The sequence below is a fragment of the Streptomyces sp. NPDC050856 genome, assembly GCF_040653855.1.
Lineage (GTDB): Bacteria > Actinomycetota > Actinomycetes > Streptomycetales > Streptomycetaceae > Streptomyces.
The window spans coordinates 170,971-214,773 of the sequence record NZ_JBFAGV010000008.1 but is presented as its reverse complement, the minus strand read 5'-3'; the positions used below and the strand labels follow the sequence as shown (position 1 = coordinate 214,773).

42 protein-coding genes and 1 riboswitch (1 of these 43 only partly in view) are annotated in these 43,803 nt (G+C 73.2%); of the genes, 26 read left to right on the top strand and 16 right to left on the bottom strand.

Translation table 11 applies throughout. The features are described from left to right. Positions 1-132: 132 nt before the first annotated feature. Positions 133-2,679, bottom strand: a complete 2,547-nt coding sequence (locus AB0H53_RS10935; protein WP_362109814.1) for an FtsX-like permease family protein — start codon at positions 2,677-2,679, stop codon at positions 133-135. Continuing rightward, a complete protein-coding gene (locus tag AB0H53_RS10930) occupies positions 2,676-3,422 on the bottom strand; it encodes an ABC transporter ATP-binding protein (protein ID WP_362109843.1) in 747 nt (248 codons plus the stop codon). Before AB0H53_RS10930 ends, AB0H53_RS10935 begins: the two co-directional genes overlap by 4 nt. A gap of 268 nt (positions 3,423-3,690) precedes the next feature. Here AB0H53_RS10930 and AB0H53_RS10925 point away from each other — a divergent pair, with 268 nt between their 5' ends. Together AB0H53_RS10925 and AB0H53_RS10920 are read left to right on the top strand one after the other, a co-directional pair. Further along, entirely contained in the window at positions 3,691-4,779 is a 1,089-nt protein-coding gene (locus AB0H53_RS10925; protein ID WP_362109812.1) for a histidine kinase, read from the top strand. Then, the gene (locus AB0H53_RS10920; protein ID WP_362109810.1) at positions 4,767-5,411 is read left to right on the top strand and encodes a response regulator transcription factor; all 645 of its coding nucleotides are present in this window, start codon (positions 4,767-4,769) and stop codon (positions 5,409-5,411) included. Before AB0H53_RS10925 ends, AB0H53_RS10920 begins: the two co-directional genes overlap by 13 nt. 26 nt (positions 5,412-5,437) lie before the next feature. On the opposite strand, the gene AB0H53_RS10915 is transcribed toward AB0H53_RS10920, so the two are convergent. From AB0H53_RS10915 to AB0H53_RS10890, 6 genes are all read right to left on the bottom strand, one after another. Continuing rightward, positions 5,438-8,731 carry a BTAD domain-containing putative transcriptional regulator gene (locus AB0H53_RS10915; RefSeq protein ID WP_362109808.1) on the bottom strand — a complete coding sequence of 1,098 codons (3,294 nt, stop codon included), beginning with the start codon at positions 8,729-8,731 and terminating at the stop codon, positions 5,438-5,440. 48 nt (positions 8,732-8,779) lie between these two features. Next, positions 8,780-9,775: a helix-turn-helix domain-containing protein gene (locus AB0H53_RS10910; RefSeq protein WP_362109806.1), complete on the bottom strand. Its 996-nt coding sequence runs from the start codon at positions 9,773-9,775 to the stop codon at positions 8,780-8,782. Positions 9,776-9,827: 52 nt separating this feature from the next. Then, positions 9,828-10,631, bottom strand: coding sequence for an ABC transporter permease (locus AB0H53_RS10905; protein ID WP_362109804.1), 804 nt, complete (start codon positions 10,629-10,631; stop codon positions 9,828-9,830). After that, positions 10,628-11,614 (bottom strand): ATP-binding cassette domain-containing protein, encoded by a 987-nt coding sequence (locus AB0H53_RS10900; RefSeq protein ID WP_362109802.1) that lies wholly within the window; start codon positions 11,612-11,614, stop codon positions 10,628-10,630. Before AB0H53_RS10900 ends, AB0H53_RS10905 begins: the two co-directional genes overlap by 4 nt. Before the next feature lie 229 nt (positions 11,615-11,843). After that, positions 11,844-12,071, bottom strand: a complete 228-nt coding sequence (locus AB0H53_RS10895) for a hypothetical protein (protein WP_362109800.1) — start codon at positions 12,069-12,071, stop codon at positions 11,844-11,846. After that, positions 12,061-12,309, bottom strand: coding sequence for a hypothetical protein (locus tag AB0H53_RS10890; RefSeq protein ID WP_362109798.1), 249 nt, complete (start codon positions 12,307-12,309; stop codon positions 12,061-12,063). The genes AB0H53_RS10895 and AB0H53_RS10890 overlap by 11 nt, the downstream gene beginning before the upstream one ends. A 208-nt stretch (positions 12,310-12,517) precedes the next feature. Here AB0H53_RS10890 and AB0H53_RS10885 point away from each other — a divergent pair, with 208 nt between their 5' ends. From AB0H53_RS10885 to AB0H53_RS10855, 7 genes are all read left to right on the top strand, one after another. Next, positions 12,518-13,360, top strand: coding sequence for a helix-turn-helix transcriptional regulator (locus AB0H53_RS10885; protein WP_362109796.1), 843 nt, complete (start codon positions 12,518-12,520; stop codon positions 13,358-13,360). Beyond that, positions 13,342-13,542 (top strand): DUF397 domain-containing protein, encoded by a 201-nt coding sequence (locus tag AB0H53_RS10880; protein ID WP_362109794.1) that lies wholly within the window; start codon positions 13,342-13,344, stop codon positions 13,540-13,542. The genes AB0H53_RS10885 and AB0H53_RS10880 overlap by 19 nt, the downstream gene beginning before the upstream one ends. Positions 13,543-14,033: 491 nt before the next feature. After that, a complete protein-coding gene (locus AB0H53_RS10875; protein ID WP_362109792.1) occupies positions 14,034-14,495 on the top strand; it encodes a hypothetical protein in 462 nt (153 codons plus the stop codon). Beyond that, entirely contained in the window at positions 14,492-15,061 is a 570-nt protein-coding gene (locus tag AB0H53_RS10870) for a hypothetical protein (protein WP_362109790.1), read from the top strand. The genes AB0H53_RS10875 and AB0H53_RS10870 overlap by 4 nt, the downstream gene beginning before the upstream one ends. Then, the gene (locus tag AB0H53_RS10865; protein ID WP_362109788.1) at positions 15,058-19,683 is read left to right on the top strand and encodes a putative T7SS-secreted protein; all 4,626 of its coding nucleotides are present in this window, start codon (positions 15,058-15,060) and stop codon (positions 19,681-19,683) included. Before AB0H53_RS10870 ends, AB0H53_RS10865 begins: the two co-directional genes overlap by 4 nt. A 13-nt stretch (positions 19,684-19,696) precedes the next feature. Continuing rightward, a complete protein-coding gene (locus AB0H53_RS10860) occupies positions 19,697-20,254 on the top strand; it encodes a hypothetical protein (protein ID WP_362109786.1) in 558 nt (185 codons plus the stop codon). After that, complete coding sequence (locus AB0H53_RS10855) at positions 20,251-20,859, top strand: DUF4291 domain-containing protein (RefSeq protein WP_362109784.1); 609 nt, start codon at positions 20,251-20,253, stop codon at positions 20,857-20,859. Before AB0H53_RS10860 ends, AB0H53_RS10855 begins: the two co-directional genes overlap by 4 nt. A gap of 93 nt (positions 20,860-20,952) precedes the next feature. Here AB0H53_RS10855 and AB0H53_RS10850 read toward each other — a convergent pair whose 3' ends face one another. The 3 genes from AB0H53_RS10850 to AB0H53_RS10840 all read right to left on the bottom strand — a co-directional run bounded on the left by AB0H53_RS10850 (position 20,953) and on the right by AB0H53_RS10840 (position 23,865). Beyond that, entirely contained in the window at positions 20,953-22,158 is a 1,206-nt protein-coding gene (locus AB0H53_RS10850; RefSeq protein ID WP_362109782.1) for an amidohydrolase family protein, read from the bottom strand. 70 nt (positions 22,159-22,228) lie between these two features. Continuing rightward, positions 22,229-23,347 carry an MAB_1171c family putative transporter gene (locus AB0H53_RS10845; RefSeq protein WP_362109780.1) on the bottom strand — a complete coding sequence of 373 codons (1,119 nt, stop codon included), beginning with the start codon at positions 23,345-23,347 and terminating at the stop codon, positions 22,229-22,231. A 2-nt stretch (positions 23,348-23,349) separates the two neighbouring features. Next, positions 23,350-23,865 carry a hypothetical protein gene (locus tag AB0H53_RS10840; RefSeq protein WP_362109778.1) on the bottom strand — a complete coding sequence of 172 codons (516 nt, stop codon included), beginning with the start codon at positions 23,863-23,865 and terminating at the stop codon, positions 23,350-23,352. Between the two features lie 324 nt (positions 23,866-24,189). On the opposite strand from AB0H53_RS10840, the gene AB0H53_RS10835 reads away from it, so the two are divergent. Both AB0H53_RS10835 and AB0H53_RS10830 read left to right on the top strand, forming a co-directional pair. Then, a complete protein-coding gene (locus AB0H53_RS10835) occupies positions 24,190-24,759 on the top strand; it encodes a DUF6153 family protein (protein ID WP_362109776.1) in 570 nt (189 codons plus the stop codon). An 87-nt stretch (positions 24,760-24,846) separates the two neighbouring features. Continuing rightward, positions 24,847-25,500 carry a DUF305 domain-containing protein gene (locus AB0H53_RS10830; RefSeq protein WP_362109774.1) on the top strand — a complete coding sequence of 218 codons (654 nt, stop codon included), beginning with the start codon at positions 24,847-24,849 and terminating at the stop codon, positions 25,498-25,500. Between the two features lie 93 nt (positions 25,501-25,593). Here AB0H53_RS10830 and AB0H53_RS10825 read toward each other — a convergent pair whose 3' ends face one another. Then, on the bottom strand, positions 25,594-26,349 hold the full coding sequence (locus AB0H53_RS10825) for a LysM peptidoglycan-binding domain-containing protein (RefSeq protein WP_362109772.1): 756 nt from the start codon (positions 26,347-26,349) through the stop codon (positions 25,594-25,596). Between the two features lie 4 nt (positions 26,350-26,353). Next, positions 26,354-26,510, bottom strand: a riboswitch (cyclic di-AMP (ydaO/yuaA leader). A 519-nt stretch (positions 26,511-27,029) separates the two neighbouring features. Between AB0H53_RS10825 and AB0H53_RS10820 the strand changes: the two genes are divergently transcribed. Continuing rightward, positions 27,030-27,398 (top strand): transglycosylase family protein, encoded by a 369-nt coding sequence (locus AB0H53_RS10820; protein WP_362109770.1) that lies wholly within the window; start codon positions 27,030-27,032, stop codon positions 27,396-27,398. 42 nt (positions 27,399-27,440) lie between these two features. Here the strand turns inward: AB0H53_RS10820 and AB0H53_RS10815 are convergent, their stop codons facing one another. Then, positions 27,441-28,181, bottom strand: a complete 741-nt coding sequence (locus tag AB0H53_RS10815; protein WP_362109768.1) for a phosphoribosyltransferase family protein — start codon at positions 28,179-28,181, stop codon at positions 27,441-27,443. A gap of 272 nt (positions 28,182-28,453) precedes the next feature. Between AB0H53_RS10815 and AB0H53_RS10810 the strand changes: the two genes are divergently transcribed. The 9 genes from AB0H53_RS10810 to AB0H53_RS10770 all read left to right on the top strand — a co-directional run bounded on the left by AB0H53_RS10810 (position 28,454) and on the right by AB0H53_RS10770 (position 38,953). Next, positions 28,454-29,563: a S1 family peptidase gene (locus tag AB0H53_RS10810; RefSeq protein ID WP_362109766.1), complete on the top strand. Its 1,110-nt coding sequence runs from the start codon at positions 28,454-28,456 to the stop codon at positions 29,561-29,563. A gap of 859 nt (positions 29,564-30,422) precedes the next feature. Then, complete coding sequence (locus AB0H53_RS10805) at positions 30,423-30,821, top strand: cell division protein SepF (RefSeq protein ID WP_362109764.1); 399 nt, start codon at positions 30,423-30,425, stop codon at positions 30,819-30,821. A 55-nt stretch (positions 30,822-30,876) separates the two neighbouring features. Further along, complete coding sequence (locus AB0H53_RS10800; RefSeq protein ID WP_362109762.1) at positions 30,877-32,064, top strand: ATP-binding protein; 1,188 nt, start codon at positions 30,877-30,879, stop codon at positions 32,062-32,064. Then, positions 32,061-32,438 carry a nucleotide pyrophosphohydrolase gene (locus AB0H53_RS10795; protein WP_362109760.1) on the top strand — a complete coding sequence of 126 codons (378 nt, stop codon included), beginning with the start codon at positions 32,061-32,063 and terminating at the stop codon, positions 32,436-32,438. The genes AB0H53_RS10800 and AB0H53_RS10795 overlap by 4 nt, the downstream gene beginning before the upstream one ends. 125 nt (positions 32,439-32,563) lie before the next feature. Continuing rightward, a complete protein-coding gene (locus AB0H53_RS10790) occupies positions 32,564-33,142 on the top strand; it encodes a DUF6099 family protein (RefSeq protein WP_362109758.1) in 579 nt (192 codons plus the stop codon). Positions 33,143-33,272: 130 nt separating this feature from the next. After that, complete coding sequence (locus AB0H53_RS10785; RefSeq protein ID WP_362109756.1) at positions 33,273-34,196, top strand: LLM class F420-dependent oxidoreductase; 924 nt, start codon at positions 33,273-33,275, stop codon at positions 34,194-34,196. Positions 34,197-34,455: 259 nt separating this feature from the next. Further along, positions 34,456-36,033 carry a 3' terminal RNA ribose 2'-O-methyltransferase Hen1 gene (locus tag AB0H53_RS10780; RefSeq protein ID WP_362109754.1) on the top strand — a complete coding sequence of 526 codons (1,578 nt, stop codon included), beginning with the start codon at positions 34,456-34,458 and terminating at the stop codon, positions 36,031-36,033. Further along, positions 36,030-38,690 carry a polynucleotide kinase-phosphatase gene (locus AB0H53_RS10775; RefSeq protein ID WP_362109752.1) on the top strand — a complete coding sequence of 887 codons (2,661 nt, stop codon included), beginning with the start codon at positions 36,030-36,032 and terminating at the stop codon, positions 38,688-38,690. The genes AB0H53_RS10780 and AB0H53_RS10775 overlap by 4 nt, the downstream gene beginning before the upstream one ends. Positions 38,691-38,794: 104 nt before the next feature. After that, positions 38,795-38,953: a hypothetical protein gene (locus tag AB0H53_RS10770; RefSeq protein WP_362109750.1), complete on the top strand. Its 159-nt coding sequence runs from the start codon at positions 38,795-38,797 to the stop codon at positions 38,951-38,953. On the opposite strand, the gene AB0H53_RS10765 is transcribed toward AB0H53_RS10770, so the two are convergent. Next, positions 38,934-39,221, bottom strand: a complete 288-nt coding sequence (locus AB0H53_RS10765) for a hypothetical protein (protein ID WP_362109748.1) — start codon at positions 39,219-39,221, stop codon at positions 38,934-38,936. The two genes, AB0H53_RS10770 and AB0H53_RS10765, sit on opposite strands and share 20 nt — an antisense overlap. Positions 39,222-39,248: 27 nt before the next feature. On the opposite strand from AB0H53_RS10765, the gene AB0H53_RS10760 reads away from it, so the two are divergent. The 5 genes from AB0H53_RS10760 to AB0H53_RS10740 all read left to right on the top strand — a co-directional run bounded on the left by AB0H53_RS10760 (position 39,249) and on the right by AB0H53_RS10740 (position 42,988). Next, complete coding sequence (locus AB0H53_RS10760; RefSeq protein WP_362109746.1) at positions 39,249-40,037, top strand: hypothetical protein; 789 nt, start codon at positions 39,249-39,251, stop codon at positions 40,035-40,037. Positions 40,038-40,047: 10 nt separating this feature from the next. After that, positions 40,048-41,280, top strand: coding sequence for an arginine deiminase (locus AB0H53_RS10755; protein WP_362109744.1), 1,233 nt, complete (start codon positions 40,048-40,050; stop codon positions 41,278-41,280). Positions 41,281-41,409: 129 nt separating this feature from the next. Further along, complete coding sequence (argF, locus tag AB0H53_RS10750; protein WP_362109742.1) at positions 41,410-42,432, top strand: ornithine carbamoyltransferase; 1,023 nt, start codon at positions 41,410-41,412, stop codon at positions 42,430-42,432. A 125-nt stretch (positions 42,433-42,557) separates the two neighbouring features. Beyond that, the gene (locus tag AB0H53_RS10745; RefSeq protein ID WP_362109740.1) at positions 42,558-42,764 is read left to right on the top strand and encodes a hypothetical protein; all 207 of its coding nucleotides are present in this window, start codon (positions 42,558-42,560) and stop codon (positions 42,762-42,764) included. Positions 42,765-42,829: 65 nt separating this feature from the next. Continuing rightward, positions 42,830-42,988, top strand: a complete 159-nt coding sequence (locus AB0H53_RS10740) for a hypothetical protein (protein ID WP_362109738.1) — start codon at positions 42,830-42,832, stop codon at positions 42,986-42,988. Positions 42,989-42,990: 2 nt separating this feature from the next. On the opposite strand, the gene AB0H53_RS10735 is transcribed toward AB0H53_RS10740, so the two are convergent. Next, the gene (locus AB0H53_RS10735) at positions 42,991-43,704 is read right to left on the bottom strand and encodes a cation transporter (RefSeq protein WP_362109736.1); all 714 of its coding nucleotides are present in this window, start codon (positions 43,702-43,704) and stop codon (positions 42,991-42,993) included. A gap of 2 nt (positions 43,705-43,706) precedes the next feature. Continuing rightward, positions 43,707-43,803, bottom strand: partial view of a metalloregulator ArsR/SmtB family transcription factor gene (locus AB0H53_RS10730; RefSeq protein WP_362109734.1) — the final stretch only. The gene runs 239 nt beyond the window's last position; 97 of the gene's 336 nt are visible here — the last part of the coding sequence; the start codon falls outside the window, past its right edge; it ends in the stop codon at positions 43,707-43,709.

Genomic DNA, 43,803 nt, shown 5'->3' with positions numbered 1-43,803 from the left:
ACCTCTGTCAGCGCCCCTCTGCTCGTGCGACCTGGCGAGGAGGTGTCGGGGACCTGGCCCGCAGCCACGTGCGGTCAGCGAGCGACGCACGGCGGCGGCCGGGGCCCCGCCCCTTCCGCGCGTCCCGAACCGCTATTCGCGTACGCCGATGGCCTCGACCGGCTTGGCCCGCAGGGCCAGCCGCACCGGCAGCATCGTCGCCACGACGCCGAGCACCACCGTGACGGCGATCACCGACAGGTAGATCAGCGGAGATCCGGCGGGCAGCGGACGGCCCAGGAAGCCGACGCTCAGCGCCCCCAGCGGCAACACGGTCGTCGCCGTGCCCAGCAGCACCGCGATGGCGCACATCAGCAGCGACTCCCAGCGCAGGGTGCGGAGCACCTGGCGGCGGGTCATGCCGATCAGCCGCATCAGGGCGAACTCGCGGGACCGGGCCGCGGTGGCCACGACCAGGGTGTTGACGACGGCGATGGCGATGTAGACCAGGATCAACGCGAGGCCGGTGAGGTTCACCCAGGCGGCGAGGGTGGCCTCCTGCCGCACCCCGGCGGAGAAGCCGCCCCGGTCCTGCACGGACAGCGAGGGATACGCCTCGGCCAGCTCGCGCAGCGCGGCGCCGACCGCCGCACGGTCGCCGCCGTCCCGCACCCGCACCAGCACCTGCCCGGGGGCGCGGGCCGTGGTGTGCCCGGCCAGGACCTCCTGGGGGACGGTCATCTCACCGAACCCGATGCCGCGTTCGTACGTGGCCACCAGCTCAAGCTCGGTCCGGGTGCCGTCGCCGAGGTACAGCGGGACCCGGTCGCCGACCGAGGTGCCCAGCAGGGTGGCCTGGGTGTCCTCCATGGCCAGGGTCCTGCCGCGCAGCTTCTCGATGTCGCCGTCGACGACCCCGAGGTCGATGGTCCGGGAGAGCTTCTCGGGGGTGACGCCGCGCAACGAGAAACCGGCGAGTTCCTCGTCCTCGAAGACGGTGACGGACAGGAACCCCTTGGACGTGGACACGGACGTGGCCACCTCCACGTCCTCGACCTGGCGGACCCGGTCGACGACCCGCGGTGCCAGACCGCCCGAACCGCCGTCGACCACCACGTAGTCGGCGCCCAGGCCGTCCTCGATCTGCTTGCCGGCGACCGCGGACAGGGTGGTCTGGGTGTAGACGAGGGTCACGCTGAAGCCGATGGCGAGCACCAGCGGCATGACCGCGGAACTCAGCCGTCGCGCCGACGTGGCGCTGTTGGACGCGGCGAGGAAGCCGCTGACCCGGCTCGCCCGCAGCGGCAGGCCGATCACGGCGACCATGGCGCGGACCACCAGGGGCCCCAGCAGGGCGAGCCCGACGAGGCCGATCAGCGCCGCACCGCCGGCCCCGGCGGCGCCGAGTTCGCTGCGCATCACCAGCGGCATCACGGCCGAGAGAGTGCCGATGCCGAGGAGGACGAGACCGAGCAGCACCCGCCAGACGGGCAGTCCGCGGCGTTCCACGGCCGCCTCGCCGAGGGCGTCGACGGGGTTGACGCGGGCGGGGCGGTACGCGGCGATCAGTCCGGCCACGAGGGCGGTGGCGACGCCGAGGACCAGCGCCGCCACCAGCGGGGCGGGGCCGACGACCAGGGGGAGATCGTGGGGAATCGCGCCGAATCCGGCGAAGAGGCCGCGCAGCAGTTCCGCGACGGCCGCGCCGGGGGCGCAGCCCAGGACACCGGCGATGACCGCGACCAGCAGCGCCTCGCTCAGGACCAGCTTGTAGACCTGTCGCGGAGTGGAGCCGATGGCGCGCAGCACCGCGAACTCCCGGCGCCGCTGGTTGACGGAGAGCCCCAGGGTGCCCGCGACCACGAACATGGCGACGAAGGCGGCCATGCCGCCGAAGGAGGTGGCGACCAGCAGGAGCAGCCCGCTGGAGGCGCCGATGTCGGGGAACTCCAGCTTGCTCCGGTCGTTGCCGGTGTAGGCGACGGTGCCGGGGACGGCGTCCTCGATGCGGTCGGCCAGCGCGCCGGCGTCGGCGCCGTCCTCGGCGAGCACGCCGACGGCGTCGAACACGCCGGGGTGGCCGGACAGCCGGGCGGCGGTGGCGGTGGTGAAGAACACCGCGCTGCGGCGCTCCAGTTCGGCGCCGCCGGCCGGCGCGGCGATGCCGGCGACCCGGTACTCGGCGGGTACGGACTCCACGACGACACGGACCCGGTCCCCGGCGCGCACACCGGCGGCCCTTGCGGCGGCCGTGTCCAGCACCACGTCGGTGGCGGACCCGGGCGCCCGGCCCTCGGTCAGCCGGAACGGGCCCAGGGCCGCGCTGTCCCAGCCGTGCCCGGACAGAGGTCCGGTGCCCACGCCGGCCAGGGCGGCGGCGAAGTCGTAGTCGCCCACGGCGCGCTCCACCCCGGGGACGCCGGCCACCGCGCGGACGGCCTCCGCCTTCAGCCGGGACCGCTCCGGCAGCGTCTCGCGGACGGTGAAGTCACCGCCGGGGATCCGCAGGGTCTGGTCACCGCCGATCACCACCGCGGCGCCGGCGTAGCGTTCGGGCGGCACGGACGTCCGCAGCCCCGACTCGACGAGGATGCCGGACGCGGCGAGCACCGCCGTACCGCAGAACAGCGCCACGAAGGCGCCGAGGAACGCCGCCTTGCGGGCGCGCAGGGTCTTCCAGGCGATCTCGAGCACGGTCACCGGCCCCCGAGTCGCGCCATGCGCTCGGCGACGGTCTCGGCCGTCGGGGAGTCCAGCCGTTCGACGAGCCGGCCGTCGGCGAGGAAGAGCACGCTGTGCGCGTACGACGCGGCGACGGGGTCGTGGGTGACCATCAGCACGGTCTGCCCGAGGTCGTGCACCAACTCCTGGAAGAGCCGCAGCACTTCTCCGCCCGTGCGGGAGTCCAGGGCGCCGGTCGGCTCGTCGGCCATGATGACGTCGGGCCGGCTGATCAGCGCGCGGGCGATCGCCACCCGCTGCTGCTGGCCGCCGGAGAGTTCGGACGGGCGGCGGTCCAGGCGGCCGGTCAGCCCGACGCGGCCGGTGATCTCCTCCAGCCAGCCGCGGTCCAGGGAGGCGCCGCTGAGCCGCAGCGGCATGGTGATGTTGTCCCGCACGCTCAGTGCGGGCAGCAGGTTGTACGCCTGGAAGACGAACCCGATCCGGTCCCGCCGCAGCCGGGTCAGTTCGGCCTCGCGCATGCCGGACAGCGGAACACCGCCGAGCCGGACCTCTCCGCCGCTGGGGCGGTCCAGTCCGGCGGCGCAGTGCAGAAATGTGCTCTTTCCGGAACCGGACGGGCCCATTACCGCAGTGAAGCTGCCGCGTGCAAGCTCTACGGAAATACCGCGAAGGGCTTGCACCGCATTCGATGTGGGGCCATAATTTTTGGTTACGTCGCGCAAGGCCAGTGCAGGCGCGTCGGGTGCGCCGTAATTCATGGAATCGCCGGACAAGAGGAAACCCCCGCTCAGAATGACGCCGGGACGCTATCACGAGGCCGCGAAGTCGGACAACGGAGATCTGGATTCACCTGACAAGGTGTGGGCAGATATACCCGAGGGGTGGAACACCGGCTGGGTCCTGAGAAAAAGGATTCGTGAGGCGCGGCCCGAGGTGCGCTATCTCATTGCCGCTGCGCGTTCGGCCGTGGGCTCCTGGTTGGCGCTTCCCTTACTCGTTTTCGCCTGTGTCATTTCCGTGGTGGGGGTGCGCACCGATTTTGTGCCCACCCTGCTGGAGCGAGCCAGTAGAAAACGCGCCAGGGACCTGGACTCCAGTGTCTCGGTTTTCATCAGGAGAAGGATTTCGGTCCCCGAGGAGCTGGCGCCCGGGCCCCAGGACCAACTGGCCCGGTTGCGGCGTGAACTCGGCCGGTCGGCGGCCAACGCGCTGACCGGCCTGCTGGCGGGAATCTTCGTCCTGGTGCCGGTGCTCAGCGCCGCCGTCGCCCTCACCCTCCCGCTGTGGTGGTGGCTGCTCCCGCCGCACATCGTCCTCAGCCCCGCCCTCTTCGACGTCCGCGACTGGCCCACCGCGCTCCTCACCCCGGTGGCGACGGTCCCGCACCTGGCCCTGCTGGTGTACTTCGCCCCGCCGGTGGCGCTGCTGCACGCATCGTTCCGGGTCCGTCAGCTCACCGCCGGCGGCCGGGCGCGGCTCGCCCACCGGCTGGCCGAGGTCACCACCTCCCGGGCGGAGGCCCTGGAGGCGCACGCCGCGGAACTGCGCCGCATCGAACGGGCCCTGCACGACTCCACCCAGAACCGGCTGGTCGCCGTCCGGCTGCACCTGGGCATCATCGAACGCCTCATGGACAGCGACCCCGCCAAGGCCCGCGAGCTGATCGGGGTGACCCAGTCCGCGGCCGAGGAGGCCCTTTCGGAACTGCGGAACGTCGTACGCAGCATCTACCCGCCCGTGCTCGCCGACCGCGGCCTGGCCGGCGCGGTCTCGGCCCTCACCCTGCGCTGCCCGCTGCCGTGCGACCTGGAGATCGGCGAACTGACCCGTGCTCCCGCCGCGGTGGAAGTGGCCGCGTACCACGTCGTCGCCGAGACCCTGACCAACGCCGTCAAATACAGCGGAGCCTCCCGGATCCGTGTGGCGGTGGGAACCGAGGGGAAGATCCTGTACGTCACTGTGACCGACGACGGCCGGGGCGGTGCCGACGAGACCCTCGGCAGCGGACTCGCCGGCATCAGGGGCCGGGTCGCGGCCTTCGACGGAACGACCGAGGTGTCCAGCCCGCCGGGCGGGCCCACGACCATCCGGGTGGAACTGCCATGCGTGTGCTGATCGTCGAGGACGACGCCCTGCTGAGGGCCGGGCTCGAACTGCTGCTGGCGACGGAGGGGATGAAGGTCGTCGGGGCGGTGGACCGGGCCGACCGACTGCCCGCGCTCGTGCAGTCCCTGGCCCCCGACGTGGTGGTGCTCGACGTGCGGCTGCCCCCGACCTACCGCGACGAGGGTCTGCGGGCCGCCGCCGAACTCCGGCGCGAACGGCCCGGGTTCCCGGTGCTCGTGCTGTCCGCGCACGTGGAGGACAACTACGCGACGGAACTCCTCGGCGACGACGCGAGCGGCATCGGCTATCTGCTGAAGGACCGGGTGGGTCACGTCGCGGAATTCATGACGGCACTGCACCGCGTCCACTCGGGCGGCACGGTCATGGATCCCGAGGTGATCTCCCAGCTCCTCGGCCGGCGCCGCAGCCAGGACCCGCTGGACCAGCTCACCCCGCGCGAGCGGGAGGTCCTCGGCCTCATGGCCGAGGGCCACGACAACGGGCGGATCTGCGAGCTGCTGGGTCTGTCGGTGCCGGCGGTGAGCAAGCACATCAAGAACATCTTCACCAAGCTGGGCCTCCCCGCGTCGGGCACCGGTCACCGCAGGGTCCTGGCGGTCCTCGCCTTCCTGAACCGGTAGCGGTGGGCGGGCGCGACCGGGGCCGTTCAGGCCGCGGCCACGAGTGCGCCTACCGCCGCCTCCTGGGAGAGGCGTTCGCCCTCCACGCGCACCCGGCGGAACTCCGCCGCGCCCAGGCGGGCGGTCAGCTCCTCGCCGAGGGCCCGCACCTCGGGGCTCCCCAGGTCCGCCAGGCCCCGCAGCGCCGTCGCCGTGCCGAGCAGCCGCGCGGCCCGCGCCGGCCGGCCCTCGTGCAGGGTGACCGTCGCCAGCAGCTCGGCGACCGTCGCGAGCACCCACATGTCGTTGAGCGGCAGTGCCAGCCGCAGCGCCTCGGCCGCCGCCGCCCGGGCCGCGGTGACGCCACCCGCGTCCCGCGACAGCTCCAGGGCGGCGGTGCGCCGCAGCACCTCGATGTGCAGGAACTCCTTGTCGATGAGCGTGTCGTCGAGCAGCCGCAGCGCCCGTTCGAGCCGTACGGAGGCGATGGAGGGCTGTCCGCGCCGGGTGGCGAGCTCAGCCAGACCCGCGGCCACGAGCACCTCGTACTCGGGCATGGTGCGCCGCGGGCCGCGCAGTACATGGCCGAAACTCACCTCAGCGGCGTTGTACTCCCCGGAGCGCAGTTGTTCGAAGCCGAGCCGGATCCGGATCTGCGCGATGTCGTCGGCCGAGCCGACCGCCTCGATCGCGTCGTGCGCCTCGTGCAGCAGCGCCAGCGTCCCCCCGGTGTCGCCGCGCAGCGAGGTGAACCGGGACAGCATGGAGGTGAGCTGGCCCGTGGACCACTGGTCGCCGAGCTCGCGGAACGACTCCAGCGCGGCTCGCAGATGCCGTTCGCCCGCGCCGACGTCGCCCGCGGTCTCCGCCGCGAAGCCGAGGGCCGCACGGCCGGAGGCCCGTGCCCAGGCGTCCGGGTGGGCGCAGGCCCGCCGGGCGCTGCGTTCCATCTCCTCGTGCTCGCCGGCGAGCTGCCAGCACTTCGGTTCGAGCAGGGCCAGCAGCGGGTGCTCGCCCATGGCGTCGCAGTCGCGGGCGCGCCGGGCCGCCTCGGCGATGCCCTGGTCGCGGTCCTCACCGTCCCTGTCGTGGCCGGCGGGCGCGGGGAGCAGCAGCCGCAGCGTGGTGAACAGCGCCGCGGCGGTCTCCGGTACGCGCGCGCCGAACCGCATCAGCTCGGCGCACCGGCTGTTGGCCTCGGCGTAGCGGCCCCGCATGACCCAGTACCAGCTCAGCGCCAGTCCCAGCCGGACCGCGGTGTCGACGTCCTCGCCGTCCACCGCCCGGCGCAGGGCCAGCAGCACGTTGTCGTGGTCGGCGTCGAGCCGGGCGATCCAGCGCGGCTGGCCCGCGCCGCGCAGTTGCCCGGCGGCGTGTTCCGCGAGCGCGAGGAAGTGCCGGGTGCAGGCGGCCTCCGCCGATTCCCGCTCGCCGGCCTCGGCGAGGCGCTCCGCGCAGTACGCCCTGGTGGTCTCGTGCATGCGGTAGCGCATCTCGCCGCCCTCGGTCTCCCACAGGTGCAGCAGGGACCGGTCGACGAGCGACGACAGGAGGTACGGAACGTCCTCCTCCGCCAGGCCCGGGCCCGCGCCGACGGCGGCGGCGGCGTCCTGGGTCACGCCGTTGCCGGCCGCGGACAGCCGCCGGGCCAGGGTCCGTTCGGGCTCGGTGAGCAGCGCCCAGCTCCAGTCCATGGTGGCGCGCAGGGTGCGGTGCCGGGCCGCGGAGGTGCGATTGCCGACGGCCAGGAGCCGGAAGCGGTCGTCGAGGCGTTCGGTGATCTGCTGGAGGGACATCGAACGCAGCCGGGCGGCGGCGAGTTCGATCGCGAGCGGCAGCCCGTCCAGCTTGCGGCAGATCTCCACCACCTGGGCCGCGTTGGCCGGTGTGAGGGCGAAGCCGGGGCGCACCAGGGCGGCCCGGTCGCAGAAGAGCTGTACGGCGGTGGAGTGTTCGGCCTCGGCCTCGGAGGACGGAAGGTGCAGCGGACCGACCCGGCACATCGCCTCACCGGTGATCATCAGCGGTTCGCGGCTGGTGGCCAGGAGCAGCAGCCTCGGACAGGTGGCCAGCAGTTCGGCGGCGAACCGGGAGACCTCCGTGATGAGGTGTTCGCAGTTGTCGAGGACCAGCAGGACGCGGCGGGCCGACAGGAACGCCGTGAGCTGGTCGAACCGGCTCCGGCCGGAGTGGGGCTGTTCCAGCAGGGGGACGCCGGGGAGGCCGAGCGCCCGCGCGACGGTGTCGGGGAGGTCGTCACCGGCGCGGAGCCCGGCCAGTTCGACCAGGCGTACCAGGTCGGCGGTGTCCGAGTCGGCGCGGGAGGCGAACTCGGTGGCGAGCCGGGTCTTGCCGACCCCGCCCGGCCCGTACAGCGTGACCAGCCGGGAGCCGCGCAGGGAGGTCGCCACCCGCTGCAGCTCGCCGGCGCGGCCGACGAAGCGGGTGATGGGGCTGGGCAGACCCGGCTTCCCCGTCGGCGTGGGCGCGCCGGCCGGCGTCGCGGGCGTCCGGGCCGCCGCGCCGGGTCCGGCGCCCGGGTGCCGCACACCGGTGGGCCGGCCGCCGGGCGGGCCGACGGGGCCCCGCCGGGCGCCGTCGGTCAGCGCGTCGGCGTGGATGCGCCGCAGCTCGGCCGACGGCACGGCACCGAGCTCGTCGGCGAGCGCGGCCCGCAGCCGCTCGTACGCGGCGAGCGCCTCCGCCGGGCTGCCCGAGAGCTGGAGGGCGCGCATGAGCAACCCGGTGGCGCGTTCCCGCAGGGGGTGGGCGATCGTCAGGTCGTGCAGCTCGGACAGGAGTTCCGGCGCGCGGCCCAGTTCGAGCCGGACCTCGATGTGGTCCTCGACGGCGGCGAGCCGCAGCTCCTCCAGCCTGGCGGCGGCGCGCCCGGTGAACCCGACGTCGGCGAACTCGGGCAGGGCCGCCCCGCGCCAGAGCGACAGGGCCTCCCGGAGCACCGACGCGGCCTGTTCGGGGGTGCCCGCGCGCAGCAGCCGACGGCCTTCCGCCGCGAGCCGTTCGAATTGGTGCGCGTCCACGTCCGCGGGACCGACGGCCAGGGTGTAGCCGCCGGGCCCCGAGATCACGCCCACGTCGTCGTGGCCGGCCTGGTGGAGTGTGCGGCGGGCCCGGGAGACCAGCCGGTGCAGTGCGTTGATCCCGCCGGCGGCCGGCGGTTCGTCCTCCCACAGGTCGGCGATGAGCGTGCCGGTGGAGACGAGCTCGGCGGGGTTGAGCGCGAGCCGGGTGAGGAGCAGTCCGACACGGCGGCCGCCCGGCGGTATCGGCCGCCCGTCACGGTCGCGCAGTTCGAGTGGACCCAGAAGCAGTAAACGCACGATCGTCACTCTCCCGGCACAGCTCTTGCTCATCCGCGGCTCATCATGTCATGCGACCAGCTCCCTGGCCGGGCTGTCCGTCGCACATCGATCGGCGCAGTCGCGGCACCACGCACGGGCGGGCTCCGTCGGGGAGTTCAGCATCAGGGCCCCGAGCGCGGTCACCTCGTGGCGCACACTGCTGCCGTTCCTGGTCGTGGAGACCAGCCCGGAGCTGCGCAGCACCGAGGCGTGCTCGCTGGCCGTGGTCACCGAGATGCGCAGCGCGGCGCTGAGTTCACTGGTCGACTGGGGCCGGGTGAGCCGTTCCAGCACGGCCGCCCGGGTCCGTCCGAGCAACTGCGGCAGCGGTCTGGTGGGCCGCTGCGCGTCCTTCACCAGCGCGGTGGCGGCCAGACCGTGCGGGCACACCGGGAACACCATGACGTTCACGGGCCGGACGGCACGCTCGGTCCCGGTGCGTCCCGCCTCGCGGTCCTGCCAGGTGTACAGCCGGGGGGTGCCGCTGAGGAACACCGACGGCACCAGTTCCAGGCCCTGACCGCCCAGGCAGACCTCTCGGTCCGCGCCGTCGTCCACCGTGAGCCTGCCGGCCTGCCACTTGGCGTTGTACTGCAGCCGTTCGAGCGTCTCCGCCAGGCCGAGCTGGGCGACCATGCGCGAATAGCGGTGGCGGGTCTCGTCGAGCATCTCCCGGATGCTCGTCTCGTACGGCGTGACGCACGCCTTCCGGAACTCGGCCAGTGCCGCCAGCGCCCGCCGTGTGTCCTCCGGCACCGCCGCGTCCCGGTCCGGGGAGCGCCGTGACAGCAGGAACGGCATCAGCTCGTCGCTGATGTGCAGCGCGTGCTGCAGGGCCGGGTGGCGCGACGGCCGCGCCGCCACCCAGGCGCGCGCGTGCGACACCCACTTGCCCACGCCCCTGCTCTGGCGCGCCGAGCGCTCCAGATGACCGAGGGCGTACAGCGACTCCGCCTCGGGGCGGGCCAAGGGCGACATACGGGCTTTGGCGATGTCCTCGTGAGTGAAGTGCACGGTCAGCACGCATGTCCTCCTGCTCTGAGTCCAACGTCCGATGTGTCAGCCCGGGGCGACCTCACCTCGTCCGGCGGGCGTACGTGCGTACGGCCAGCGGGAACAGTACGGCGAACAGGACAGCCATCCAGATCAAACTGGCCACGATCGGCCCCGAGGCGTCCCCGCCGAGCAGCAGGGCCCGGGTGGCGTCCACGAAGTGACTGACCGGATTGACACCCACCCACCATTGCAGCCAGCCGGGCATGGTCTCAGGCGAAGCGAAGATGTTGCTGCCGAACGTCAGCGGCAGCACCAGCGCCATGGTGATGCCCGGGACCGCCTGCGGGCTCTGCGCGGCCATGCCGATCAGCACGGACAGCCAGCACATGGTGAGACCGACGCCGATCGCCAGCAGCATCGCGAGCAGCACCTCGACCGGGCCGGTCTCCACCCGGAAGCCCATCGCGAAGGCCAGTGCGAGCAGGACGACCAGCGCCAGGGCGTAGCGCACCACATCCCCGAGGACGGCGCCGACCAGCGGCGCGGAGCGTGCGATGGGCAGGCTGCGGAAGCGGTCGAACACCCCCTTGACGACGTCGGTGTTCAGGGCGAGCCCGGTGCCGGCACTGGCGTACAGGACGATCTGCACCATCAGCCCGGGGACCAGCGGCTGGAGGTACGCCTGCCAGTCACCCGCGATCTCGCCGCCGAACAGCAGCGCGAACACCACGAGGAAGAGCACCGGCTGGATGATCGTGTCCACCAGGGTGGCCGGGGAGCGCAGGATGTAGCGGATGTTCCGGGCGGCCAGGGTGAGGCCGTGCCCGAGGCCGCGCACCGGCCCCACGCGCTCGATGACGGCCGGCTCGACGACGGCACTCATGCCGCACTCCGCTCGATGGTCGATTCGGGGCCGCCGTCGGTGTTCCGGGCGGCGGACTTGCCGGTGAGGGACAGGAAGACGTCGTCCAGGCTGGGCAGTCGCAGCGCGAGTTCGTCCACCGCGATACCCGCCTCGTCCAGCCGCCGCACCAGCGCGGACAGCAGCACCGTGTCGTCGGCCAGGGTGGTGATCAGGCCGGTGTCCGTGTCGGCGGTCGGCGCGGCCTCGGTGAGCATGCCGAGGATGCGCACCACCTCCGGCACGTCCCGGGGGTCGGAGGGCCGCACCTGGAGGGTCTGCCCACCGGTGCGCTTCTTCAGCTCGTCGGCCCGGCCCTCGGCGACCACCCGGCCCTGGTCGATGACCGTGATCCGGTCGGCGAGGCGGTCCGCCTCCTCCAGGTACTGGGTCGTCAGCAGGACGGACACGCCGTCGTTGGCGAGCCCCTGGACGACGTCCCACACCTCGTTGCGGCTGCGCGGGTCCAGGCCGGTGGTCGGCTCGTCCAGGTAGAGCACCTCCGGCCGGCCCACCAGGCTGGTGGCCAGGTCGACCCGGCGGCGCATACCGCCCGAGTACGTCTTGACCGGGCGTCCGCCGGCGTCGGTGAGGGAGAACCGTTCCAGCAGTTCGGCCGCGCGCGCCCGCGCCTCCGCCTTCGGCATTTCCAGCAGCCGGCCGACGAGGACGAGGTTCTCGAAGCCCGTGAGCTCCTCGTCGACCGAGGCGTACTGCCCGGTCAGGCCGATCCGGCGGCGCACCGCGACCGGCTGGCGCAGCACGTCGAAGCCCGCGACGACGGCCCGGCCCTCGTCGGGGCGCAGCAGGGTGGAGAGAATGCGCACGGTCGTCGTCTTGCCGGCGCCGTTGGGGCCGAGTACGCCGAGGATCGTTCCGGTGGGTACGGACAGATCGACGCCGGCGAGCGCCGTCTGTGAGCCGTACCGTTTCACCAGGCCCTCTGCCTGGATCGCGAGTGTCATGGGAACCTCCCTGGTCCGTGAGGGATCCTCCAGGGAGGCTCTGACAACGCGCCCACAACCCGCTGACAGGACGCGAGCGCGCCCCCCCCGGGGCCGCGGGCCCGGTCCCCGCGCGCACCCGGTGCCGTCCTCGCGCTCCCGGCACACGGCCGTGATCGTGAAGCAGGGGGTCGCGCGCGGGGACCCGGCCGGTCCGGTCGGTGCGGGCCCCTCCGCGCGCTCTTTCCGGTCACATCCTGCGGCGGCTGCGGGCGTTCAGCTCGGCGAGGAGCGCGCTGAGCAGCTCGGCCCGGCTCAGGAGCCGGATGTGGCGTGGGTCGGCGGCCCACGGGAGGCCACCACCCAGTGGGCGGAGCCGGAGCACGGGGCCCTCGCGGCCCACCACCCGGCCCACGCGGTCGCGGACGGTGTCCAGCACGGCCACCCCCACGGCGGGTGGCCCCGCTTCACCGGTCACGGTCGACCCCCCTCGTCACCACGTCCGCGAGCAGCCTCGCCACGGGCGCCGAGCACACACCGAGGTGAACGAGGGCGTACCGGGCCTCGCCCTCGCGGTCGTCGAGCCACGGGGTGCGGATGTCCATGGCCGGGAGCTGGACACCGGCCCGGCGCAGGGCGGTCGCGAGCGCGTCCCGCGCGTCCAGGGCCTCTTGGACCTTGAGGGCCGGCGAGGGGGTGTTCGGAGTGTCGGGCATGGCGTCCTCTGTGCGGGTGGGGTTCGGCCGTTTCGATGACCCGGCCGCGCGGCGTGGATTACGTTGCGTAGCGCGGGTGTCACGAGGATGCGCCTGTGCGTGACCGCCGACGCCGTGGGACGGGCCGTGCCTCCCCGGTGTGCGGAGGTGGTGCCACATCTTCCACACGTTGCCCGTCGTCCACCTCAGCACCTCGAAGGGGAGCGGTATGCCGCAGCGACGCGTCATCACCGGCCGCAGCCAGGAACCACGCCAGCGCTTCGCGGAGGAACTGCGCAGACTGCGGGCCGCGAACGGGACGAGCCTGCGCCAGCTCGGGGAACGGCTGGGCTGGGACTGGTCGTTGTTCGGCAAGATGGAAAAGGGCGAGACCTTGGGCAGCCCGGAGGTCGTCCAGGCCCTCGACACCCACTACGGGACGCCGGGCCTGCTGCTGGCGCTGTGGGAGTTGGCGGCGGGGGACCACACGCAGTTCCGCGAGCGGTACCGGCGCTACATGGCTCTGGAGGCCGAGGCGGTGAGCCTGTGGCACTTCGCGGTGAGCGTCCTGCCGGGTCTGCTCCAGACGCCGGGGTACGCGCGGGAGGTGCTGGCGGCGGGCGGGCTGAAGGGCAAGGAGCTGGACCAGCAGGTCGAGGCGCGGATGAGCCGTCGGGAGTTGTTGGAGGGCGAGGACGCGCCGCCCTTCCGCACGATCCTGTCGGAGGCGGTCCTGCGGACGCCGTTGCGGGACGCGGGGGAGTGGCGGGGGCAGTTGCAGTACGTGGCGGAGATGGCCGAGCGTCACCATGTGACAGTGCATGTACTGCCGCAGAGCGCTGGTTTGCACGGTCTCATGGGGGCGGACACGTGGTACTTGCTCCTGCCGGAGGGCAGGACCGTTGTGTACACAGAAAACGGATACCGGGGTGAGCTCATTGAGGAATCCGGTCCGGTCGTGCGATTGCAGACGACGTACGATGCGGTGCGCGACCTGGCATGGTCCCCGGCGGAGTCGCGGAATTTCATCCTGCAGATGTTGGAGGAAGCGACGTGCGATCGATCGACGTGAGTACCGCGTCCTGGCGTAAGAGCAGCCACAGCAACCAGGATGGTGGCGCGTGCGTCGAAGTCTGCCACGACTTCGACGCTGTCGTTCCGGTACGGGACAGCAAGGCCCCCCAGGGGCCCGTGCTTCTTTTCCCGGCGGAGAGCTGGTCGTCCTTCGTGTCGGCGATCAAAGCGGCTGACTGACCGCCTGAACCCACGGGCCGACGACCCCGCGATCCTTCCGTCGCGGGGTCGCTCGCGTGCTCACGCGGACTGATCGCGGCCGGTGCGCGTCGGCCGTGGCTCCACGGGCCCCGGAGCGCCGACAGCGCGCGAGGAACCGCGTTGCGGGTGAGGGCGCTTCACGGGATGAGCGGTGCCACGCTCCCAGCATCGGGCGGTTGTCGGCGGTACGGCGACCTGCCCGGTACGGCGGGCCCCCCGGGTGCCGTCCGGACGAGGCGGTCCGGTGGCCACGCGGTGGCGATCGCCCCGGCCCCGGTACCGCCCGGTCCCCGCGTGCGTTCCCGCACGGCTCCCGCGCCGCTCCGGACACACCCGCCCTCACGACTCGGAGCACCCCGGCAGTCACGGACCGTACGCCATGCGGCCGTCCGGTTGCCCCGGGCGTGACTGTCGGTACCGTAGGGGCGCCGGTGTCAGGCGATGAGGAACGTGATGGGGGACGGTCCGGCATGAGGCTGAGAGAAGAGATCGCCGCCGTGCGCGGCGGCGCGGGGCGTCCGGAGCGGATGCTGGGGGAGTTCCGGCGGTCGGTCCTCCTCGCGCCGATCAGCGGCGGCGGGCTGATGTCCGGCGAACGGGGCGGAGTCCGCTGGCTGTACGCCTTCACGGACGAGGACGCCCTCGCGCGGTTCGTGACCGCGCGCGGCATGGATCCGGCCACCGAGCTGGAGTACGTGTCGATCCTCGGCGCACGGCTCGTCGACGCGGTCGTCCCCTCGCTCGACGGGCCCACGGGCGTGGCCGTGGACGTGGCCGACGAGGACGCGGCGATGTTGTTCCCCCCGGTGCGCGGGGTCGTTCCGGACGCGGTCGCCGTGGACGCGCCCACCGTGGACGCGCCCGCCGCCCGTGCCGCCACCCCTGCGGCGCCCGCCGCCGTCGAGGCGCCGTACCCGGGGGGTGAGCGATGAGCGGGGACAACAAGGACCTGGCCATGGACTCCGGCGCGGTGCAGAACATCACCGAGGGCCTGCGCGGTGCCGTGGCCGAGCTGCGGGAGATCGGAACCACCGGCGGTGCTTCGATGGGGGCCGGGTTCGAGTCGCTGGCGATGACCGGCATGGAGGCCGGGCACCCGGGCGTGGCGGGCGACTTCGAGGGCTTCTGCGAGCGCTGGGAGTGGGGCGTGCGCGCCCTGGTCCAGGACGCCAGCAGCCTGGCGGCCGGCCTGGGCATCGCGGCCGGCACGCTGTGGGAGGAGGACCAGTACCTCCAGGGCGCGTTCAAGGTGGGCGCCAACTCCCTCTACGGCAATCCGCACGCCGACGAGGACGAGATCGAGCAGAAGGCGTGGGGCGACATCTTCCGCGCCGATGTCTACAAGCCGGACTACAGCCCCGAGTCGTTCGAGAAGGCGCGGCAGAACATCGAGGAGACCTGGCAGGCGACCGGCGAGAACCTCAAGGGCAGCGGGACCATCGGGTCGCTCAACGACCTGGTCGAGCAGGCGAGGGGCGACGGGGGCGACAAGCGATGAGCTGGCGGGACTTCACCCCCGATTTCATCGAGGACGCGGGCGAGGACCTGGTCGAGGGGGCCGGCGACCTGGTCGAGTGGGCCGGCGACAAGACGGCCGACCTCGCCGAGGAGGTCGGCTGGGACAGCGGCGCGGACTGGGTCCGGGAGAAGAGCCGTTCACTGGCCAACTCCATGGGCGCCGACGTCGCCGAGATGGAGCTGGACCAGACCGAGGACCCCAAGAAGATCATCTACGGCAGTGTCGCCAAGCTGCGCGAGAACGCCAAGCACCTCGGTGACCTGCGGACCAACTTCGACAAGGTCGGCAAGGGCATCAAGGGGCTGGACTCCAGCGCCATCAAGGGCGAGACGGCCGATGCCTTCGGTGACGCGATCGCGCAGGAGCCGCCGAAGTGGTTCAAGGCCGCCGACGCCTTCGAGAAGGCGCAGAGCGCGCTGACGCGGTTCGCCGAGACGGTGGAGTGGGCGCAGGGCCGGGCCCAGGAGGCGATCGCCGACTACAAGGCGGCGAAGAAGGCGTCCGAGGACGCCCGTGCCGCGTACAACAAGAAGGTCGACGAGTACAACACCGCCCTCAAGGCCGAGCAGGACGACCTGCCGCCCCGCCCCTCCGGTTTCACGGATCCGGGCGAAGCCGGTGTCAAGGCCGCCTACGACAAGGTGATCGAGGCCCGCAAGCAGCGCAACGAGGCGGCGGAGCGGGCGCGGTCGGCGCTGGCCGCGGCCCGTGACGCCGCCCCGCCCAAGCCGTCGTACGCCGAGCAGGTCGGTGACGGCTTCCAGGCGATGCAGATCGACACCGCCCACTTGGTGGGCGGTGTCGTCAAGGGAACCGCCGGCCTGGTCAACTTCGTCCGGTCGGTCAACCCGATGGACCCGTACAACCTGACCCATCCCGCCGAGTACGTGATGAGCCTCAACTCGACGGCGGCGGGCCTGGTCACGGCGGCCAACGATCCGGTCGGCACGGGCAAGAACATGATCGACGCGTTCATGAAGGACCCCGCCGAGGGCGTCGGCAAGCTCATCCCGGAGCTCCTGGGCACCAAGGGCCTGGGCGCGGTCAAGAAGGCCGCGACGGTGGGGAAGTACGCCGACGACCTCAAGCCGCCGGGCCGCACGCGGCTGGACGAGGACGGCCCCGGCGCCACCTCGCGCACCGACAAGGACAAGGTGTGCGTGGACGACCCGGTCGACGTGGCGACCGGCCGGATGGTCCTGCCGCAGACGGACCTGGTCCTGCCGGGCTCGCTGCCACTGGTGTTCACCCGCACCTTCGAGTCGTCCTACCGCGCCGGCCGCTGGTTCGGCCCGTCCTGGGCCAGCACGCTCGACCAGCGCCTGGAGATCGACGCCCAGGGCGTGGTCCTCGTCGGTGAGGACGGCAGCCTCCTCGCCTATCCGCACCCCGCGCCGGGTCTCCCGGTGCTGCCGACGCACGGCCGCCGCTGGCCGCTGGCGCGCACACCCGACGACGGGTTCACCGTCACCGACCCCGAGACGGGCCAGGTCCGGCACTTCACGCCCGAGGGCGTGCTCGCCCAGCTCGACGACCGCAACGGCGCCTGGATCGCGTACGACCACGACGCCGACGGCGCACCGACGGCGATCCGCCACAGCGGGGGCTACCACGTCCGCCTCACCACCGCCGGCGGACGCGTCACCTCGCTCCGTCTCGCCGACGGCACGAAGGTGCTCGACTACGGGTACACCGACGGCCACCTCACGGAGGTCGTCAACTCGTCCCGCCGCCCGCTGCGCTTCGGTTACGACGAGCACGCCCGCATCGTGTCGTGGACCGACACGAACGGCCGCCACTTCGACTACGCCTACGACGACCGGGACCGCTGCGTCGCCCAGTCGGGCACGAACGGGCACGTCAACTCCCGCTTCACCTACCAGGACGGGGTGACCACGGTCACCGGCGCCCTGGGGCACCGGCGCCGCTACCACATCGACGAGCAGGCGCGGGTCGTCGCCGAGACCGACGAGAACGGCGCGACGACGCGGTTCACCCGGGACCGGTTCAACCGGCTGGTGAGCCGCACCGATCCGCTGGGCCGCACGACCCGGATCGAGTACGACGAGCACGGCTGGGTCACCTCGGTGACCCGGCCCGACGGCCGCCGCACCGTGATCGAGTACAACGACCTCGGCCTGCCGGTGCGGGTGACGAGACCGGACGGCACGACGGTCCGCCAGGAGTACGACGAGCGGGGCAACCGCACCTCGGTGACCGGGCCGTCCGGCACCACGCGGTTCACCTACGACGACCGGGGCCATCCGGCCTCGACGACCGACGCCCTGGGCGACACGACGTCGGTCCGCTGCGACGCCGCCGGTCTCGTCGTGGAGTCCACCGACCCGCTGGGCGGCGTCACGCGGTACGAGTACAACGCCCTCGGCCGCCCCGTCACGATCACCGGTCCGCTGGGCGGGGTCACCCGCCTGACGTGGAGCGCCGAGGGCCGGCTGCTGCGCCGGGTGGAGCCCGACGGCGGCGAGCGGACGTGGACCTACGACGGCGAGGGCAATGTGCTCAGCCACACGGACCCGGCCGGCGGCCGGTCCGTGTACGAGTACGGCGACTTCGACCGGCTGACGGCGCGGACGGAACCGGACGGCGCCCGCTACGAGTTCACCCACGACCTCGAACTCCGGCTGACCCGGGTCACCGACCCCCGGGGCCTGACCTGGTCCTACGAGTACGACCCGGCGGGCCGGCTGGTCTCCGAGACCGACTTCGACGGCAGGACCCTCCGGTACGCGTACGACGAGGCGGGCCGGTTGACGGCCCGCACCAACGCGCTCGGCGAGACGGTCCACTACGCCTACAACGAGCTCGGCCAGATCGTCCGCAAGGACGCGGCCGGTGCCGTGACGACGTACGAGTACGACTTCTTCGACGAGCTGGCGCGGGCCACGGGGCCGGACGCGACGCTGAGCCGGGTCCGTGACCGCGCCGGGCTGCTGCGGTCGGAGACGGTCAACGGCCGCACGCTCGGCTTCGCCTACGACGAGCTGGGCCGGCCGGCCCGGCGCACCACGCCGACCGGCGCGGTGAGCGAATGGAGCCACGACGCCGCGGGCAAGCCCACCCGGCTCACCGCGTCGGGCCGCACCCTCACCTTCGAGCACGACGCCTCGGGCCGCGAGCTCACCCGTACCATCGGCTCGTCCGTCACCCTGTCGCACGGCTTCGACGAGCTGGGCCGCCTCACCGACCAGCACCTGATCGGGCACGACGGCCGCACCGTGCAGCGCCGCGGCTACCACTACCGCCCGGACGGCCACCTGACCGCGGTGGACGACGCCGTCAACGGCCGGCGCGCCTTCACCCTGGACGACGCCGCCCGGGTCACGGCGGTGGAGGCGGGCACCTGGTCCGAGCACTACGCCTACGACGCCGCGGGCAACCAGACCGCCGCCTCGTGGCCGGCCGCCCGCCCAGGGGCCCAAGTGGCCGCCGGTCCGCGCACGTACACCGGCAACCACCTCACCAGGGCCGGCGGGCTGCGCTACGAGTACGACGCGCAGGGCCGTGTCGTCCTGCGGCAGAAGACCCGCCTCTCCCGCAAGCCGGACACCTGGCGCTACGAGTGGGACGCGGAGGACCGTCTGGTCGGTGTGACGACCCCGGACGGCACGGTCTGGCGCTACCTGTACGACCCGGTGGGCCGCCGGATGGCCAAACAGCGGCTCACGCCGGGCGGCGAGGTGGCGGAGGAGACCACCTTCACCTGGGAGGGGGCGACCCTGTGCGAGCAGACCACCGTGTCGCACGAGGCAGCCGCGCACCCGGTGGTGCTCACCTGGGACCACCGGGGCCTGCACCCCCTGGCGCAGCGGGAGCGCATTCTCTCGGCGTCCCAGGAGGAGATCGCCGACCGCTTCTTCTCCGTCGTGACCGACCTGGTGGGCACCCCCACCGAACTGGTCGACGAGCGGGGCGGGATCGCCTGGCGGACCCGCTCGACCCTGTGGGGGGCGACAGCCTGGAACCGCGACGCGACGGCCTACACGCCCCTGCGCTTCCCGGGCCAGTACTTCGACCCGGAAACGGAACTCCACTACAACGTCTTCCGCACGTACGACCCGGAGACGGCCCGCTACCTGACCCCGGACCCGCTGGGTCTGGCCCCGGCGCCCAATCCCACGGCGTACGTCCGCAATCCGCTCACGTACTCCGACCACCTGGGTCTGGCCCCCGACGAGTGCACGGTCACGGTCTACCGGAAGCAGACGGAACACCCGCTGAGCCAGCGGGTGCACGTCGACGCGGACGGCAATGTCAGGATCGACGGCGACAACCAGCTCTACGTCAACATGAGCGGCGACATCCGGCACACCGTCGAATTCCGGGGCGACGGCGGTCAGATCGTCTCCTTCGAGGTGCCGAAGAGCTTCGTCGACGAGATCCGCCAGAACGCGGTCCCGCAGAAGCAACCGGACGACCTCGGCTTCACGAAACAGGAGTGGAAGCAACTGAAGAAGTACTACCCGGAGATCTCCGACCCCACCATGGGCCCGGACCTCTACGGTCTGCCGGGCGAGGTCATCGATAAAATGCGAAAAGTGATCATTCCGGGGTCCGGGAAGATCGTCCAGGACTTCGACTGAGAGTTGACAGGAAATGCTGCACGAGATCGAGGGTGTCGAGCAGGAACGGTCGCGGGTCTCCGGGCGGCCGGAGATCGACCCGCGGGTGCCCTTGCTGGCCTTCATCGAGCTGGACGTGGAAGGCACCCCGGAGGAGTACGCCGGCCGGCTGCGCGGCGTCCTGGCCGCCGTGTACGACCTCGCCGCGCGGGAGGACTTCGACGAGGAGGAACTGCCCGTCGACACCGTCCCGGCCTGGTTCGCCGGCGTGTGCCGGGGCGGCGGCACGGCGGAGCCGTCCGCCGCGCGGGGCCGGGAGAGGTACACCGGACGGACCGGCGACGGCCCCTGGGAGCTCCAGGACTGGCTGTCCCGGTTCGACCCGGAACTGGAGGCCAGGGGCTGGGCGTTCTGGGACCTGACCCGTTCCCCCGGCGGCGCGGGCCGGCTCCGGCTGTGGGTGGACACCTGGGGCGAACCGTTCTTCTCATGGGAGGAACTGCGCTGGCTGGCGTACACCTGCGGGGCGCGGTCCGTCGCTGACCCGGTGCTGGTCAAGCCCGAGGTGTGGGCGGGGGAGGCATCCGTATGACCGACGGGACCACCACCCCCACGCACCAGGTCCGCGCGGTCTTCACCGACGAGACCATCACGGTGTACCAGGCGTACGCGTCGCGGATCGCGGACCCCGCGCTGACGGCGGGCACGTTCGTCGACCCGTTCAAGCGGTCCCGTATGACGTGGATCAAGCCGTCGTTCCTGTGGATGATGTACCGCTGCGGGTGGGCCACCAAGCCCGACCAGGAGCGGGTCCTCGCCATCGACATCACGCGGGCGGGCTTCGAGTGGGCTCTCGCCCACGCCTGTCTCAGCCACTTCGACCGCACGCGCTTCGCCACCGAGGCCGAGTGGCGCGCGGCCCTCAAGTCCAGCCCCGTCCGGGTGCAGTGGGATCCCGAGCGCGACCTCGGACTGAACCCGCTGCCCCACCGGGCGATCCAGATCGGCCTGTCGGGCGAGGCGGTGGACCGGTACGTGGACGACTGGATCACCGCCGTCCGGGACGTGACGCCGCTGGCCCACGAGGTGCGCGCGGCCGTGGCCGCGGGTGACCCGTCCGCCGCCCGGTCCCTGCTCCCGCCGGAGCGGGTGTATCCGCTGCCCGCCCCTCTCGTGGAGCGCGTCGGGCGAGGCTGACGCCCGCCGGGCCCGCCGTCGGGCCCCGGCCGCCCGGCGCGCCGTCGGGCACGGTCCGGGGCCGCCCGGGCCGGGCGCGGGGTCGGGGGCCCGTCAGCCCGCGGCGGGCGGGCCGCCGGGGACATGAGGGCGTCCGCCGGCCATCACCAGGCGTACGTCGCGCAGCGCCTGGAGGTCGCTGACGGGGTCGCCGTGCACGACGAGGAGGTCCGCGCGGTGGCCGGGGCGGACGGTCCCGGCCTCACCGGCGATGCCCAGCGCCCGCGCGGCGTCCACCGTCGCCAGGTCGATGATGTCGGCGGGCGCGCATCCGATGTGCTCGAAGAACTCGAGACTGGAGACGAAGTCGTCGAAGACGGCCCGGCTCACCCCCGCGTCGGTGCCGGCGATCAGCCGTACGCCCCGCTCCCGCATCCAGCGCAGGCGGCCGAACATCTCCTCGGCGCGCTCGGGGCCGAACCGCTGGGCGAACCCGCGCCAGTCGGGGCTGGCCGCCGGGCAGACCCCGATGCCCCTGGCCACGATCTCGTCGACCAGGTCCTCACGCGGGTCGAAGCCGCCTTGGGCCATCCAGGTGCAGTGCTCGATGGTGGCCACCCCGGCGGCCACCGCGGCGGCGATCCCCTCGGTGCCGTGCGCGTGTGCCGCGACCGGCAGTCCCGCGCGGGCGGCCTCCTCCACCACGACGCGCAGTTCGGCGGCGGTGAACTGCGCCGCCCAGACGGGGGGACCGTCCTTGGTGATACCGCCACCGGTCGCCATCACCTTGATGAGGTCGACCCCCCGTTCCACGTTGAGCGCGACCATCTTGCGGATGGCGTCCGTGCCGTCCACCTCACCGCCGAGGAACCAGCAGTGGCCGCCGGGCCTCGTCACCGGGGTGCCGGCACTGAGGACGCGCGGCCCGGGCAGCCGCCCGGCCGCGATGTCGTCCCGCAGCCGTACCGCCAGCCCGTCGCGGTCGCCCAGGTCGCGTGCCGTGGTGACACCGGTGTCCAGCAGTCGGCGCGCCCGCCGGGCCATACCGGCCAGGAGCGTCGCGTCGTCCGCCTCGCACAGGGCGGTGACCGGATCGGGGCCGGCGTCCAGGGCGAGGTGGACGTGCGCGTCGATGAGCCCGGGCAGCAGGGTCCCGTCCGGGTGGCCGAACGAGCGGACGCCGCGCGGGGCGCGGGCCTCGACGTCCGCGCGGGGGCCGACGTCCACGATGACGCCGTCCCGGACGAGCACCGCGGCGTCGGTCATCCGCTGTCCGTGCGGGCCGGTGATGACGTGTCCGGCCGAGACCAGTGCTTCCATGGCGGTGGTTCCTCTTCCAGGTACGGCGTACGGCGTGGGTACGGACGGACGGCGTGCGTACGGACGGGGGCTACAGCGCGTCGGCTATCAGGGCCAGTTGGCGCACATCGCCTTCCAGGCCGTCCCCGCTGGGCAGGGCGACCGGCACGGCCCGGGAAGGCGCGGGTTCCCCGGCCGCGTAGGCCCGGAGCGCCGCGCGCAGGTGGCGCGCCGCGACCTCGGGAGGCAGTGTGCCCTTCGAGTGGACGTCCCACTCCTCCAACCGGGCGAGGTGGGGGCTGATCCGCACCAGCCCGTCCCGGCACTCGATGACCCGCCGGTAGTACCGGCGGTGGACCGCCCGCAGGCTCACGGCGTCCAGCCAGGAAACCGGGGGCGCCCGGTGGAGGGAGTCCTCGGGGAAGGCGCTGTGCAGAGCGGTCCACAGCGGGGCCAGCCGCCGGTACATGCGGCGGTGGTGCCACCACAGGCGGGCGCTCGCCCACCGGGTCACGGCCGCCGGGAAGACGACCCCGGCGACGAAGACCGGGATGGCCAGGTCGAGCAGCAGCTTCGCGCCCACGATCAACGGGCGCGGCACGTCGCCGCCGAGCAGGCGCGCCAGGGTCAGGGCCTCCCGGACGCTCGCCGCGACCACCATGGCGGCGAGCGCGGCGGCCACCATCCACAGACCGATGACCAGCGGCCTGTTCGACACCCGCGCGTAGCGCACCGTCCACAGCAGCGCGACGGCGAGCGCGTAGGTGAGGTAGAGACCGGCGGTCAGGTAGAAGACGGCGACCCCGGTGACCCGCATGTCCGCCGTGGCGTAGGTGTGGCCGCGTTCGGCCGCCGGCGTCATCACCATCGCCACGGTGATGACGAGGGCGGTCGCCGCCAGCGGGAGCACCGCCCGGCGGGCCCGTGCGCGGGCCGCCCGGGGGTCCGAGGCCGAGTGGATGAAGAAGCACGACAGGAAGTAGACGGCGCAGAGCAGCGTGACGTTCTGCAGGAGCTTGGCGGTTCCCGCCCCCGCGAGGGAGTCGACGAACCGGGCGCCGCCCGGGACGCCGAGCGGGAAGGAGAGGGCCGCGCACAGCAGGCACAGTGAGACCGCCCGGAGCATGGCGTCGGAGGGTGCCCTGGCTAGTTGCCGGAGCTTCCACGCCAGTGCCGCGTGGAGCACGATCCCGAGCACGATCGACAGCATGCTCAGAGCCACCCCTGCCGGTCACCGAGGGCGGTGTGCACCCGGCGCGCCGAGGCGCTCGCGGGAGCGCGCGGTGTGACGCGGTCCAGTACCGAGGCCCACTCCAGGATGATGGTGGCGACCAGTTCGGCCTCGCGCTCACGCTCCTCGTCGTAGGAGGTGCGCCGCAGTGCCCTGTTGATGACGTCGAGGGAGAGGTCGGGCAGCATCGCGCTCCAGATCTCGCCGTCCGACTCGTCGCTGGCGTGGTCGGCCAGGACGTGCCCGACCTCGTGGAGGATGATGTGGTCCTGGTGCGCCGGGCTGGTCTCCTTCTGGTAGAAGAGGTAGTCGGCCGTGTCCGTGGCGATCCACAGGCCGAAGGGGCCGGGTACGGGCAACGCGTACGGCATCGGGTGGATGGGCCGCCCCCGGTGGTCGCCGAGCAGCCGGCAGAACTCGTGCACCCGCAGTGGGGGGCGTATCCCGAGGGTCCGCAGAACGCTCTTGCAGCGCTTCCGCAGGTGTCGCTCATTCACAGAGGCTCTCCGCCGGCGAGTCGTACCGTACTGATCGACATCCAACGGGGAGCGGCGGGCGGGAGCCAGAGCGATTCCGGTCAATCGCCCCTGGCCGTTTCCGCGCGGGTGTCCGGCGCGGTGCCCGGAAGGCGGCGATCCGGTCCCGGGCACGGACCGATCCGGGACCCGACGGGCGGGCCGGGCGGGTGGCCGGCCGGCCACGGGTCGGCGGGCGTCGCCGGTGCCCGGCCACCGGCGGCCGGCGCGGGGCGCGACCCCCGTGGGGGCGGGTCGTGACGGGGCCGGAACGCGGTACGGAGACGCGCCGATTAGGATGCGGGCATGAGTCAGCGGACGCGGCGCGGGGCCCGGCCCGGGAGGGCGGCGGGGACGTACGCCCTGCTGGTGCTCGCCGTGCTGACGGGTGTGTTCGCCATGCACGGGCTGAGCCCCGCTGTCTCGCTGCCGGCGCCCGTCCCGGGCTGGGCGCCCGCTGCCGCCTCTGGTTCGTCCGGTTCCTCCGCTTCCTCCGTCACCCCGGCTCACGGGGTTCCGCCGGCCGCCTCGGCGACGGCGTCGTCCGTGGCGCACGGGGACCCGGCCGAGCCGGCCCACGCGCACCCGCACACCGCGGATACCGCGGGCGGCGCGGGCACCGGCGAGGCCGCACGCGACGGTCGCCGGCACGCCGAACACGCCGGGCACGGTGGCGGGGCGACCGGCGGACACGCCGAGCACGCCGACGCCACCTGCGCGGCCGGCGGCACGAGCGGCGCGCCCGCCCTGCCCGGACTCGCCGCGACCGGAGTGGTCGCCCGCCAGGCGGCGGACGCGCCCGCGTCCGTGCCGGTCGACGGAACCGGCGGGCGCGCCCCGCCCTCACTGAGCGCACTGCAACTCCTGCGGATATAGAGCGGGCCCGGCGCCCCGGCCACCCGGCCGGTGACGCCGTCGGACGCCATGCCCCCACGCAGTACACCGGACAGGAGTCGCACCACCATGACCGCACACCGTTCACTCGCCCGCCGTACCGCCGCGGTGGCCGCCACCGCCGCCGCCGCCCTCGTCCTCGTCGCCTGCGGCGGCGGGGACGGCGACCGGGCCGGCCACGGCGAACACGACAGGGCCGCCCGCACGCCCTCGCCCACCGCCACGGCCTCCGCCCGGCAGGGCGGGCACAACGCGGCCGACGTCTCCTTCGCGAAGGGGATGATCCCGCACCACCGGCAGGCGATCGAGATGGCCGGGCTGGCGCCGGACCGGGCTCAGTCCCCCGAGGTCAAGAAGCTCGCCGCGGAGATCGAGAAGGCTCAGGGGCCGGAGATCAAGACCCTGTCGGGCTGGCTCACCGGGTGGGGCGAGGACGTCCCCGAGGAGGGCGCCGGCACCGCGCACACCGGGCACAGCCCCATGCCCGGGATGTCGGGGATGATGACGCCACAGCAGATGGCCGAGCTGAGGAAGTCCTCCGGCCGGGCCTTCGACACCGCGTTCCTGGAGATGATGGTCGAGCACCATGAGGGCGCGGTGGCGATGGCCAGGACGGTACAGGCCCAGGGGGCGTACCGGCCCGCCAAGGACATGGCCGGGGAGATCGTCCGCACGCAGAGCGCCGAGATCGCCCGTATGAGGAAGCTGCTCGGCGGGAACTGACACCACCGGCCGCGACCGCGGCCCCGGCGGGGCGAGGGGAGCGGCGGCCCGCCGGCCGCCGCTCCCTCCGCCCGCCGGTACGGCGAGGACCGGTCAGTAGGGACCGTTCACATTGTCGATGGAGCCGTACCGGTCCGCGGCGTAGTTGCACGCGGCGGTGATGTTGGCGACCGGGTCGAAGCTGTCGGTCGACGTACCGGGCACGTGGTAGGCGCGGAAGGTCGGATCGATGACCTGGAGCAGGCCCTTGGAGGGCGTACCGGCGGCGGCGTTGGAGTCCCAGTTGTTGATGGCCAGCGGGTTGCCCGAGGACTCACGCATGATGTTGCGGTGGATGCCCTCGTAGCTGCCGGGGATCCCCTCGCGGGCCATGATGGCCAGTGACTCGCGGATCCAGCCGTCGAGGTTGTCGGCGTACGTCGCGGGCCGGGCCGCGACGGGCGTGCTCCGCTGGGCGGAACGGTCGGCCCGTTCGGGCGCCGCGGTCTTCGTGGCCGTGGCCGTGACCGTCGCGGGCTTCGCGTTCGTCTTCGCGGCGATCGTCAGCTTGAGGCCGGGACGGATCAGCGACGGGTCCGCGCCGACGGCAGCGCGGTTGTCCTGGTACAGCTTCTTCCAGCCACCGCTCACCCCGTGCTCTTCGGCGATCGTGGACAGGGAGTCGCCGGCGACCACGGAGTAGGTCGTGGCCGCCGCCTTCGGCGCGGTGACCGGGGAGGCGGTCGCCGCGCTGGCCGTGGCCGCGCCGATCATCGGCAGGGCGAGCGCGGCGCCACCCGTTCCGGCGGCGACGAGACCACGGGTGAGCGCATTGGACTTGGACCGACGGTGCTTTCCTCGTGCGGACATGCCGAATTCCTCTCCGTCGCCTGCGAGGTGAGCTGTCGGGTTCGGGCTGGAGATGCCCGGTCGCATGCGTGCGACTTCACCCCGAGTCGTTCCGGAATTCCGGAACGGCGGCTTACCTGGGTCCCCCGCTCCTGCCGTACGTGAATGAGTGGGTGGTGGGGTTTCCGGGCGGCGGCAGGATTCGGCGGTCCACCCGGACTGACGGTGACCGTAGGCGAGAACGTCCGGACCGGACAAGCCCCGAATTCGACCGCGCGATTCGCCGGGCGGACCGGAGCGGGACGAATTGCGTGATCCAAATCGAGCCGGAAAAGCCGATTTCCGTTGCACCGCAACGAAAACGGGGCCCTGCCCGCTCCGGCGCCCGGAGAACCGTCGAGTGACCCATCTCACGGACAACGTCGGGAACCGCCCGCCGGACAGCGGGAGCTGAAATATCGGCAAGTGGGTCAACGGGTTCTTATTCCGGCTTCTCGGGTCATAACGGTAAATCGCCCATATGTGTATTTGCCCTCATGGTGGCGCGGTCCCGCTCCGCTCGAACCGGGTACGCCGCCCGTCCCGGAAGCCCCTTGACCCGATGGGCCCAACAGCACGTGCCGGGGGCGGTTCGCGCCCCTACGGTCGTACTCAGCCTGCCGGCCGTCATGGCGGCGGGTCCGTCGAACCGAGGAGAACTGATGCTCCGTCATTCCCAGCGGCCCACCCGAGGGCCCGTCAGGCTGCTGCTCACCGCGACCCTTTGCGCCCAGGCGGCAGCCGCCCTGCTGGTCGCCGCACCGGACGGTGCCCGGGCCGCCGTTCCGCAGCTCGCCGTACGGGTCGACTGGGACGCCATCGCCGAGTGCGAGTCCAGCGGCGACTGGCACGCCAACACCGGCAACGGTCACTACGGCGGTCTGCAGTTCACCCAGTCCAGCTGGATCGCCGCGGGGGGCCGCAAGTACGCGCCGCGCGCCGACCTGGCGACGAAGGGCGAGCAGATCGCGACGGCCCGGAAGCTCGCCCGAATGCAGGGCATGGGCGCCTGGGCGTGCGCCCGGCGCTGAGCGGCCGGGCGCCGGCCGTCGTGCCCCCTCCCAGCGGAGGGCTCAGCCGTCCCGCCGACGGCCCTCTGCCGCCCCCTGTGCCCCGTGTGTCCCGCCCGCCCCGTCCGCGTCGGCTGCTCCGTCCGTGCTGTCCCGCTCCTGGCGCGCGGCGCTCAGCACGGCGAGCACCTCGTCGTCGCGGACCTGGGTGAAGTCCTCGTACCACTGGCCCACCGCTTCGAAGTGCCGGGGCCGGTGCAGGCACAGGAGATCGTCCGCCTCGGCGTCCAGCGCCGTGGCCGCCTGGTCCGAGCACACCGGTGCCGCCAGCAGTACCAGGGACGGCTCCATGGCGCGTACGGCGCGCAGCGCGGCGCGTGCCGTGACCCCGGTGGCCAGGCCGTCGTCGACGAGGACCACCGACCGGCCGCGCAGCTCCGGCGCGGGGCGCCCGCCCCGGTACAGCGCCTCCCGCCGGCGCAGCTCGGCACGCTCGCGCGCCACCTGGGCGGCCAGCCGGTCGGGTGCCAGGCCGAGCAGGGTGAGTGCCCGCTCGTCGTAGAGCGGCGGATCCTCGCCGGCCAGGGCGCCGATGCCCAGCTCGCGGTTGAACGGCGCGCCGATCTTGCGTACGACCAGGACGTCCAGCGGCGCGTGCAGGGTCCTGGCGATCTCGTCGGCCACGGGTACGCCGCCGCGCGGCAGGGCGAGGACGACCGGACTCTCCAGCTGCCCGCTCCGCTGCCGGTCGGCCAGCCGGGCGGCCAGTCGGCGCCCGGCCTCTCTGCGGTCACGGAAGAGCATGGTGGCTGCCGCCTCACTTCCCGGGTCGAACCAGGCGAAATATCCATTTGGTCGGGCATTCTACGCATTCCCTTCTCGCCCCGCCGGCCGTCCATGAACCGGCCGCCCGCAGCGCGTCCGCACCCGCTGCCCGCCCCCGAACGACCTTCCCCCCCGGCGCCGTGCCCGGCCCGCTCGCGGCCCCCTGCCCGGCCGTCGATGAACGCTGCCCCCGCCTCCCGCGTATCAACCGGCATGCCGCACCCGGCCGTTGTCACACAGGAGGTACCGAGTTGAGTCACAGGCGCATACCCAAGCGCAAGGCGGTGCTCGCCGGAGCGGGCGCGGTGGCCGTCGCCGCCGCGGCCGTTCTGCTGCCGCAGGCCAACGCCTCGCAGTCCGGCGAGAACGACGCCCCGGCGCGGGCCGAGAAGCTCGATCCGGCCGCGGCCGGACGGCTGGTCTCCCGGATGGCCGACCAGCTCGGTGAGGACTACGCCGGCGCCTACTACGACCGCGACAAGCGGCAGCTCGTCGTCAACGTCACCGGCGACGACAGCGACGCGGCCGCGCGGGTCAGGGAGGCCGGGGCCGTGCCCCGTGGTGTCAAGAACAGCATGAGCAGGCTGACGTCCGCCACCGCCACACTGAGGACCCGGGCCACCATCCCGGGTACCGCGTGGGCGGTCGACCCCAGGACGAACCAGATCCTCGTCACCGCGGACCGCACCGTCACCGGCGGCAAGTGGAACAAGCTGGAATCGGCCGTGCGGGCACTGGGCGAGGGCACCGCCCGCATCCAGAAGTCCGCCGGGGAGTTCAAGCCCTTCGCCGAGGGCGGCGACGCCATCTTCGCCGGCGGCTCCCGCTGCTCCCTCGGCTTCAACGTCACCACCCGGGACGGCCGGCCCGGCTTCCTCACCGCGGGCCACTGCGGGGTCGCCGCCGACAAGTGGTCCGACTCGGCGGGCGGCGCACCGATCGGCACCGTCGAGGCGGCCACCTTCCCCGGGGACGGCGATCTGGCGCTCGTCACGTACGACGACCCCGCCACCCAGGCGCCGAGCACCGTCGACATCGGCGACGGCCGGCAGGTCCGTATCAACCGGGCGGCCGAGGCGGCGGTCGGTCAGGAGGTGTTCCGCATGGGCAGCACGACCGGGCTCAACAGCGGCTCCGTCACCGGCCTGAACGCCACCGTGAACTACCCGGAGGGCACCGTCGGCGGACTCATCCAGACCGATGTGTGCGCGGAGCCGGGCGACAGCGGCGGTTCGCTGTTCACCCGTGACGGCAGCGCCGTCGGCCTGACCTCGGGCGGCAGCGGCGACTGCGCCTCCGGCGGTGAGACGTTCTTCCAGCCGGTCACCACCGCCCTCGCGGCCGTCGGCGCAACGCTCTGACCCCCGGCGGCCCGGTCCGCGAGGGCGCGCAACCGGGTGCCTGCCCGGCGGGGGCGCCGCCCCGGTGCCCCGCCAGGCAGGAGTCCGGGTGGGCAGCACCCGCCGACGGCCCCGCTGACGCCGCGCCACGAGAGCCGGCGGAGCAGGGCGGTCGAGTCCTGCCGCGGCCGAGTGCCTCCGCGGGAACGCGGGTCCCCGGGCCGGCCGCGGTGGGACGACGGGACGACGGGACGCACGCTGGTGGACTGCCGGTGCGCCAACTCCTCGGCGATCGTTCCCACCATGACGGGATCGCGGGGGCGGGCCCGTACGGTGAGACCGGTCAGCGGCCGGCCATGGTGACGCCGTGATCGAACCGGCCCGGCCGTGGATTCCTGGTGCGAGCCGGTGGCGCCGGTGAATTGCCCCGCCTCCACTGCTTAGATCGCCGACCGAAACAGCCCCCGCCGGACTGGTCGGCGGCTTGATACCCGGTTGCGCGGCGAGGCGCGGGAACGCACACCAGTCGTCCGGGTCCATTCCGTGCGGGCGAATGCGCTTTCCGGCCCCAAAACGATGCCATTCCTCACTCGCGCACGTCGGAGTATTGCGGTGTACGGATCGCCGGCCCTTTCCTTCCAGGCTGATCCGGTCATGCGCATGGCCGAATACGCGCCGGGCCCGCCGTTCGGCGGCGCCGGCTCGTCGGGACCGGGACGGGGGACGTCGTCCAGCACCGCCGCGTGGCGGGCGGCCGGTTCCCGAGTCGCCCGGCCCCGGGTCTCCGGCGGCCCCGGCACGGCGCTGAGCGGGGCACCCGGCGCCGGGTTGCCCCGTGTCGCAGTTGGGCCGAACGGGTGAGGGGCGCGAGGATGGCCCCATGAGTAGGTACGAGAGGTACGACGTCACCGACGAACAGTGGGAGGGCTTGGCCCAGGTCGTCCCGCTGCGGGGGCGCAACGAGTGGCCGTCCAGGGTCGATCACCACACGATCCCGCAGGACTACGAGGCCGCCGAGCAGCGCCGTATGGTCGTGCTGCGGGTGCAGGTCTTCGCGGACGCGCGGGAAGTCGCCGAGTACCTCGTCGCACAGGTGCCGGTACTGCTGGACCTCACCGCGGCCGACACCGAGGTGGCCAAGCGCATCCTGGACTTCAGCAGCGGGGTGGTCTTCGGGCTCGGCAGCGGTATGCACCGGGTCGACCGCAATGTCTTCCTGCTGGCGCCGGTCGGTACGGAGGTCGAGGGGGCAGCGGCGTCGGCCGTCCCCCATTCGTAGGAAGGCCGTTCGGGCGTAACGGTTCACCGGCCGGTGGCCCCCTTACGGTCCGGCCATGGAAGCATCCCTCCCCGCCGCGCGCCCCGTCGCGCCTCCCGCCGCGCGCCCCGTCCGGCCGGTCCTGACCGAACTGCGCCTGTCCGCCTTCAAGTCGCATCGCGGTGCCGTCTTCCCGCTCGCCCCGGTGACCCTCTTCACCGGGGCGAGCGGCAGCGGCAAGTCGAGCGCGTTACAGGGGTACGAGGCCCTGGCGCTGCTCGCCGCCGGCGCCCCGCTCGTGCACGCGTTCCCGGACGCGGCCGGGTGCGTGCCGGACCGGGCGCGGGCCGACGCACAGGGCCGGCGCGGGTTCCGGATCGGCTGCACCGTCGACGGTCCGGCCGGACCGCTGCGCCTCGACCTCGCCGTCCAGGCCGAACCGGAACTCCGCGTCGCCGGGGAGCGGCTGACGGACGGGGACGGCCGGACCCTGCTGGCCACCGCGCTGCGCGACCCGGGCCGCCGTACCGTCCAGGCCGAGTGGCACACGGCCGGTGCCGTTCCGGTGACCCGCGCCCCACTGCCCGACGACCGGCTCGGTACGGCCCTGCTGCCACTGCGCGTGGCCGGCAAGACGGCCGGTCAGCGGCGCGTGCTGGCCGCCGCCGAACAGGTGGTGGTGGCGCTGCGGTCGGTCTTCGCCTGCGACCCGCAGCCGCACCGGATGCGCTCGCCCGTGGCCATCGGCGACGGACGGCTGCGGCGCGGCTGTGACAACCTCGCCGAGGTACTGCACCACACGCGCGCCGACTGCCGGCGCCGCCATGCCCGGCTGACCGCCGCCGCCGACGCGGGCTGCGCCGGTCCGGTGAGGGGCGTACGCGTCGAGGAACTCGCGGACGGGACGGTGCGGGCGGTGCTCCACCGCGACGACGGTCACCCGGCCGGGCACGGGGACACCCCGCTGGGCCGGCTCGGCGAAGGCGAACTGCGCTACCTCGCGCTCGCCCTGGTGCTGCTCACCGGGCCCCGGGTGCTGGCCGTGGACCGGGCGGCCGAGGTGCCCGACGCCATGCAGACGCTCACCGTGCTCGCCGACGGCTTCGACCGCGGCCTGGACCGGCGGCAGGCGCGCGAACTGACCCAGCTCGCCGCACGGGTCTGCTCCGAGGGGCACATCCGGCTGGTCGGAGCCGTCGGCGAGGCGGGTGCGAGGGCCGGACGCGAGCGGGACGGGGTGCGGGTGGTAGACCTGAGCGCGTGACAGAACTGGATGTGCGGGAGTTGCAGCGCAGGCTGGCGGAGTTCGCGGCGTCCCGGGAGTGGCAGCCGTACCACACGCCGAAGAACCTGGCCGCGGCGCTGAGCGTGGAGGCGGCCGAACTGCTGGAGATCTTCCAGTGGTTGACGCCGGAGGAGGCCGCCCGGGTCATGGAGCAGCCGGAGACGGCACACCGGGTGGCTGACGAGGTCGCGGACGTCCTCGCCTACCTGCTGCAGTTCTGCGGCGCCTTGGGCGTGGACCCGCTGGCCGCGCTGTCCGCCAAGATCGACCGCAACGAACTCCGCTTCCCGATCGGGCGGCCACCGGGCCGCACAGCCCGCGCCGACCACCCCGATCGTCACTCTCCGGAGTGATCGACTTGGCCGCACTGAGATTCCTGTCCACAGATTTCCGAATTCCCCTAGCTTTTGGGTCGGTTCACCTTCACTCTGGGTAGTGAATGAGTGGGCAGACAGTCATACGAACGGGGGCAGCTCATATGGACGCGGAGCGGCTCGTGGTGGCAGGCCGGCGCGCGCTGGCGGAGAGCCGGACGGCGCTGGACATCGTGGCGGAGGCATGGCAGGCCGTGTCCCTCGCCCAGGCGATCGGGAACCACCTGGCGCTCTGCGGGCCGCGGGAGCTCAGGAGCGAGGCGCGCGGCCTGAGCGAGATCGGTGGTCGCGGCGGTGCGGCAGGGCTCGACCATCCAGCCCTGCGCACCGGCGGGATGCGGGCCGCTCAGCTCTCCGGGATCGCCGACATGCGCGGCACGCTGGTGGCGCTCGGAGTGCTGCTGGGCGAAATGGGCATCGCCCTCGTCGGGGTGGCCTGCGACACCGACGAGGAGGGGCTGTACTGGCAGTGCATCGAGGCGATCGACGCGGCCGACGAGTCGAGCGACCGGATCCACGTCATGCTCCGCAGGCTCGCGGTGCGGGAGCGGACCCGACCGCCCGACGGCGACGGCGGCACCCGGCGGAGACGGGTGGACACCCGGGCGACCGGACCGGCGGACCACGCCCATGACCGGACGGGCAGGGGAAATCCGGCGGACTCGGCGGCGGCGTCGTCATGACCCCGGCCGCCGTCCTGGCGTCCCTCGTTCACCGGCGCCGGCCGGGTGGCGGGCGTTCGTCGCGGCGAGCGGGTGAGCGCCCCGCGCGGAGGATGACACCGGCGCGCACACGGCGGTGCAGGATGGGGGCATGGATCTTCGAATCTTCACCGAGCCCCAGCAAGGGGCGAGCTACGAGACCCTGCTCACCGTCGCCAAGGCCACCGAGGACCTGGGCTTCGACGCCTTCTTCCGCTCCGACCACTACCTGCGGATGGGTTCCGCCGACGGCCTGCCCGGTCCGACCGACGCATGGATCACCCTGGCCGGCCTCGCCCGGGAGACCAAGCGGATCCGGCTGGGCACCCTGATGACCGCCGGCACGTTCCGGCTCCCCGGCGTCCTCGCCATCCAGGTGGCGCAGGTCGACCAGATGTCCGGTGGCCGGGTCGAACTCGGTCTGGGCGCTGGCTGGTTCGAGGAGGAGCACAAGGCGTACGGCATTCCGTTCCCCAAGGAGAAGTTCGCCCGCCTCGAGGAGCAGCTGGCGATCGTCACGGGCCTGTGGGGCACGGACGTCGGCGAGACCTTCTCCTACGACGGCACGCACTACCAGCTCACCGACTCACCGGCGCTGCCCAAGCCGGCCCAGCGCAAGCTGCCGGTGCTGATCGGCGGCCACGGTGCCACCCGCACGCCGCGCCTGGCCGCGCGCTACGCCGACGAGTTCAACATCCCCTTCGCCTCACTGGAGGACACCGAGCGGCAGTTCGACCGGGTCCGGGCCGCCGCCGAGCGGGCCGGGCGGGGGGCGGACGACCTGGTGTACTCCAACGCGCTGGTCGTCTGCGTGGGCAAGGACGACGCCGAGGTGGCGCGCCGGGCGGCGGCCATTGGACGGGAGGTGGAGGAGCTGAAGGCCAACGGGCTCGCGGGCTCCCCGGCGGAAGTGGTGGACAAGATCGGCCGGTACGGTGCCCTGGGAGCCTCCCGGATCTACCTCCAGGTCCTCGACCTCGACGACCTGGACCACCTGGAGCTGATCTCCTCGCAGGTCCAGTCGCAGCTGGCCTGAGCCGGGCGCCCCGGCCGCCCGGGGGCCGCCCGGGGCGCCCGTCGCCGTCGGGCGCCCCGCCCATGGACGGGCCCGTGCCCGGTGCGTGAGCCGGCCGGTTGCCACCGGCCCGCCGTGGCGCCGGTCCGCCGTCGTGCCGGTCGGCCGCCTTGGCCCACGTGGTGGTGGCGGCCCGTCCGGCGGGGCCCGGGCCGACCGGGGGAGGGGCGGGCGGAAAACCCCTGGTGGGCGCCGCCCGCGGACGGTGATACTCGGACGTGTGTTCCTGACGATCAGTACGACCGGCTCTCCGGGGCGTCCCGCGACCGACCTCGGCTTCCTGCTGCACAAGCACCCCGACAAGGCGCAGAGGTTCTCCACCTCGCACGGCACCGCCCATGTGTTCTACCCGGAGGCGTCCGCCGAGCGCTGCACCGCCGCTTTGCTGCTGGAGGTCGACCCGGTGACGCTGGTCCGGCGCGGCCGGGGCAAGGGCCGGGGCGGCGCGCCCGACGCCGCGCTGGCACAGTACGTGAACGACCGGCCGTACGCGGCCTCTTCCCTGCTGTCCGTCGCGATGAGCACCGTCTTCAAGAGCGCTCTGCGCGGCGTCTGCGAGGCACTGCCCGGCCGGGCGGACGAGTCCCTGCCGCTGCGCGTGGAGGTGCCGGCGCTGCCCGCACGGGGCGGCCCGGACCTGGTCAGGGCACTGTTCGAGCCGCTCGGCTGGGCCTCGGTGCTGGCGGAACCGGTGGTGCTGGACGAGCAGTTCCCGCAGTGGGGCGACTCGCGCTACGTACGCCTGGTGCTGGAGGGCGAGCTGCGGCTCGCCGAGGCGCTGCGGCACCTGTACGTGCTGCTGCCGGTCCTCGACGACGCCAAGCACTACTGGGTGGCGCCCGACGAGGTGGACAAGCTGCTGCGGGCGGGCGAGGGCTGGCTGGCCGCGCACCCGGAGCAGAAGCTCATCACCAGCCGTTATCTGTCGCGCCGCTGGGGTCTGACCCGGCAGGCGATGGAGCGGCTGGAGCTGGCCCGGCTGGCGGAGGCGGACGACCTGGAGGCCGAGGACGTCGACAACGCGGTGGACGAGACCACCGACACGGAGGAGGCGCCGGTGCCGCTAGCCGAGCGGCGCCGGGAGGCGATCCTCCGGGAGCTGCGCCGCGCCGGGGCGAGCCGGGTGCTGGATCTGGGTTGCGGACAGGGCCAGTTGGTGCAGGCGCTCCTCAAGGACGTCCGGTTCACCGACGTCGTCGGTGTCGACGTGTCGGTGCGCGCGCTCACGGTGGCCGCCCGCAGACTGCGGCTGGACCGGCTCGGCGAGCGGCAGGCCGGGAGGGTGACCCTGCTCCAGGGCGCCCTCACCTATACCGACAAGCGGCTCAAGGGGTACGACGCGGCGGTGCTGAGCGAGGTCGTCGAACACCTCGACCTGCCGAGGCTGCCCGCCCTGGAGTACGCGGTGTTCGGCTCGGCGCGGCCGGCGACGGTGATCGTGACGACCCCGAACGTGGAGTACAACGTCCGCTGGGAGAGCCTCCCGGCCGGGCGGGTGCGCCACAGCGACCACCGTTTCGAGTGGACCCGTGAGGAGTTCCGCGGCTGGGCGCACCGGGTGGCCGAGCGGCACGGGTACGGCGTGGAGTTCCTCCCGGTGGGGCCCGACGACCCCGAGGTGGGGCCGCCCACGCAGATGGCGGTGTTCACCACGACCACCGGGAAAGCCACCGGGGACGCCTCCGTGACCGGCGCGGCGACCGCACCCGCCACGGCCGCACCCGCCACGGCCGCACCCGTCACAGCCGTGCCCGCCACGGCCGCACCCGTCACGACCACGGAGGAGGACGCCGCATGACCAGCGCAACCACCGGCACCGGCACCACTGCCGGCACCGGCACCGGCACCACTGCCGGCACCGGCACCGGCACCACTGCCGGCACCGGCACCGGCACCACTGCCGGCACCGGCACCGGCACCGCTGTCGCCGTGCGGCGCGAGCTGCCCGTCACCGACCTGTCCCTCGTGGTCCTCATCGGCGCCACCGGGTCCGGGAAGTCGACCTTCGCGCGCAAGCACTTCAAGCCCACCGAGATCGTCTCCTCCGACTTCTGCCGCGGTCTGGTCGCCGACGACGAGAACGACCAGAGCGCCAGCGGTGACGCCTTCGACGTCCTGCACTACATCGTGGGCAAGCGCCTGGCGGCGGGGCGGCTGACGGTCGTCGACGCCACCAGCGTCCAGCAGGAGAGCCGCAGGCAGCTCGTCCGGCTGGCCCGCGAGCACGACGTCCTGCCCATCGCGATCGTCCTCGACACGCCGGAGGAGGTCTGCGCCGAGCGCAACGCCGCCCGCTCCGACCGGGCCGGCGTGCCCCGTCACGTCATCCAGCGCCACCGCCGCGAACTCCGGCGGTCGCTGCGCGGTCTGGAGCGCGAGGGATTCCGCAAGGTGCACGTCCTGCGCGGTGTGGCGGAGGCCGAGAGCGCCGAGGTGGTCCTGGAGAGGCGGTTCAACGACCTGCGGCACCTAACCGGGCCGTTCGACATCATCGGCGACATCCACGGCTGCAGCTCCGAACTGGAGACGCTGCTGGCCGAGCTGGGCTACGTGGACGGCAGCCACCCCGACGGGCGTACCGCGGTCTTCGTCGGCGACCTGGTCGACCGGGGACCGGACAGCCCCGGGGTGCTGCGCCGCGTGATGGGCATGGTCGCGTCCGGCGACGCGCTGTGCGTCCCGGGCAACCACGAGAACAAGCTCGGCCGGTGGCTCAAGGGCAAGAAGGTGCAGCAGACCCACGGTCTGGCCGAGACCGTCGAGCAGTTGGAGAAGGAGAGCGAGGAGTTCCGCGTCCGGGTGCGGGAGTTCATCGACGGACTCGTCAGCCACTACGTGCTGGACGGGGGCAGGCTCGTCGTCTGCCACGCCGGCCTTCCCGAGAAGTACCACGGCCGGACCTCGGGCCGGGTGCGCTCGCACGCGCTGTACGGGGACACCACCGGCGAGACCGACGAGTTCGGGCTGCCGGTGCGCTACCCCTGGGCGGAGGAGTACCGGGGGCGCGCGGCCGTGGTCTACGGCCACACCCCGGTGCCGAGCACCTCCTGGATCAACAACACCATCTGCCTGGACACCGGGGCGGTGTTCGGCGGCCGGATGACCGCCCTGCGCTGGCCGGAGCGCGAACTGGTCGACGTACCGGCCGAGAAGGTCTGGTACGAGCCGGCCAAGCCGCTCGCCTCCGACGCGCCCGGCGGGCACCAGGGGCGCCCCCTGGACCTGGCCGACGTGCACGGGCGCCGGGTGGTGGAGACCCGGCACCTGGGCAATGTCGGCGTGCGCGAGGAGAACGCCGCCGCGGCGCTTGAGGTCATGAGCCGGTTCGCGGTGGACCCCAGGCTGCTCGCGTATCTGCCGCCGACCATGGCGCCGACCGCCACCTCACGGGCCGAGGGCTACCTGGAGCACCCGGCGGAGGCGTTCGCGCAGTACCGGTCGGACGGTGTCCGGCGCGTCGTGTGCGAGGAGAAGCACATGGGTTCGCGGGCGGTGGCGCTGGTGTGCCGCGACGCCGGCGCGGCCCGGGAACGGTTCGGCGTCGACGGGCCGACCGGCGCGCTGCACACCCGCACCGGACGGCCGTTCTTCGACGACCCCGCGGTGACCGAGCAGGTGCTGGAGCGGCTGCGCGCGGCCGTCACGGCGGCTGGGCTGTGGGCGGAGCTGGACACGGACTGGCTGCTGCTCGACGGCGAGCTCATGCCGTGGTCGCTGAAGGCGTCCGGGCTGCTGCGCACCCAGTACGCGGCGGTGGGCGCCGCCTCCGGGGCGGTGTTCCCCGGGGCGGTGGCCGCCCTGGAGGCCGCCGAGGGCCGGGGGATCGAGGTGGCCGGCCTGCTGGACAGGCAGCGGGAGCGGGCGGCGGACGCGGCGGCGTTCACCCGCGCCTACCGGCGCTACTGCTGGAGCACCGAGGGGCTCGACGGGGTGCGCTTCGCGCCGTTCCAGGTCCTCGCGGTGCGCGGCCGCTCGCTGGCTGCCGTGCCCCACGACGAGCAACTGGCCTGGCTGGACCGGCTGGTGGAGCACGACCCGGCCGGCCTGCTCCAGGCCACCCGCCGGCTGATCGTGGACACCGCTGACGAGGCCTCGGTCCGCTCGGGTGTCGACTGGTGGCTGGAGATGACCGGTGCGGGCGGCGAGGGCATGGTCGTCAAGCCGCTGGACGCGCTCGTCCGCGACGGCAGGGGCCGGCTGGTCCAGCCGGGCGTCAAGGTGCGTGGCCGGGAGTACCTGCGGATCGTCTACGGGCCGGAGTACACGCGTCCGCGGAACCTGGAGCGTCTGCGGGAGCGGTTCCTCGGCCACAAACGGTCCCTCGCGCTGCGTGAGTACGCGCTGGGCCTGGAGGCGCTGGACCGGCTGGCCGGCGGGGAGCCGCTGTGGCGGGTCCACGAGGCGGTGTTCGCGGTGCTGGCCCTGGAGTCGGAACCGGTCGACCCGCGCCTGTGATGCCGGGCCGGACCGTGCGGGGAGGCACTGTCAGTGCCTCCCCGTAGGGTGTGGTCACTCGCTGGGACAAGGGGCGGGGGAGCGGGGACACGGGGGAGTACGTCATGGGTGTGACCGTGGGGTGGACGGCTGCCGGGGCCGGGGAGTACGAGGTGGCGCTCGACGCCCACGCCGAGCCGAAGCCGGTGGTGCGCTGCCGCAGGGCCGCCACCGGGCGGGAGCTGAAGAGGCTGCCGCCGGCGCTCAGGGCGAGGCGGCGGTGACCGCGCTGACCGCGTTGGCGGACTGGATCGGTGACCACGCCGCCGGGGCGAGCGGCAGCGTCGAGCGGTGGATGGTGGGCTCGCTGCCGGTGCCCGCGGCGCTGATCCGCGCGGTGTGGCCCGACCCGTACCGGCAGCGGGCCCTGCGGTACGCGGTGGTGGAGCCCGGCGGTGCCGACGGGCCGGAGGCCGGCCGGGCGGGGCTGCTCACCTGCCGGTCGGCCGGGTACGGACGTCCCCGCCGGGGTTCCTCACCCGGGTCTGCCACGACCACCTTGGGCACGCCGCGACGGCCATGGCGCTGCTGGCCCCGCTGCGGCGGTGCGCCGGCACCGCGGTCGCCGAGCCGGGGCGGGCGGCGACCCAATCGCGTGACGCGCTCACCAAGGCGACCGCCGGCGCGCCCGAGCTGCTGCCGTACGCCCTGGAGGAGGGCGCGCGCCTGATCGCCCGCGCGGGCAGCCCCGGCCTGGCGGCGCTGGCCGCGCTGCGCCGTGCCGGGGTGCCCTTCACCGAACCGTCCCCCGAGGAGCCGCCGTACCTGGGGGTCGCCCAGTGGCTGGGCGGGTGCCGCGCGGGGGCGGTCGAGGAGCTGCTGGAGGAGCCACGGTTCGCCCGGTCGGTCCGCGCCGAACTGGTCCTGGCCGAGGTGACCGACGCGTCGCGGGTGCCCGGGACGCGTCCGCTGGCCCTGGTGCCCAGGGCCGCCGACGCCCTGGTCCGCTCCGTTCCCCTGCGTGAGCTGATGGCCCGCGGACTGGACGAGCAGGTGCGGCGGCTGGAGCGCACGGAAGGCGCCGCGGGAGGGCCGCGCGCGCTGCTCGCCCTGCTGGTGCACACCGAGCCGTTCGCCGCTGCCGCCGGCTCGGCCGGCCACCCCTTCGCGGAGGCCGTGCGCCGGGCCGCCGGCACCGACCACGTACGGCTCCTGGCGGACGAGCTCACCCACCGGTGCGGGATCGCCGGGATGACGCCGGGGCGGGCCGCCGAGCTGCTGTCCGCGCCGCCACCGACGCCCTGCAGTGTGAGATACGCCTGGAGAAGTTGCGGCAGTTCGCCGGGTGAAGTGCGGCTCACGTGGTGAGGATGATGGCATGGGATTCCATGTCGCCTCCGAGACCGGGCGCCTTCGCCGCGTCATCCTGCACCGGCCCGACCTGGAGCTGAAGCGGTTGACGCCCAGCAACAAGGACACACTGCTCTTCGACGACGTGCTGTGGGTGCGGCGCGCGCGCCAGGAGCACGACGGGTTCGCCGACGTGCTGCGCGACAGAGGGGTGGAGGTGCACCTCTTCGGCGACCTGCTCCGTGAGTCGCTGGAGCTCCCGGCGGCCAGGAAGCTGGTCCTGGACCGGGTCTTCGACGAGAAGGAGTACGGGCCGCTCGCCACCGACCACCTCAGGGCGGTGTTCGACGGGATGGAGACGGGGAGCCTGGTGGAGGCGTTGGTCGGCGGGATGACCAAGCGGGAGTTCCTGGCCGGCCACGCCGAGCCGACCTCGGTCCGCTTCCATGTGATGGACCTGGACGACTTCCTGCTGCCGCCGCTGCCCAACCACCTGTTCACCCGCGACACCTCGGCCTGGATCTACGACGGGGTGTCCATCAACGCCATGCGCTGGCCCGCCCGGCAGCGCGAGACGGTCCACTTCGAGGCCATCTACAAGCACCACCCGCTGTTCACCGGCTCCCTGGCCGGGGACTTCCACCACTGGTCGGAGGGGCAGGACGACTACCCGTCCACCATCGAGGGCGGTGACGTCCTGGTCCTGGGCAACGGCGCGGTGCTCATCGGGATGAGCGAGCGCACCACCCCCCAGGCGGTCGAGATGCTGGCCCGGGGGCTGTTCGCGGCGGGCTCGGCCCGGACGATCGTGGCGCTGGACATGCCCAAGCGGCGGGCGTTCATGCATCTGGACACGGTGATGACGATGGTCGCGCCCGACACGTTCACCCAGTACGCCGGGCTGGGCATGCTCCGCTCGTACACCATCGAGCCGGGTGACGGCGGCCGGACGCTCAAGGTGACCGACCATCCGCCCGAGCACATGCACACCGCGATAGCGGCCGCGCTGGGGCTGCCCTCGATCCGGGTCCTCACGGCCACCCAGGACGTGCACGCGGCCGAGCGCGAGCAGTGGGACGACGGGTGCAACGTGCTGGCGGTGGAGCCCGGGGTGGTCGTCGCCTACGAGCGGAACGTCACCACCAACACCCATCTGCGCAAGGTCGGCATCGAGGTCATCGAGATCCCGGGCAGCGAACTGGGCCGGGGCCGGGGCGGGCCGCGCTGCATGAGCTGTCCCGTCGAACGCGACGCCGTGTAGTGCGCCCCCGGCGGGCGCCGGGGAACCCGCCGGGGCGGCCCGGCGGGCGGCGGGCCCCGTCTTCCGTATAGACATACTGTCTTTCGTATACACTTCCGCAGTCCCCGTACCCGGAACCCAGGAGCATCCATGGCCACCGACCTCACCGGCCGCCACTTCCTCAAGGAGCTGGACTTCACCGCCGAGGAGCTGCGCGGTCTGATCGCCCTGGCCGCCGAGCTCAAGGCCGCCAAGAAGGCCGGTACCGAGGTGCGGCGGCTGCGCGGCAAGAACATCGCGCTGATCTTCGAGAAGACCTCGACGCGCACCCGCTGCGCGTTCGAGGTGGCCGCGGCCGACCAGGGTGCCTCCACCACCTACCTCGACCCGTCCGGCTCCCAGATCGGCCACAAGGAGTCGATCAAGGACACCGCCCGCGTCCTCGGCCGGATGTTCGACGCCATCGAGTACCGGGGCGACAGCCAGGCCGGTGTCGAGGAACTCGCCGCGTACGCCGGGGTCCCGGTCTACAACGGGCTCACCGACGACTGGCACCCCACCCAGATGCTCGCCGACGTGCTCACCATCACCGAGCACACCGACAAGCCCCTGGAGCGCGTCAGTCTCGCCTACCTGGGGGACGCGCGGCTCAACATGGGCAACTCCTACCTGGTCACCGGGGCGCTGCTGGGCATGGACGTCCGGATCGTGGCGCCCCGGGCGTACTGGCCGGCCGACGCGGTCGTCGCCCGCGCCCGGGAGGCCGCCGAGGGCAGCGGCGCGCGGATCACGCTCACCGAGGACCTGGCCGAGGGGGTCAGGGGCGCCGACTTCGTCGCCACGGACGTCTGGGTCTCCATGGGGGAGCCCGAGGAGGTCTGGGACGAGCGGATCACCGCCCTCGGCCCGTACGCCGTGACCATGGACGTCCTGCGGGCCACCGGGAACCCGGCGGTCAAGTTCATGCACTGCCTGCCCGCCTTCCACGACCTGGGCACCAAGGTGGGCCGGGAGATCCACGAGCGCCACGGACTGACCGCGCTGGAGGTCACCGACGAGGTCTTCGAGTCCGCACACTCCGTGGTGTTCGACGAGGCCGAGAACCGGCTGCACACCATCAAGGCCGTCATGGTCGCCACCCTGGCCACCGGCCCCGCGCCCGGGTGTGAGTAGTCGCGGCACAGGAAGTGCCGCTGAGATTGATCCTGGTCGGCCAGCACACCTGCCGGGGGTGCCGCCGAGGTTCGCGGAAAGAGCGCCGGGCGGGTCCCGGTGCTGGCTGCGGTCCGCTCGTGCCGGTGGGGTTTCTGCCTGATGAGCGGGCCGAGGCGTACGGGACGCTCACCGAGGTGCGCCCACGCGCCCGGAGCTCCAACGGCAAGCCGCCGCAGGGCGCGGTCGACCGCGATGCGTACGCGGTGTGCGTGCTGGAGCAGCCGCACCGCGTCCTGAACCGGCGCGACGTGTTCGCCGCCCGTCGAACCGGTGGGCCGACCCGCGCGTGAGACTGCTGGCAAGGACCAGGACGCAGCGAGGCTCTTCCCGCTCAAGGGACCGGCACATCAACTTCATGGGCCGCTACCTGTTCACCATCCAGGACAGCCGCCCCGGCAAGGGCCTGCGCCCGCTGCGCGACCCGGCCGCCTCCGAGGAAGCCGACGACGCGGAGTGGGCCGCACACGCGGCGAGGGCCCGGCTCGGTGCCCGGGGCCCTCGCGATGGCTGGTGAGGTCAGCGGCAGTCGCGGCCGGGGCGGCAGCCGCACGCGTCCGCCTCGACGCCGGCGGACGGCACCGCCGCCGTGGGCGCGCAGCAGCCCTTGCCCTGCCAGGCGTCGCGGCCTTCCTTCACCGCGATGGCGGCGATGACGAGGGCGGCGATCGGGTCGGCCCAGGACCAGCCCAGCGTGGCGTTGAGCACCAGGCCGACCAGCAGCACGGCGGACAGGTAGGTGCACAGCAGGGTCTGCTGGGAGTCGGCGACCGCGCTGGCGGAACCGAGTTCGCGGCCGGCCTTGCGCTGGGCGGCCGACAGGAACGGCATCACGGCCAGCGACAGGGCGGCGATCGCGATGCCGGGGAGGGAGCGCTCGGCCTCACCGGTGCCGGTCAGCGCGCGGGCGGCGTCGAAGGTGACATACGCGGCGAGCGCGAAGAAGGAGACCGCGATGATCCGCAGGGTGGTCTTCTCCCAGGCCTCGCGCACGGCGTGCTCGCGGGCGGAGAACTGCCAGGCGACCGCCGCGGCGGAGGACACCTCGATGACCGAGTCGAGGCCGAAGCCGATCAGGGCCGTGGAGGAGGCGATCGTCCCGGCGGTGATGGCGACGATCGCCTCGATGACGTTGTAGGTGATGGTCGCGGCGACCAGCAGCCGTATCCGCTCGGCGAGCGCGTCGCGCCGGGCCGGGTCGGGGCCGAGGGATATGGATGTCTCCGCGGTCATGGTCAGCAGCAGCCCTTCTCATCGGCGTCCGTGCAGGTCCGGTCGGTCTCGACGGCGACCACGGCGGTGCGAAGGTCGTCCAGGGCGTTGCCGAGGCGG

Coding starts and splice junctions, on each gene's coding strand:
- AB0H53_RS10825 (WP_362109772.1), bottom strand. CDS start 26,349: ATGTCCGCACGAGGAAAGCACCGTCGGTCCAAGTCCAATGCGCTCACC.
- AB0H53_RS10785 (WP_362109756.1), top strand. CDS start 33,273: ATGGATCTTCGAATCTTCACCGAGCCCCAGCAAGGGGCGAGCTACGAG.
- AB0H53_RS10930 (WP_362109843.1), bottom strand. CDS start 3,422: ATGAATTACGGCGCACCCGACGCGCCTGCACTGGCCTTGCGCGACGTA.
- AB0H53_RS10865 (WP_362109788.1), top strand. CDS start 15,058: ATGAGCTGGCGGGACTTCACCCCCGATTTCATCGAGGACGCGGGCGAG.
- AB0H53_RS10820 (WP_362109770.1), top strand. CDS start 27,030: ATGCTCCGTCATTCCCAGCGGCCCACCCGAGGGCCCGTCAGGCTGCTG.
- AB0H53_RS10850 (WP_362109782.1), bottom strand. CDS start 22,158: ATGGAAGCACTGGTCTCGGCCGGACACGTCATCACCGGCCCGCACGGA.
- AB0H53_RS10890 (WP_362109798.1), bottom strand. CDS start 12,309: ATGCCCGACACTCCGAACACCCCCTCGCCGGCCCTCAAGGTCCAAGAG.
- AB0H53_RS10870 (WP_362109790.1), top strand. CDS start 14,492: ATGAGCGGGGACAACAAGGACCTGGCCATGGACTCCGGCGCGGTGCAG.
- AB0H53_RS10835 (WP_362109776.1), top strand. CDS start 24,190: ATGAGTCAGCGGACGCGGCGCGGGGCCCGGCCCGGGAGGGCGGCGGGG.
- AB0H53_RS10900 (WP_362109802.1), bottom strand. CDS start 11,614: ATGACACTCGCGATCCAGGCAGAGGGCCTGGTGAAACGGTACGGCTCA.
- AB0H53_RS10735 (WP_362109736.1), bottom strand. CDS start 43,704: ATGACCGCGGAGACATCCATATCCCTCGGCCCCGACCCGGCCCGGCGC.
- AB0H53_RS10775 (WP_362109752.1), top strand. CDS start 36,030: ATGACCAGCGCAACCACCGGCACCGGCACCACTGCCGGCACCGGCACC.
- AB0H53_RS10760 (WP_362109746.1), top strand. CDS start 39,249: ATGGCGCTGCTGGCCCCGCTGCGGCGGTGCGCCGGCACCGCGGTCGCC.
- AB0H53_RS10790 (WP_362109758.1), top strand. CDS start 32,564: ATGGACGCGGAGCGGCTCGTGGTGGCAGGCCGGCGCGCGCTGGCGGAG.
- AB0H53_RS10755 (WP_362109744.1), top strand. CDS start 40,048: ATGGGATTCCATGTCGCCTCCGAGACCGGGCGCCTTCGCCGCGTCATC.
- AB0H53_RS10815 (WP_362109768.1), bottom strand. CDS start 28,181: ATGCTCTTCCGTGACCGCAGAGAGGCCGGGCGCCGACTGGCCGCCCGG.
- AB0H53_RS10770 (WP_362109750.1), top strand. CDS start 38,795: ATGGGTGTGACCGTGGGGTGGACGGCTGCCGGGGCCGGGGAGTACGAG.
- AB0H53_RS10875 (WP_362109792.1), top strand. CDS start 14,034: ATGAGGCTGAGAGAAGAGATCGCCGCCGTGCGCGGCGGCGCGGGGCGT.
- argF (WP_362109742.1), top strand. CDS start 41,410: ATGGCCACCGACCTCACCGGCCGCCACTTCCTCAAGGAGCTGGACTTC.
- AB0H53_RS10920 (WP_362109810.1), top strand. CDS start 4,767: ATGCGTGTGCTGATCGTCGAGGACGACGCCCTGCTGAGGGCCGGGCTC.
- AB0H53_RS10740 (WP_362109738.1), top strand. CDS start 42,830: ATGGGCCGCTACCTGTTCACCATCCAGGACAGCCGCCCCGGCAAGGGC.
- AB0H53_RS10830 (WP_362109774.1), top strand. CDS start 24,847: ATGACCGCACACCGTTCACTCGCCCGCCGTACCGCCGCGGTGGCCGCC.
- AB0H53_RS10905 (WP_362109804.1), bottom strand. CDS start 10,631: ATGAGTGCCGTCGTCGAGCCGGCCGTCATCGAGCGCGTGGGGCCGGTG.
- AB0H53_RS10845 (WP_362109780.1), bottom strand. CDS start 23,347: ATGCTGTCGATCGTGCTCGGGATCGTGCTCCACGCGGCACTGGCGTGG.
- AB0H53_RS10860 (WP_362109786.1), top strand. CDS start 19,697: ATGCTGCACGAGATCGAGGGTGTCGAGCAGGAACGGTCGCGGGTCTCC.
- AB0H53_RS10855 (WP_362109784.1), top strand. CDS start 20,251: ATGACCGACGGGACCACCACCCCCACGCACCAGGTCCGCGCGGTCTTC.
- AB0H53_RS10885 (WP_362109796.1), top strand. CDS start 12,518: ATGCCGCAGCGACGCGTCATCACCGGCCGCAGCCAGGAACCACGCCAG.
- AB0H53_RS10805 (WP_362109764.1), top strand. CDS start 30,423: ATGAGTAGGTACGAGAGGTACGACGTCACCGACGAACAGTGGGAGGGC.
- AB0H53_RS10800 (WP_362109762.1), top strand. CDS start 30,877: ATGGAAGCATCCCTCCCCGCCGCGCGCCCCGTCGCGCCTCCCGCCGCG.